The following is a 57,671-nucleotide window of genomic DNA, read 5'->3' as shown; positions in this document are numbered from 1 at the left end:
CTGCTTCAAAGCGTTCACGTAAGCCATCATAGCGCGAGACGTCCAAATCAATCACTTGATAGCGCCCTTGCGGATCGGCTTGGTCAGGTCTTGGGTAAGGAGAAGTCTGAATCAAATCTGCAGGAATAAATCCTGCTTCTACCAATAAAAACCAGCAAATCTGCGCAACGTGCGTACCTGTGGTCAGATGCAGCAAGTAATCGGTACTGTCCTGAAAATCAAACCCTGCAGCAAAGTCATACAGCTCAGCATAAACGTCTGCAAAATCCCACGGACTAATCAATGCCACATGATGACCAATAACGGTAGTGTTCGGACTAACTTGTGCCACGTCATCGACAATGATTTTAAATAGGCGCTTATCGCGCTTGCTATATAAGATATGCAGCTCATCGACCAACAGCCCATCATGCAAACCTAGACTGACGGTTGGTCGCCAACGTTGCCAACGCTTATCGTTAAAGCCATTGTCTAAGGTAGTACCGAGGAAGCCGATGACGGCGGTTTTATTCATTGTTAGCTTCCACAGCTTCACGCTTAATTGACATTATTTCCAATAAATATTTTTGCCCTTCAGGTGTTATTTGCCAATAGTTAGTGGAGCCTACACCAGAGAATTTAGTGTAACCTAAAGTTAGAAATTGAATTTTTATTTTTTCAAAGTCAGTAGAATCTATTTGTGAAGAGTTGAGTTTTTCATATTTCCTTGAAGCTATGTATTCACTTAAAACATCATCAACTACATCTTCATACTCTCTTTTGAAAATTCTTGGACCAATACATTTAAACAAGTTATTCCAGGTTACATTTTGCTCCCAAGACTTATTTTGTTCTTGATCGTCTTCTAGTATCTTACATTTCACGGAAATTAAAACCTCATCATCACCTTGAGCTACATTTGACAGTTCACTCTTATTCTTTTGTAACTCTTGAACCTGTTTTTCAAGCTTATCTTTGTCTTGTCTAAGCTCATTTAGTTGCTTTAATAAATCAGTATTGTCAGTTGCCTCATTACCTCTCACCCAACCAACGGCTGGATAAGTTTTAATCGTTTTGGGCAAACTAAGTGCAACTAAACCAGATAACTCTTTCGCATCATCCCAAAATTTCACCAAACGATTAGTCGTTACCTTCTCTCTAAAAATTTGTAGTTTTTGTCGTGCTTCAGAATCCATTTCGACTTTTTCAACCGCTAATTTTTCAGGACTACCGTGGACTAATGCGATAACCTTAATACCTTTACTGATAGCATAATCGTATTCCATTTCTGTGTAGCTAACACCCTCATCAGACAGACTACCGTATCTACCACCTATAATAAGTAAGTAATAATCACTGTCATCAATCACTTTTTTAATGAATTCAAATTGCTCTTCATCTAGAGCAGGAAATAGCTCCATCCCAGCGGGTATACAGTCCATTTCCATAAGCGTTTGAATGACATTGCTTCGCTCATCTTTTAAATCTGCAAACGTAGAACTCACAAATACTTGGTATCTCTTATCCATATACCTCGACCTTTTATAGTTAAATTTCTATATTTTTATAAAATATTATATTAATAAAAATTATTTTAATTATAGCCTACATTATATAGTTAATTTTATTTTTTAATTTATTCAAATATATCAAGTACTTATAAATAAATTCCAAATATTCTAAAAACTTGGCACGCCCTTAGCATTATATAAAGTAAGAGTTATCTTTCATAATAAACAAACTTTGCAACGCTAAGGAATACAATATGCAACCAACCACTCATAACATCATTCAAGACGGTGGAACGCCGATTAGACTTTGGACCAAGGGCGTGCCCGTTGACCCAAAAGCACACGACCAATTGATCAAAGCATCAAAAATGCCGTTTGTATATAAATGGCTTGCGGTGATGCCCGATGTCCATGTCGGTATTGGCGCGACTATCGGTACGGTATTGCCAACCAAAGAAGCGATTATTCCGGCTGCCGTTGGCGTCGATATCGGCTGCGGAATGATGGCAGTGCAAACCACCCTAACCGCAGACGATTTGCCAGATAGCTTGCTTGGTCTGCGTACCGAACTAGAAAAAGCCATTCCACATGGTCGTAGTAAAACGCGTGGTCGCGGGTCACGCCGTGATGTTGGCGCATGGGCAAACCCTGATGATACCGTAATGAACGGTTGGGGAACGCTGGTTGATGACTTTAACTATATAACCCAAAAGCACCCTAAGCTTAAAAACACCAATAACCTTAATCATTTGGGTACGCTGGGTACGGGTAACCATTTCGTCGAGGTGTGCCTTGATGAAACTGACCAAGTTTGGATCATGCTGCACTCAGGCTCACGCGGTGTGGGTAATGCCATTGGTCGCTACTTTATTGAGCTGGCACGTGAGGACATGCGCAAGTGGTTTATTAATTTGCCAGATAAAGATTTGGCCTACTTTGCCGAGGGTACAGAGCATTTTGATGATTATTGGTTTGCGGTTGGTTGGGCGCAGCGTTTTGCCTTTAAAAACCGTGAAATCATGATGGAAAAAGCCATCAAAGCGCTACGCCACATCATACCTAAACCATTTGATGCCGCCGTAAAAGCAGTGAACTGTCATCATAACTATGTAGAAAAAGAACAGCATTATGGCGAGGAAGTATTTGTGACCCGCAAAGGCGCTGTCCGTGCCCGCGTTGGTGAATACGGAATCATTCCGGGATCAATGGGTGCCAAGTCATTTATCGTGCGTGGTAAAGGGAACGAAGAATCGTTTTGCTCTTGCTCGCATGGTGCAGGTCGTATCATGTCACGTACCGAGGCCAAAAAGGTATTTACGGTCGCCGATCAAATTGCGCAGACCGAGGGCGTAGAATGCCGAAAGGACGCAGATGTGATTGATGAGATTCCAGCGGCTTATAAAAATATTGATGACGTGATGCAAGCGCAAAGCGACTTGGTAGAAGTGGTACATACCTTGTGTCAGGTGGTTTGTGTTAAAGGGTGAGAAGCCAAGCTATGGGTCTACCAGCTCAAGGCTGAATTCCCGCATTTAGATACTACTGTCAAATACTGTGGGCTAGATGTAAACGATTTAGAAGAAGCAAATATTACTTTTTGGGCAGAGCCAAAGGATACAGGCTAAATTATGAATCATTTTCAAATGGGTTTGATCAATTACTATTTTCCTGATGACTCTGAATTAAATGATATAAAAAATCGTTGAATTTTATATTGATGGCAAACCATTAATAGAACTGCTTGGAGACTGTCGCCATTTAGGAAACATAAGTAATGACCTCAATTTCTGTGATTTTTTACAACGCAATTATATATCGCAGCTATTAGGTCAAAAATTATTTACAAACGGCTTAGCGTCAACTCGGTTAGTTCTTTATAGCTGTCATTGCGCTTGTGATCATTGTGGGGTTTTTTCTACAGAAATAATCGTTGGCGATCAAACCGTAGAGTGGAAGCTTATTGCGTGGGAATATACTGAATATCAAACTGTGTTTGAGCCAGCGATTAACTTAACATTCTCTAAATCTCAATATTTTCAAGCCATCAAACAATATTGCGAACAAACAGGAATTGCTCTCTAGTGTTATTAGTATTAGACAGTCATAGAGATAAAATCAGTTATTTGGAAAGCTATGAAAAAACTAACTCACTATTTCTTCGCTACAACTGAAAATAAGGATGTCACCATGTGTTATGAACTGAGCTTTAGTACAGACTCACCAAATGACCTATCAACCTATAACTCCTCAGCAGCATTTTTTGAATCAATTACTGACAATGGAAATGAAGACAACGTAAAGTATAAATACAAATATCGTTTAGCCACAGGTGATCCAGAATGTTGCAGTTGTTTCTTCCGTACCTTTGAATACGAAATAGCAAAAGACTTAAGCTTTTCACAACTACAAAAATGGTATGAAGAAGAACCCGATGACATGAATGTCTCCAATACTAAATGGATTTTACAAATTATCAAAGATTTAGTGAATGAGGATTATCAGGTAGATACGCATATTGCTCAAGGATATATGTCTTACGATCCTCCAGAAGAGGAAAAAGTCATTCACATTAATAACTATAACAACGACAACTTTGCCTTTATAGAATGTATTTATTACGACTATAAAAAATAAGAGAGAATCAAAATGAAACTCGCAGAAGCCCTACTGATCCGTAGCGATATGCAAAAGAAGCTAGCTCAAATTAAGGGTCGTATCAACGCCAATATCAAAGTGCAAGAAGGCGATACGCCATCTGAGGACCCAAACGCATTGATGGTTGATGCCAGCCAAATCATCGCTGAGTTGTCCAACCTGATTGAACGTATTCACCGTACCAATGCAATTGCAAAGACGGATAACGGTCAATCGATGCTAACGCTGTTGGTGGAGCGCGATACCTTAGAGATGCGCCATAAACTATTGATCGATGCCATAGCAGCCACGCATACCGAAACAGACCGTTATAGCCATCGTGAGATTAAATATAATGTCATGGTGTCAGTGGCTGGTTTACAGAAGCAAGCGGATGATATTGCCATGAAACTGCGGCAAATCAATATTGTGATTCAAGCCAATAACTGGCAAATCGATTTAGCAGAGTAGTTTCTTTTAAATCACTACTTTTAAATGACTACTTTTATAGTGAAGTGACTATAGAACACCCTTTTGGAACCGACTGAGCGAGTGTTAAGACCCCGCACTACACAACAGGGGGTTGAACAAATACTGCAGTGGCTACTTGACGTTGCGGGCAAACGTCTTTTTTACTATTCATGCCCCTACTCGTCACTTGTTACACCGCACTATTTAGACCTTATCACCAGACACTGACAGTCGGTTTCAATCTTATTTTTAAAGCCATTGATCATAAGCCATGTAAAAATTTTGGCTAAAACCCATCTTCCCGACGCATAATCATTATCTAAAAAGGGCGACTTTAATACCCCTAAACGAATATAGATGCGGTAAACTAAAGTGTGTGTGGTATGTAACCACGGCGCATTTTTATAATGATTTTCACATTGAAAATTTGATAATGACTTTTATACGAGGAAATACCCATGATGAACATGAACGATATGTTAGGCGCTGTAACAGGCGGTGATAACGATGAAAATGGCCTATCAGGCTTGATCGACAGCGCAAAAAACATCAGTAGCGAAGACATACAAAGATACCAAAGCATGTCAAAAGCTGAGCTATTAGATGAAATCAAAAACTCTGAGCACAGCGCAGCCGTCGTGACGTTTATCAAAGAGTTATTAGCGAAAAAATTCAACAGCTAAACGTTGATAGATTGATTGATCAACAGGGCCTAAAAAATATGCGTCATACCGTATTTTTTAGGCTCTTTTATTTGATAGTAATTGATAGTAATTGATAGTGAATTAAGCACGCACGATAAAACAATCACATCCCGCTTTACGAAAAATTAAACTTTGAGAGTGTACCAATGAGCTTTATGTCCAACCAAAGCGCCAGTAATGCCAGTGCCCATACTGCGAGCACCAAGCGTGCGACCCTAAAAATAGATGGCAGCACTGGCGAAGGTGGCGGACAAATCATTCGTACCGCTCTCTCATTATCGATGCTGACAGGCATACCCATTGAAATGACCAATATCCGCGCTGGGCGAGCCAAATCAGGATTAATGCGGCAGCACTTGATGTGCGTGCAAGCGTCACAACAGATATCGAACGCTAGCGTATCAGGCGCAGCGTTAGGCAGCACATCGTTTCGCTTTGCGCCGAGTGCGATTCGATCAGGTGATTACCATTTTGATATTGGCTCGGCTGGCAGTACCAGTTTGGTGCTACAAACGCTACTCCCTGCTCTACTGTTTTCTAGTACAGATCAAAGTACCCACTCAACAGTGAGCATAAAAGGCGGTACGCATAATCCATTAGCACCAACCACGGACTTTTTGCAGCAGGCATTTGTTCCTGCATTGGCGAAACTAGGCATGCACGTTAATATTGAATGTGTGCAAGCAGGCTTTGCGCCCATCGGTGGCGGCGTGATTAAAGCAACCATTACCCCGTTTATGCGCCGTGCTGATGCCAAGCCACTACGCCTAACCGAACGTGGAGCGCTGACAAATATCGCATTAGTAGCCAGCGTCCTAAATTTGGAATATGACATTGGCAAACGCGAGCTTGCCAGCGCTAAATCCGTACTGCTTGAAAGCGGAGTGGATGACTCACTTATTACTACTAGAGCCAATAAGCTAGACGGTATCGGTGAAGGCAATACGTGCTATGCACAGGTTACTCATGAATGTGGCGATCATCTACATCACGAAATATTTACGCTACTGGGCGAAAAACGCACGTCAGCTGAGAAAATAGGCAATCGACTAGCAGGCTTGGTTAAACGTTATCTCTTTAAAACCAATGCGCTGGTTGATGAGTACTTAACAGACCAGTTGCTATTGCCACTGGCATTATCTGGTGGTGGCGAGTTTACCGCTCGAGTCATCAGCCAACATACCGAAACCCAAGCATGGTTAATTGAACAGTTTTTGCCCGTTGACATTAAGTTTGAGGCGATTGATGAGCAGAAAACTTTGGTACGAGTGATTTGTTGAGAAAGTCATGGCACAATCATACCTTACTCAATTATCGCTAAGCCGTGATATCATAACCGTACAATATGCGCGTTAATTATAAGTTAAGATAAATATTATTTGCTCTCAACATCATACGTATTGATGCTTGAGACATATTCTTTTTATCTGTTATATATAATTACCGCGTTTTTTAATTTCCATGTTTTATTACCGAGCCTCGCTATGCCCCAATCTCGTACCAATCTAAATCCCGAACCAAAAAGTAATTCGCCCTATTTAATCGGTGTACTGTTGCGCTACAGCACCTTTGCCGCAGCCGTTTTTCTGTTTTTAGCAGGGTTATTATTGCTGAACTGGTGGCTGATTCTCATTGGTGGATTTGGGGTAGCTTTGGGCATTTACGATGTCATTCAATCCAAGCATGCCATCTTAAATAACTACCCTATCGCAGGTCATGTCCGCTATGTGTTGGAAGACTTTCGCCCTGAGATTCGTCAATACTTGCTCGAGGATGATAAAGAACAAGTACCGTTTTCGCGCCAGCAGCGTGCTTTGGTCTATCAGCGTGCTAAGAACGTCAGTGATACCAATGCGTTTGGTACGCTAGATGACCTATATGCGCATGGCAAAGAGTGGTTTTTACAATCAGCGGTCAGCCAACCTCTAGAGAATAAAGACTTTAAAATCATGGTTGGTGGTGAACGTTGTCAGCAGCCGCATGAGATGTCGGTATTCAATATCTCAGCGATGAGCTTTGGTAGCTTGTCTGCCAACGCTATTATGGCACTCAATCAAGGTGCTAAAATAGGCGGCTTTACGCATGACACAGGTGAAGGTGCTATCAGCCCTCATCATCGTAAGTTCGGTGGCGATTTGATTTGGGAATTGGGTACGGGTTATTTCGGTTGCCGCGATGCCAATGGCGATTTTGATGCACAGTCTTTTGCAGAAAAAGCCGTTGATCCGCAAGTCAAAATGATCGAGATAAAGCTATCGCAAGGCGCTAAGCCGGGTAAAGGCGGCGTGCTACCAGCGGAGAAAATCACCCAAGAGATTGCTGACACGCGTCAAGTACCGCTTGGTCAAGATTGCATTTCACCCTCTTCACATACCGCTTTTAGTACCCCGCGTGAGCTCGTGGCGTTTTGGCAGCAGTTACGTGAACTATCTGGTGACAAACCTGTTGGCTTCAAACTTTGTATTGGTCAGCCATGGCAGTTTATGGCGATTGTCAAAGCCATGATTGAGATGGATAACTATCCTGATTTTATCGTCATTGATGGTGCTGAGGGTGGTACAGGTGCGGCACCTGTCGAGTTTATGGACAATGTCGGTATGCCAATGGTTGATGGGTTTTTGTTGGTTCATAACACCTTAGTTGGCGCAGGTATTCGTGACAAGGTTAGACTAGGCGTAAGTGGCAAAATCGTCTCTGGCTTTGATATTGCTCGTATGATTGCCTTGGGTGCAGACTGGTGTAACTCGGCACGTGGCTTTATGTTTGCCGTCGGTTGTATCCAGTCGCGCTCTTGTCATACCAACACTTGCCCGACCGGTGTAGCGACTCAAGATCCTTATCGCCAAAAAGCGCTTGATGTCCCAAGTAAAGCCGAGCGCGTTGCAAGCTTCCATAAGAATACGCTAAAATCACTTGCTAGTATCGTAGGCGCAGTCGGTTTACAGCATCCAAGCCAGCTACAGCCTTACCATATTGCGCGTCGTTTAGAAGATGGACAAATCAAACTGTTATCGAAGTTCTTTTATTTCACCGATAGAGGTGCATTACTTGATCAAAGTGCCCGTGCAGACGTGTTTAATCAGATGTGGGTGATGTCGACAGCGGATAGCTTCCTTGCCGATAATGACGCATTGATTGCCTACAATAAGGACTCGCGAGATACAGGCAAACAAACGCAAGCGCCAACTTTAAAAGCGGGCGATCAAGCAACAAACGATCAAGCAAACAATAATACTACTGGTATCATGATGGGCAATGTCAATAATACCTTTCGCGACTTTCCACCTAACAGTGAGTAAGCATTAGCGATTCATCATCGGTGAGCCATGACCACTGATATCTCTTTCCTTATGATAAAAGACCCATAATTAATGCCAAGTTTTTCTCATACTTTACCTTTATGCACAGTCGCCCTGCTCTCATTTAGTATCAGCGCTTGCCAGCCGATAGATACTACTGCCACTCATAGCGACACAGAAAACTGGTCGTGCCAGTCTCAGGATGCCCCTTTTTCTTATAGTGCCTGTCGTATTAAAGCGGAAGCATTGATTGATGGCCGTTACTCATTAAAGTTGTTTTGGCAACAGTCTGAGAGTGATCAGCCCTTGCTAACTTTTGATAATTTGATGTCGACATTACCAAGCAATCAAGCGCTTAGCTTTGCCATGAATGCGGGTATGTACAATAAAGACTATGCACCGATTGGCTACACCATCATTGAAGGTAAAGAAGTTCGTGCATTAAACCTCAACGAAGGCGGCGGTAATTTTCACCTGCTACCCAATGGGGTCATGTGGTGGGATAAGTCTGGGAAGGTACAGATTACAGGAAGTAATGCCTTAAATGAGTTACTTACAGAGGATAAAGCGCAGCCTTGGTATGCCACCCAATCAGGCCCTATGCTGGTCATCAATAATGAGATACATCCACAGTTCAAACCTGATAGCACCTCACTTAAGATTCGTAATGGTGCAGGCGTGTGTGATGATGGCAGCATACAGTTTGTGAATAGCGATGAACCCGTCACGTTTTATCAATTTGCATCCCTATTTAAAGACAACTTAAGCTGCCCGAATGCACTGTTTTTAGATGGCGGAATTGCATCGGCATTATATGCACCTAGCATTGATAAGCATGATAAAAAAGAGATGGGTGTGATGATTGGTGTGGTTGAAAATAAAGAGTAATACGCATCTACATTTCAATATTAATGCCCAACTCCTTACCTCTTCTCATATTACATTGCACAAAAAGCACTTAGCATGATTATTTCACGCTAAGTGCTTTTTTATAAACGTTTATTTTTAATATTATAGGCAAAGAACTCTAAAATGGGTACAAGACAGCCGACTGCAGATTGTACAAATAGTACATCTAAGGAAGGTAACGCCGTAACGGTTTAGTAGTTCACCGACTATATGTTAAAAACTTAACCACCCAAGCTCATTTTAGGGCCAAACGGTTCATAATGGACACTATCGACACCATGATCTAATCCCACTAACCCATCAATCATACTTTCCATAAATGGCATTGATCCACATACATAGATATCGGCAGGCTTAGGCAATGTTTCAAGCCATGCAGCATCTAATAACTGTCCTGACTCAAAGTAAAAGATATGCTTTTCTACGTTTTCAGCCTTTGCGAGTAATGCCTCTACCTGATCAGAAAAAGCATGATGTGTGGCATTTTGGCACGCATAAACCCAAACAATAGGTCGTTTCGGATTGGCCAATACTTGCGCCTCTAACATAGACAGCACAGGTGTTACCCCGACCCCAGCACTCATCAATACCAACGGAATCTCGTTCTGTTGTACCAAATCTTGATTAAGCGCAAAGTCACCAGCTGGTGCCGATAGTAAAACCGTGTCACCGACTTTTAATTGATCATGCATATAGTTAGAGACCAAGCCATGATGCTCATTACGGTTATCACGTCGAACAGCAAACTGAATACCTGCATCGGTACTGGCAGAGTATAAAGAGTAATGACGCAGCGCAATATGATCGCTGTCTGCTGGATCTGTTTTCACCGTAATATATTGACCAGCGGTTAACTTCAATTTACTCAGGTCAATATCTTGATTACTATCTCCATTATCGTTCACTGGCACTGCTGTAAAGGCTGCGATATCCGTAGCGGCCGCTACCTTTTCGGTCACTTTAAAAGGCGCAAACCCTTGCCACATCGCCTCTTTATACATGCCATGTTCAATCTGAATAAATACCGAGGCGATCTCATCATAAGCTTCCGTCCAAGCAGTAATGATGTCGTCAGTGGCTGCCTCTCCTAGCACTTCTTTTATCGCACCGATCAAATGCTTACCGACGATAGGATAATGCTCAGGCAAAATCTGTAACGCTCTATGTTTATGGCTAATCTGAGTCACTTGCGGCAATAGCGTAGCCAATTTGTCCAAATGCTTAGCAGCGGCTAATACTGTTGTAGCCAGAGCGGTCTGTTGACGCCCTAGTTTTTGATTGGTCTCATTAAAAATATCTAACAGCTCAGGATGCTCATTAAACATGTTTCTATAAAATACGGTGGTAATCGCAACGCCATGCTCTTCAAGTACAGGAACGGTTGCTGTGACGATTTCTAATGTTTTTGGTGAAGCCATGTTGTTTCTCAGTGTGTGGTCGAGTTGATATATTAAAAAACAGGAGATAAGAATCTTTAAGTAAATATCTTAAATAAGAATACTTATAAGATTCATTTAAAATGAATGTTATCATGTTTTACTCAGCATACCAATGCCGAATTGTCATATTGCTTATTTTTAAACAAAAAAAGCAGCCATTATGTTGTCATAACGGCTGCTCTCATAAGAATTCAATCAGAACTAATAGATTTTATAAGTGATAGTCGATTCAATATAATTTGGATACACGGAAGGCGAGTGAAAGTACTACAAGTAGTAGACTAAGCGAGACTGATACTGTATCCAGTTTATAGAGGATTGACTATAGCATAAACGTCAGAACTACCGTGCTAAGTAACCGGTCATCTCTTCCACGCCATGCAAGGTCATGGGATACATCTTGTTATCCACGAGTTTTTTGATTTCAACGATGGTTTGAGTATATTGCCAATATGTAGGATTTTCCGGATTGAGCCAAGCGACTTTATCAAAATGATCCAGTACCCGTTTCAGCCATACGATACCCGCTTCGTTATTCATATACTCGACACTGCCGCCCACCGTCATAAGCTCATACGGCGACATCGATGCATCGCCAACGAATATCACCCGATACTCTCGCCCATATTTATTGAGCAGCTCATAGGTTGGCATCGGCGCGCTATGACGACGATTGTTGTCTTTCCACACATAATCATACAGACAGTTGTGAAAATAAAAGAACTCTAAGGTTTTAAACTCATTTTTTGCCGCAGAGAATAGCTTTTCAAGCGCTTCGACATGGACATCCATACTACCGCCCACATCAAACAGCATCAATACTTTGACACGGTTTCGGCGTTCAGCCTGCATATGGATATCAAGCACGCCTTTTTTTGCGGTTCGCCTGATGGTTTCTTTAATATCAAGCTCATCAGCACTGCCTGTCCGCGCAAACTGGCGCAGATTACGTAGTGCCATCTGAATTTGACGCGTACCAAGCTGACTATCGTCGTCTAGATTGCGATATTTACGCTGTTCCCAAACTTTGGCAGCGCTGCGCTTACGTGACTCGCCACCAACCCGAACGCCTTCTGGATGATCGCCATAGGCACCAAATGGTGAAGTACCACCTGTGCCAACCCATTTGCTACCACCTTGATGACGTTCTTTTTGTTCTTCAAGACGTTCCTCCAGCGCTTTCATTAGCTCCTCTAGCGAGCCATACTTTTTGAGTAGTCGACGTTGCTCTTCGGTTAGATTCTTTGGATCAAGCTTTAAATCGAGCCATTCTTTGGGCACGTCCGTCAGCTTGGCCAATAGCTCATCCAGATCTAGACTATCGACACCTTCGAAATAATCCGCCATTGCCCGATCAAACTTATCGAAGTGGCGCTCGTCTTTAACCATGCATAGCCGAATCAAACGATACATGTCTTCACGACTGGCAAAGGTGGTCAATGTTGGGTCTTCTGGGTGCGGCTGCATCATCAGCCCTTGCTCTAACGCGGCATTTAGATCAAGTAGCTCACGTGTACTGACTGGTACGCCGTAAGTACGCAAGGTATAAAACAGTTTGATAAACATAAGCTACGCATCACTTATTGGCTGATTGGGTTATGACTGGGCCTAGTATTGATAAGCTCAAACCATGATAACAAGGCAGTTAAGTCGCCTTCTAATGCTGACAGGCTAGCGACGCATCATATTGGCAAAGCGCTGCAATAGACTCACATCGGCCTCGTTTTTAAGCAGCGCACCATATAGTGGTGGAATAGACTTTTCACCACGCAGGTTTTCTTCTAATTCTGCTTGTGCCATGTCGTCAGCGAGTAACAAGGTCAACCAATCGACCAATTCAGACGTTGATGGTGGCTTTTTGAGCCCTTGAATACCACGCAGCTTATAAAAGATATCGAGTGCGTCATTGACCAGTTTTTCTTGAATATCAGGAAAATGCACGTCAATAATTTGACGCATGGTCTGCTCTTCAGGGAAATCAATATAATGAAAGAAGCAACGACGCAAAAATGCATCCGGCAACTCTTTTTCATTGTTTGAGGTAATAATAACCACTGGGCGCTGCGCGGCGGTGATGGTTTCGCCCGTTTCATAAACATAAAATGACATCTTATCTAGCTCATGCAGCAAATCATTTGGGAACTCAATATCGGCTTTATCAATCTCATCAATCAATAGCACGCTGCGCTCTGTACTGGTGAATGCATCCCACAGCTTACCTGGCTTGATATAGTTGGCAATGTCATAGACCTTATCGTCACCCAATTGTGAATCACGTAAGCGTGATACTGCATCATACTCGTACAGACCTTGCTCAGCTTTAGTAGTCGATTTGACATGCCAAGTAATTAGGGGCATACCTAAACTCTCTGCCACCTCTTCTGCCAGTAGCGTCTTACCGGTGCCCGGCTCACCTTTGATCAGCAGTGGCTTTTGTAGCGTCATTGCTGCATTTACCGCTAGCTGTAAATCATCAGTAGCAATATAACTACTGGTACCGGTAAAGCTTTTCTTAGTCTTGTCAGTCGTGGTCATAATCGAGTCTCAGTTATTGTTATACATTAAGGCTGTTAGGAGTCATCAAATTATTAAAAGTAATCGATGGAAAATAAATTATCATTTAGATTAGCACAGCCTTGTTCATTGCCAAAATACTCATGCGTTCGCGATTGCTAAGCTTCGCGATTAATAAACATAGTATGAACTTCTCATCACGCTAAATGCTTTCACTCGCCTTCCTTGTATCCAAATTATATTGAACCGACTATCTCTCTCAGGAGGGGTAAAAAATCTCAAAAAAAAAAGACACGCAAGGTGTCTTTTTTATAAAGTCTTATTTTATTATTTCAGCGCTTTGAATTATTTATAAAGTACTTACTATTAACAACCGCTTTATAACTTATCAGATTTTTCTGCCTTGGAACTTTTAGTTAAGCTACTGTCTTTCTTTAAGCTAACCTCTGTGTCGGCCTTAGCTGCTAAAGGCGTTTTACCAGACTGCGGAGTGACATCAGGTTGTTCAGTTAATGTATCACTTCCTGGCAAATAACTGCCTGTCGTCAACTGCATCGTCGCCTGCGTATCTTCTGCACTGCTTCTACGTGCTTTGTCTAAGCTCGATTCAAAAGCACCACGGATGAGTTGCCAAATAAAACCAACAAACAATCCCGCCACTAACACCACCAATATCGGCACCATGCCAGCTATCGCACCAGCAAAATCTTTCATCATAATAGAATAGACAACGTGAATACTAGCAGGTGCTAATACACTAGGGTCATTCAGAGCAGTGCCAGGTGCTAATAAAACAGCAAACAGTAACATCCAACTCATACCGCCCAGTGGTTTCGGTAGCATACGAGCGACCAACAACCATAATACCAATACGATAACGACACCGCCAAGGTAAGCATACATTGGTAAATCCGCAGGTGGCACGTCTTTAACCATCTGCCCCCACCAAATAGCAACCTCACCGAGAATATCACTGATGGCTTCTAACGGTAAGAGATGTACGATATTTTTTAACCAGTCCATACGCGTTTCACTATTTGCGTTTATAAATTGTGCGTCTTTTCGTTTTTGCAGGCAGACACTAGATACTGCCCTACTATAATCAGTAACAACGAATACATCATCGACATGCACACTTGATAGGCCGCTAGTTTATCACGACTCTCTACCAAAATGCATGTGACCAAATGTTTACTAAACGTTTTGTTGATTGCTTTCTGAGGAGCTCGTCTCAAGGATTTGTCTAAAACAGCCTTGCAGCAAACGCCTTATAATAAAGACACTAGTCGTAAATATTATCTTGCGATTCACGGGCCCGTAATTCTGCTTGGCGACGCATGACATCTTGCGGCGGCATCTGCACAAAATATCCTTGTGACTCTAGCTTTGCCAATACTTCTGCTTTATCAACACGGGCCAGCGTTGGTGTGGCTGCCAAATCTAGATGCATAACAAACTTACTACGGCCTAAGCCTGCACGGAAATCTTTGGGCAAAACACCCAACCAATCCCTAATCTCATCGGTATCATCTGGATAATCAGGGCGAGCAATATAGACATACATATCGTCATGTTTTGGAAATTTATAAATATCGCAATGCATAAAAACAACCTATCAGAAACTATCGCCATAGGTTAGCATATTTTGGGAGATTATCAGTAGTCGCTTTATGTTTTGGTGTCAGTAGTCGCCCTATATTCACTGCAATTTGACAGACATAAAAACCGTCTATTTATTGATACTTGTATTGACAATCCTCTCAAAAAGTCATTTTTGCCAAAATTATCCACTTTAATGCGGTTGATGGCTTGTAAAAATACGATTAACCTTTCATAATAAAAGCGTTTTTCAGGAGAGAGTCTGTAAGCATCTGCCTCGTATCAAACCGCATTGGTCATACGATGTCTATAATTGCTATACGACCACCGAAGGCGCATCTACCCTGCCAATCGCTCAGGTAAAAGGACTGAAAAAACACATGTCATTATTGTTTAGTTAAACGCCATCAAGCGTGCATAACTCAAACATTAGGCATAACAAATCTGGAGAGCGGTAAAGCGGACGACGTTTTACCCACCGAAGGGGAGAAAATACGCTATCATCAATAGCAGGTTTAGATTAAAAACCACATAGTGATGATTCGTGTTGAAAATCTCAGGTCACAGGACAGATAGGGCTATTGCTTAAACCGACGTTCAGCGTCTGTTTGGTCTACGGTTTTCTATTTATTTTTTGTGCCACCCTTTGATGTAATACTTGCACCTTGCAATGTTGCTTCTCACTACTATGATAATGCGCATCCGTTTCTATACTTTTTGAGTATGACTGATGTACACATAAGGATTTGTTATGACCGATACTCAAGATAACCAAGCTCAAAATCAAGCGCCTCAACGCACTCCTCTATATCAGTCTCACGTCGACAGTGACGGCAAACTGGTGGATTTCTCTGGTTGGGAATTACCGATTCATTATGGCTCACAAATAGAAGAGCATGAAGCCGTTCGTACTGACGCAGGGATGTTTGACGTCTCACATATGGTCGTGGCTGATATCAAAGGCAGCGATGCAAAAGCATGGCTACAGAAACTGCTGGCCAACGATGTCGAGAAACTAAAAACTGTCGGTAAAGCCCTCTACTCTGGCATGCTAAATGAGCAAGGTGGCGTCATCGACGATTTGATCGTCTATCTAATGAATGAAGAAGCCACTGAATACCGTATCGTCTCTAATGCTGCCACTCGCGATAAAGACATGGCACAGTTCCACAAAGTCGCCGAAAGCTTTGACATTACCATCACTGAGCGCCCTGAGCTTGCGATGATTGCTGTTCAAGGTCCAAACGCCGTAGAAAAACTGGCACAGGCCAAACCTAGCTGGGCAGATACCTTAGCAGGACTCAAGCCTTTCGTTGGTGCTGACTTAACAGACATCGAAGGCACAGATTGGTTCGTTGCGCGTACCGGTTACACAGGTGAAGATGGCGTCGAAGTCATCATGCATGGCGATGATGCACCCGCATTCTTTGAGCAATTAAAAACCAATGGCATCAAACCTGCGGGCCTCGGTGCACGTGATACTTTGCGTATGGAAGCCGGCATGAACCTATATGGTCATGACATGAACGACTCCATCAGCCCTTATGAATGTAATATGGGTTGGACACTGGCGCTAAAAGATGAGCGTGACTTCGTCGGCCGCACTGCCATGGTTAGCAAACGCAAGCAGTCAAAAGAGGACAACACTGCAATGAAGCAAGTGGGTCTACTACTAACGACTCGCGGCGTATTGCGTGAAGGCATGACAGTGACCATCAATCAAGGCACAGACAATGAGCAAACTGGTATCATTACCAGTGGTACATTCTCCCCTAGCCTCAAAAACTCAATCGCGATTGCCCGTATTCCTGCCAGCGTATCAGACGATGATAACGTCCAAGTTGATCTGCGCGGCAAAGGTAAATTCGTTGATGTACGCGTTCTTAAACTACCGTTTGTTCGTAATGGCAAGCAGCAGTTTGACTCATAGGCTTTATAAATTCTATTATTAGCCTCTATTAGCTTTAGCTTTACTATTCTTGTTAATTAACCTCTATCACGTAGGAGAGAGACCATGAGCAACATCCCAGCAGAACTAAAATACATTGCCAGCCACGAATGGTTACGCTTAGAAGACGACGGCACTATCACTGTTGGTATCACTGACCACGCTCAAGACCTACTGGGTGACGTGGTATTTGTTGAATTACCAGACGTCGGCGACATCATTGCTGTTGATGACGAAATCTCAGTGGTTGAATCAGTAAAAGCCGCTTCTGACGTTTATGCACCTATCTCAGGTGAAGTTGTGGAAATCAACGAAGCACTAGAAGATGATCCTGAAATCATCAACTCTGACCCATATGGTGAAGGTTGGTTCTTTAGAATGAAGCCTGACAACATCGCTGACTACGAAGCATTACTGACTGCTGATGAGTACGAAAACGAGCTGTAATATCAGCCCGATACTCTAAGCTACTAGCAGCGCTAGGGTTAGAGGTCACTATTCATCATACCTTATTACATCGAAAACTCGAATAATGACAGATACTAGCAGCAGCTGGTATCTGTACGCTTTACTCTCAAAACCTGCATACCGTTTATTACTTCCAACCGCTATTTGATTTATTCGTATCAATCACTTGTCAGATGATATTGCAGAAGTGCACTCAATAATGACTTAAGTTGATCATTCAATCCCCAGCATGGATCCTAATATGAGCACCAACACTGACCTTAAAGACAACATTGCAACGCCTACTCATACACCGCAGCTACAAGCGTTTCGCGACGTGGTTGAATCACGCCGTTCTGTTCGTCGTTTTACGGACACGCCCATACCTGATGATGTATTAGCAGACTGTTTGCGTTTGGCCATGTTGGCGCCGAATTCTAGCAATCTACAGCCGTGGGAATTCTATGTCATCGATGATATTGGTAATCGCAAACGTGCAGTAAAGAACTGCATGAATCAAAACGCGGCAAAAACATCAGCACGCCTGATCGCGGTCGTTGCTCGTACTGATATCTGGCAAAGTCATGCTCAGCAAATCCTACGTGAATACCCTGACAAGCCTGTACCAAAAAAGGTCAAAGACTACTACACCAAAGTCGTCGCACTGGACTTTTTACGGGGTCCAGTTAATGTGGTATCAGCGGCTAAATGGGGCGCGACTCAAGTGGTCAGACGCTTAAAAGGTCCAATTAAATCGCCTTACTATACCTTTGAAGACACCAAAAATTGGGCAACCAACAACACCTCGCTCGCTGCGGAAAACCTAATGCTAGCACTACGCGCACATGGCTTTGACAGCTGTGCAATGGGCGGCTTTGATGAGCCTGCTATGAAACAACTATTAGGTTTAAACAATGATCAACATATCATTATGATGATTGGTGCTGGCGAGCGCGCTGACAATGGTGTCTACGACACCCAGTACCGCTTTGATCAAAATCAGTTTGTGCACTACGTCTAATGCACCACGCCGTTATTTTTAGTTAATCTCTTTACTACTTTATTACTCCCTTAATCAAGGACTATCATGACTATCTCTCAAAACCCGACGTTTGATACTTTTCAAGGACTATTCAACGAAGCTGAATTTGTCTACCGTCATTTAGGTTCAAATGACACCAAACAAGCTGACTTGCTAAGCGCTGTTGGTTATCAAGATATGGCCAGCTTTATCAATGATACCGTGCCTGAGCCAGTACGTTTGCACAAAGAATTAGACTTGCCAGTTGCGATGAGCGAGCATGCCGCATTAGCGAAACTACGTACGATGGCAGATGACATCACCGTTAAGAAAAGCTATATCGGTCAAGGTTACTCGCCTGTGCGTATGCCTGCTGTCATTCAGCGTAACGTTCTCGAAAATCCAGGTTGGTACACTGCTTACACCCCTTATCAAGCTGAAATTGCTCAAGGTCGTCTAGAAGCCTTGCTTAACTTTCAACAAGTTTGTATCGATCTAACAGGTCTTGAACTGGCTGGTGCCTCATTACTTGACGAAGCAACTGCAGCAGCTGAAGCCATGGCGATGTCAAAGCGCGTGAGCAAAAGCAAATCGATGCAGTTTTTTGTTGATGATCGCGTCTATCCACAAACTTTAGATGTCATCAATACTCGCGCCAAATACTTTGGCTGGGAAGTGATCGTTGGGGATTTTGAAACTGCTAAAGCTGGCGATTATTTTGGTGCATTATTCCAATACGTCGGTGTTGAAGGTGACGTAAAAGACCTAACAGACGTCATCGCAGCTGTTAAAGAAAACAAAACGTACGTCAGTGTCGTTAGTGACATCATGAGCTTGGTACTACTAAAATCACCAGCTGATATGGGTGCAGACGTGGCTTTGGGTAGCACACAGCGCTTTGGTATCCCAATGGGCTTCGGTGGCCCACACGCGGCTTACTTTGCTTTCTCTGACAAAGCCAAGCGCTCAGCACCTGGCCGTATCATTGGTGTATCAAAAGATTCGCAAGGCAATACTGCGCTACGTATGGCTTTACAGACTCGTGAGCAGCATATCCGCCGCGAAAAAGCCAACTCAAACATCTGTACGTCACAAGTATTGCTTGCCAACTTGGCAGGTATGTATGCTGTGTATCATGGTCCAACTGGTGTTAAACGCATTGCCACTCGTATCCATGCATTTGCTACTGCCTTTGCAGATGTAATTAAAGGTGCTAACGACAGCAACTTAAACGTGGTACATGATCAGTTCTTCGATACCGTTGTGGTTGATTGTGGTTCAGAAAGTCTGGCGACTCAGATTTTTGAAAACGCGGACAATGTCGGTTATAACTTATGGCGTCTGGCCGACAGCAAACTAGCCGTTTCATTCAGTGAAATCAGTGATCAAACAGACTTTAATGTTTTAACTCAGCTGTTTGTCAGCAAAACACACGACTTACCTGAAGCAGCCAGTGTATCTCTTGATAGTGCACACTTACGTACCGATGATATCTTGACACATCCAGTATTCAACTCGCATCACACCGAACATGAAATGCTGCGTTATTTGAAGTCGCTTGAAGACAAAGATTTGGCGATGAACCGTAGCATGATTTCACTTGGTAGCTGTACCATGAAATTGAATGCGACCAGTGAAATGCTACCAATCACTTGGCCTGAATTCGCCAATGTGCATCCTTTTGCACCACGTGATCAAGTCACTGGCTATATCGGCATGATTGATAGCTTACAAGACCAACTCAAAGCCATTACTGGTTTCGATGATGTGTCTATGCAGCCAAACTCTGGCGCATCTGGTGAGTATGCGGGTCTGCTTGCAATCCGTCGCTATCACGAGTCATTGGGTGAGACTGACCGTGATGTCTGCTTGATTCCAATGTCAGCGCATGGTACCAACCCAGCGACTGCTATGATGATGGGCATGAAAGTAGTTGTGGTCAAAACCGATGACAATGGTAACGTGGATATCGACGACTTGACTGCTAAATGTGAAGAGCATAGCGCGCGTCTAGGTGCTTTGATGATCACTTACCCATCAACGCATGGTGTGTTCGAGGAAGGCATTCGTCATATCTGTGATTTGATTCATAAGCATGGTGGTCAGGTCTATATGGATGGCGCCAACATGAATGCTCAGGTAGGCATGATGCAGCCTGCAGATGTCGGCGCAGATGTGCTACACATGAACTTGCATAAAACCTTCTGTATCCCACATGGCGGCGGTGGTCCAGGTATGGGTCCTATCGGTATGAAGGCGCATTTAGCACCATTTATGGCCAACCATACGCTAAGCCCTGTACATAACGCGCAAAAAGACTGCTCAGCAGTATCAGCAGCGCCTTATGGTTCAGCGAGTATCTTACCAATCTCATGGATGTACATCGCCATGATGGGCCGTGATGGCTTGCTAAAAGCGACTGAGATGGCCCTATTAAATGCTAACTATGTGGCCGCTGAACTAAAAGATCACTACCCTGTGCTATACACAGGTAAAAACGGCCGTGTCGCTCACGAATGTATCATCGATATTCGTCCGTTAAAAGAAGATACTGGCATCAGTGAAAGCGATATCGCTAAGCGCTTGATGGATTATGGTTTCCACTCACCAACGATGAGCTTCCCAGTTGCTGGCACTTTGATGATTGAGCCGACAGAGTCTGAGTCAAAAGAAGAGCTAGACCGCTTTATCAGCGCGCTCAAATCTATCAAAGCTGAAGCGTTACGAGCCAAAGCTGGCGAAAATGGTTGGACGCTAGAAGACAACCCATTGGTCAACGCACCGCATACTGCTGCTATGGTGACTAGCGGCGAATGGACGCACCCATACAGCCGTGACACAGCTGCATTCCCGCTTCCTTATATCCGCGCCCATAAGTTCTGGCCAAGCGTAGCACGTGTTGATGACGCTTATGGCGATAAGAACCTCATGTGTTCTTGCCCAAGTATCGAAAACTATTTGTAATCGTAGTCTTTGATAAACCGTAAGTAGATTTTTATAAAAAACAAACCTCCAAGTCAGTAGCTGGCTTGGAGGTTTTATTTTGTGTGTCGTAGTAAGATCTGTTAAACATTCAATAAATTCTAAGTAGCATAAATAATGGTAGTATTTATCGATATAATAAAATGACTTTTACGATGTTGGAGCAGACATGCAACAGAAAAATCGCGTCATTCTTATTCATGGCCTACATCAAACTGCATGGATTATGCGACCATTAGCCAAACGTTTACAAACGGCAGGTTTTGATACTCATCAATACGGCTATCGCAGTATGCGTGATGGAATCAAGACTAATAGTCAACGTTTAAACGCTTGGCTTGAGAGCAATCACAATCCTGCCAAGCCAATTGACCTCATTGGTCATAGCTTAGGCGGGCTAATTATTCGTGATTTTATAGCGCACTACCCTCAGTGGAAAGTTGGACGCTGTGTGACTCTAGGCACGCCACATAATGGCAGCATTAGTGGCGATTATATTTGGCGACTCGCTCCTTCGATTATCGGTAAATCATACGAGCAAGCTTTGGATGGCACGGTTGCGCCTTTGCCAAAAGGTATTGAACTTGGCGTCATAGCTGGCAATAAAGCGCAAGGCTTGGGGCAACCTATCCTAGCCTATCATAATCGAAAATTACGTAAGACAGATAATTTACCGTCAGCAGAACATCTGATGCATGATGGCACGGTCTATATCTCAGAGACTAAGATTGAAGCAGCAGCCGATCATATCGTGATGCCTGTCTCACATACAGGTATGCTAGTCGACAAATCCGTTGCGAAACAAGCAATATATTTTTTACAAAATGGGCAGTTTAAACGCTAATCGTTATAAAATTTTGATGATTAACAATTAACAACGCTCAAACTCCAACAAACATTCACGCTTATTAAGCATGAACACCCATGCCTTGCTGTAATTCAGTTTTGTGCTTCTCAATGACTGGAATCAAAGTATGCACTATCCAATTATTGCGCCAACCCTTTAACCCTTGCGGCAACTCGCTGACGCCTTTGTTGAAAGCCACAACTTCATACAGTTGAGCAAGCCATTTTTTACGCATCAGCACATTAGCAGGCACACCAATTTTCTGCGCTTCATTATCTATCGCTTGTTGCACCGCCTTTGATAGGACTTTATTTTTTGAACGATACGGCGGTAATAGACAATCGGGATGCTCAGCAGGTGGCAAACTCTTTGCGTCTTTGATGACCTTCAGCAACTCTTCACCATACAGTCTCAACATACTGCGATGCATCGTTGTTTTATGCGCAAGCTCTCGCATACTGTTAGGCTTTTCGGTGATAATTTCGCGAACTGCTTGCTTTTTTATCACAAACGTACGTGGCTGATTGGTCGCACGTGCCAGCTCTTCTCGCCACGTAGCAATTCCTTTGAGTATCGCCATCTGCTGCGAGTTATAGCGGTAATCTGCCATCGTTAAATACATCGCATCATCTTCAACGTGCTGCGTATTATACAAATCACTGGCATAAAGCTGGCAATCTGCCCATACATAATCGTACAGACCTTGTTTTTTTAGCTCGTATTCAAGGTTCAAATACAACGCTGGCAAAAACCGCACGTCATCAATTGCATATTGCTCTTGCTCATCCGATAGCGGACGTTGCAGCCAATCTGACTGGCTTTGTTCTTTATCAATATTCATATCCAACTGATCATCAAGCGCTTGCTGATAACCCATCTGCAGTTGACCTGTTAGATAAGACAACGCGATTTGCGTGTCAAATATATTGGTCAATGGCGGACAACCAGACAACAGATAAAAAATCCCCAAATCTTCACCGCATGCATGCCAAATCGCTACATCCACCTCACTCAGCGCCTGCCACAGTTCAGCCAATTGCAATTGCGGCGCATCTAACAAATAAATATGGTCACCTGTATTCAGTTGAACCAAAGCCAATCGTGGATAGTACGTATCACGCTTGATAAACTCAGTATCTAATGCGACGCGACCACAAGTAGCTAATGCATCGATGACTTGAGCCAAACCGCCTTGCTCTCGTACCCACGTGACAGCAGCGTCATCAGCGATATCAAGTAACGCATCGATATCTGGTTGTGGCGGTAACACTGCTGAATCGACATCGGTGTTAAGTGATTGACGGGATACATCATCATTAGCAACACAAGCGTCATCTTGAGTGTTTGAATGGGTAGAAGCGTTCGAAACATGGTTGGACACGGGCAGATACCTGCATAAATAAGAGAAAATAAAACGCTAAACCACGTTTTAATAAAATGAAATAATAAAACAATTATAACAGTACCATCAATTATAACAGTACCATAAAATCAAATGGGCAAGACTTGACGGTGGTAAAAGCACTATAACAAGTCTATAAAAAAGAGCGGTTTTGCATGGCTTGACCAAGCGTCATACTGTCTAGATACTCAAGCTCACCGCCCATCGGTACGCCTTGCGCCAATCGCGTGACTTTATTGACATGACGGCTGACGGCTTCACTGATAAAGTGCGCAGTAGTCTGACCTTCGACAGTCGTACCCGTTGCCAGTATCAGCTCTTCAACAGGCTCTTGTTTGACACGCCAGACCAGCTGATCGATATTTAAATCATCAGCGCTGATGCCGTCGATAGGTGATAAGTGCCCTCCTAAGACAAAGTAACGTCCACGATAGCCTGCTGTCTGCTCTATCGCCATCACATCTGCTGCTGTTTCGACCACACATAACAATCCATCATCACGTCTAGGATCTTGACACAACGGACAGATAGCCTCATCGCTGAAGCTATGACAACGCTGGCATTCAACAATATCACGCATCGCATCATCAAGTGCTTGAGCAAGCGCCATGCCTTGTGGGCGTTTTTTGGTGAGCAGATGTAACGCCATACGTTGGGCACTTTTTTGCCCGACGCCTGGCAAAATACGTAGCTGTTTTACCAGCTGATCAAATTTGGCTGTCAGCAAAACCACTTCCTTTATCTATAAACCGTAGCTATAAAAATGGGGTCGTATCATGTCGATAACAACCCCATTTACTAGACATTATAGTCAGCTGACATATCGCCAATTAACTATAAAACAAGCCGCCTATCCATGCCAAAAATTCTAAATAACGAGAAAGACTAGTACCACCCTAGTGGGCTCAGTAAGCCTAACAAGTTATGTTATGTTTGGAATGGATATTAGAACATGCCTTGCATACCTGGTGGTAGACCCATACCTGATGTTGCGCCAGCCATAGTTTCTTCATACAAGTCATCTGCTTGACGAACGGCATCATTGATAGCAGCAGCAATTAAGTCTTCGATCATGTCTGGCTCGTCTTCGAGCAAGCTTGGGTCGATGGTTAAACGCTTAACGACATGGCGACCAGTCATGGTTACTTTTACTAGACCACTGCCCGCTTCTGCATGCACTTCTTTGTTGGCAAGATCTTTCTTAGCGTTTTCAACGTTTGCTTCGACTTTCTTTTGCATCGTTTGTGCTTGTTGCATCAATGCTTGAATATTCATAGTTGCCTCTTTTGTTTTTTAATAATAAATGATTGATATTTTACTAGGGCGTGTCCTCATTTTAAAAATGGTGATAAAAATGAGATAAATCGCAGTCAAACAAGGAAAATAGCGCAGATAATATCGAGATATTAGTCAGATATTTGACGCTGTTTGGCAATATTTAGCCATTTTTAACCCATTTAGATGACTATAGATTGAATTGAGGACACGCCCTAATATAAAGTGCTAATAGCGATTATACCGTTATCTTTACAAACTGTCTAAACCACGCGCCAAATCTTTGATGATATCTTCTACGTCTTCTAAACCTACAGACAGACGGATAAGGCCATCTTTGACGCCTGCTTCTGCACGAGCCTCAGCAGTCAGACGGAAATGTGTGGTGGTCGCCGGATGGGTAATGGTTGTTTTCGCATCGCCCAAGTTATTGGTGATAGACACCATCCGTGTTGAGTCAATGACATGCCAAGCGGCAGCTTTTGAGTCAAGGTCAGCAGTTGGTTTTACTTCAAAACCCATGATAGCACCATAGCCACCTTTCATATGATGTTGGCGCGTGGCAAGCTCATGAGCCGGATGATCGCTCAACCCTGAGAAATGCACGGTACTGACATTAGGATGATTGACTAAGAAATCAGCCACTTGATTGGCATTTTGACAATGTGCTTGCATACGCAATTTAAGCGTTTCGAGGCCTTTGGTAAATACCCAAGCGTTAAATGGGCTCATACTAATACCGCCTGAGCGTACCACGGTAAATGCTTCTTGCATCAGCTTGTCGCTACCGACTAGCGCGCCGCCAAGTACTCGACCTTGACCATCCAAATATTTAGTTGCAGAGTGAATTACCACATCGGCACCCAAATCTAACGGGCGCTGTAATGCTGGCGTGGCAAAGCAATTATCAACCACTAATAAAATATCATTGGCTTTACATAATTGACTGAGATAACCGATATCGCAAATCTGCGCCAACGGATTGCTTGGGCTTTCGCAATAAATAACCTTGGTATTTGGCTGAACGGCATTTGCCCATGCTTCATTGTCAAAGCAATCAACATAGCTGACTTCAACACCAAACTTGGCCATATAGTTGTTGAATAGACCAATAGAGGAACCGAATAATTGATTGGCCGCCAGTAGGTGGTCGCCTGCTTTCAAATAGGCCAAGCACATGGTCAAAATCGCACCCATCCCTGAAGCCGTCGCAACGGCACGCTCACCATTTTCAAGCGCTGCTAGACGACGCTCAAAGGTACGCACGCTTGGGTTGGTATGACGTGAGTAAACATTGCCTGTTTTGGTGCCATCAAAATGCGCAGCGGCATCAGCGGCAGACGTGTAAACATAAGAGCTGGTGGTGAAAATAGGCTCTGAATGTTCACCTTCGTCCGTACGATGTTGCCCTGCTCGTACCGCGATGGTTTGCATGCCATAATCCAGCCCTAAATCTAAGGCATCGTTGCGCCAGTTTGGATCCAACTTGTTTACACTGCTTTCATCATGTGTTTGCGACTGACTCATAAATCTTCCGTTACTTTGATAGTTATAGACTTGATAATTATAGGTTTGACTGTAGTAAAAGGGACCGCTTATTTTTTAATTATTGACCTAGGGCGTGCTTTCAATTCACTCGATAGTCATCTCAATGGGCTAAAAATGGCTAAATCTTGCCAAACATAGTCAAATAGCCGGTTAATATCCCGATATCATCTGCGCTATTTTTCTTGTTTGACGGCAATTCATCTCATTTTTATCACCATTTTTGAAATGAATACACGCCCTAATACACCAGCGTTATCATATCATGCCAACTTATTCCAAACAGCTGGTTTCAGATGATTATCAAATGTTATTTTTGAATACCGATATACCTCTATATCAAGATAGGTTTGAAGATTAAAGAGTAGTTAAACAACCAATAAATGGGCTGCTAAATCTAACAAAAATAACGTATTTATAATAGGCATAGATGCCGACAGCTGATAAGCTTAGCGGCGATCTAAGTTCCACCTTGGGCAACTTTATTATTTGTCCCATAATTGGCACTATTTTCTGTCAGCAAACACAGGGATATCATGCTTACTTTTAACGGAATTTTTATTATATTAAGGCTTACTAAGGTAACTCATTTATGTCGATGTTCAGTATAGATCCAAGTAATCTATCGTTGAGTCTAACGCTTGGACTTACCTTAGGACTTGTTGGGTGCCAAAGCTTACCGAAGCAACCACATCTGCCTGAAAGCCAAGCACTATCAGCGCGGGTCGATGCTCTATATCAACCTAAAAGCAGCCAAGACAATGAAACATCTATAACCAGCAACATCGATCTAGTGGCAGCCGTTAGTGAGCAAAATGATATTCATCCAGAATTGTCAGGCTACCACCCTATCGTGACTGGTGCCAATGCATTTGCGTCTCGCAGCATATTGACGGATATGGCCACACGAAACATCGATGCACAGTATTATATTTGGCACAATGATCAAGCAGGCCAATTACTGTTAAGAGATTTATGGAAAGCTGCTGAGCGTGGCGTGCTTGTGCGTTTATTATTAGATGATTTTAATAATAACGCGACATTCGATCAGCACTTACTGCGTTTTGCCAGCCACCCTAATATTGCGGTACGTATCATCAACCCCCTTATGCACCGTAAATTTCAAACATTGAATTACGTCACGGGTTTGCCACGTATCAACCGCCGTATGCATAACAAGAGCATGACCTTTGATAAGCAGATTACTATTATTGGTGGACGTAATATTGGCGATGAATACCTAAGTAATGATAAAAACAGCCAATTTGCAGATTTGGATGTTTTACTGATTGGTAGAGTAGTCGCAGACATTGATAACAGCTTTACCAGTTATTGGTCATCGCCACTATCATTTGATATCGAAACTCTAGTCACCGCTGATGATAGCGCACCGTCTGATTTTTTATCAGCGTTAGACAAACTTGGTTTAGATGACAAAAAGTCAGAAAGCGATTTAACGATTTATAAAACAGCAATCGAAGACTCAACGATAGACAGCGATTTGATCAATAAGCGTGTGCCCTTTCGTTGGACAGATATGCAGTTTTTGAGTGATGATGTTGGCAAACTGACAAAAGCTGTCCCTGCTGACACCAATTTGGTGCATCAACTACGGACATTATTAGGTACACCAACCAAGCAGCTAACGATTATCTCCTCTTACTTTGTGCCTACTAAAGACGGCGTCAATACTCTAGTAAGACTGTCCGAAGCTGGTGTTGATATCAAAATCTTAACCAATTCGTTTGATGCAACCGACGTAACAGCTGTGCATTCTGGCTATAGCCAATGGCGTCCTAGCCTGCTCAGTGCCGGTGTCAAAATCTATGAGCTAAAATCGACTGCTTCTGAAGAACAACGTGAAAATAAGCTGTGGAAAGCGCGCAGTCAGTCTTCAACCAGCCTACATGCAAAGACTTTTGCGGTTGATGACCACCAAGTATTCATTGGCTCATATAATGTTGACCCTCGATCTGCCAATATCAATACCGAAATGGGTGTGATTATCAATGATGATGAGCTAGCGAGACAGTTGCATGGTGCACTTGGTGACGATTTATTAAGCAAAGCTTATGAAGTAAAGTTATTAGACAATGGCAACCTGCAATGGCAAACCATGGAAAATGGTAAAAAAGTGGTTTACGATTCAGAGCCGCGTGTCGATGTCAGTGACCATGTTTGGCTTACTATCATGTCATGGTTACCTATTGACTGGCTATTGTAGCGCTCATACTTGATGATCCTCGAAATAACTATTTAGAGGTAAATTAAAATGACTGAGTGATTGATTTTCGCTTACTCTCAGAACCCTTGTAACTTAGACATCTGTTTCATATATTAGCTCCCAAACCTTTATTTTTTCGACAAATCATTATCTATTTATACTGATTTGTCGTTTTTTATTATGGCCGGTTATCTAGATAATAACCGGCTTAACGAATGCCTTTATATATGCGTGATCTATTATGCCTTCCCGTTCCCAATATGCACTGATGTCTTCTAGAGACAGAAATACAGTAATGTTTATCTGCTTTAGTAGTGCAGTGGCGTTTTTTGATTTTTTGATTTATTTATATATCTCAGATATTGTGGCGGCCGCTTTTTTTCCTGCTAACATCGACCCGACTATTACAAAGATACAAGGGCTTGGACTGTTTACGATTGGCTATTTCGCACGCCCGATTGGTGGCATTGTTTTTGGTCGTTATGGTGATATAAAAGGTCGCAAACCCATACTACTAATCAGTATATTAGTCACTGCACTCAGCCTATTGGCAATGGCGAGCTTACCTACTTACGCACAGTGGGGATTGATTGCACCCATACTCTTTATCACTTTACGATTTATACAAGGTATGGCATTTGGTATTTATGTACCACTCGCTTGGATTTTTGTAGCAGAGCATGTGCCACGGCTGTACTCGTCCGTCGTCTGTAGTTATGTCAGCGCCAGTTTCTATGTAGGGGTATTATTCTCTAATGCCTTTTTTCTTTGGCTGACCAGTTCCATGACGACGGCGCAATTGGCTGATTACGGTTGGCGTTTACCATTTTTCATCGCGGCTGCCTTGAGCCTTATGCCATTATTGGCATGGCGATGGATCGATGAGTCGCCGTTTTTCCTTGAAATGAAAAACTCGCAACCAAACGACTATGTTGCCAAACCATTCCGCCTACTCTTCAAGCACTGCAAACATTCACTATTTATTGGTATGATTCTCACGCTTATTGTTTCTAGCGTAACGACTGTGGTCGTACTCTTATTGCCTGATTTGATTGAGATGCACTTTACGTTAGATAGCGACCTGTTCGGATTTTCACACAGTCTAGGTATTATATTCATGATTTTTGGCTGTATTTTTTATGGAATAATTTCTAACCATCAAAATTTTGGTAAAATTTTGACCATTGGTTCTATTCTATTAATCGTCCAGATGCTGGCATTCTTTTATCATCTACAGTCGAGCGGTGACTACATCCTCATTATGTATGCGCTGTTAGGATTTTGTGCTGGCATCATTGGTATGATACCGGCCATTATTTTGCAGTTATTTCCAACCAATGTCAGACTCACAGGAATGGCTTTTTGTTATAATATAGCCTACGGCATTGTCGGGGTGTTAGTGCCTTTCGGGCTTGGCTATGCCACTCTTTACGTGGCTTTCTCACCAGCACTCTACATTGCGTTCATCGGTTTTATTGGAATAATAATGGGCATTTACTTCTATAATTTGCCCGAAGCCAAAAAAATCGACCAGATTATCTAGATCGGGATATTCATTAAAATGTTTATACCATTATTTGGTATAAACATTTTTGTACTAAACCCCACACCCTCAAAGATTAGAATATTAAGGCTTAACAATCATGGTTGATATGACCAATAAAAGACTCTCTGTCGCACCAATGATCGACTGGACAACCACAGATTATCGGTACTTTGCACGGCTCTTTAACCCGCATGTGTATTTATATACAGAGATGATCAGTACGGGTGCCCTAATACATGGCAATCGCGCACGGCATCTACGCTTTGATACGCAAGAGCATCCGTTAGTGTTGCAGCTGGGTGGCGCTGACAATAGCGAGATGACTCAATGCGCTGAATTTGCACAGCAGCATGGCTATGATGAAGTCAATATCAACGTTGGTTGCCCATCAGATCGCGTACAGCATAATAAGATAGGCGCTTGCCTAATGGCAGAGCCTCATACGGTTGCAGACTTGGTCAAACATATGCAAGCAGCAGTCGATATTCCAGTAACGGTTAAGCATCGCATCGGTATTGACGACTTTGACAGTTATGAGTTCATGGTAGATTTTGTGCAGGCCATCGCCGAAGCTGGCTGTACGCGATTCATCGTTCATGCACGTACTGCGTGGCTACAAGGGCTTAGTCCTAAGCAGAATCGCGAGATACCACCACTCCGCTATGAAGATGTGTATCGCCTCAAACAAGACTTTCCAGCACTCGATATTGAGATTAATGGTGGGATTGACACCATCGCTGATATTGAAACGCACTTGCAACATATCGATGGGGTCATGATTGGACGAGCGTTTTATCACAATCCTTACTTATTAGCAGAAGCCAATAGTTTATGGAGCGACGAGCCAGCACCTAAACGCTCAGAAATTCTATCGCAGCTTTATCCCTATCTCGAAGATCAACTCGCCAAAGGTGAACCGCTACCTACGATGACACGTCATTATCTAGGGTTATTTCAAGGACTTATGGGTGCACGTAAATGGCGTCAGGCATTGAGTGGCAAACCTCAGCTAACGATTGATGACATCAAACGCGCGGCAGATGAAGTCTTCTTATTGAATCCTGATATGTAATCGCTTTTATCATCGTAAGAACGAGCATAAAGATGCTTTAAAAAGTCAGAAAAAATCGCGGTTTATTTAAGCTCCTTGCGCCATATACTGCCACATCGCTGCACCGTTGTTAGCGATGTGCAATAGCATTGGCAATAATAACGACCCTGATTTGACACGTGCGTAGCAAAATACCAATGCTAATACGACAATGGTGCTGATTTCATAAATACCATACTGCACATGGATCACTGCAAATATCAAACTGGTCACAATACTGGCAACGATTGCGCCTCGATACTTTGTTGAATAAGAGGAATCAGCGAACTGTTCTGCGATAGCCGTCCATAAAATACCGCGAAAGACCAGCTCCTCATACAATGGTGCAACGATGACCATCGCAAAGACCAGCAGCCATACCGAACTGACAGATTGGTATAGCGGATCTACAAATACCAATGGCGTCTCATCGAGAAAATACGTCAGCGCCTGACTGGCAATCATAAATATCAATAGCAGCCCAGCCATTTTCAACCCTGCCGCAGATGAAAATGACTTTAGCGCCAGATACTGACGCACACTGCCTCCCCTCAAACGAATGACAGAGACAGTAATCGCTGTTATTAACACACAACCTATAATGATAGAGAGGCTCACAACCGTGCCATCATTACCGCCAAATAAGAATATATCGCCTACTGTTGCGTTTTGAGTGGCAGGTAACACTAGCTTGCCAGCGACATATATCCCTAATAACTGACTGATAAAAAACACTATCACCATGACTACCGTCAGTAGGAATGCACCCAAGTGTGAAAACAATGGTATATGGTTAAGCGATGCAGCTTGCTTGTGTGCGTCAGTAGCATTTTCTATCATAAAGTCGTTACTCAAAATTCTGTTTTCAGCCTATGTCTGTAAAAAAAATCAATAATAATTGGCGACTATTTTAACAGTTGCTGCTCAATCAATGACAATACTTGCAGCGATACAGAGTCAGGATGTTCAAGCGGGAACATATGACCACCTGCATGAGTAGTGTAAGGCACCCCTAACCGTGCCTGCACTTGCTGGGGGAAGTGACGTTTTAAGAATATGCTATCTTCACCAATAATCAAGGTAACAGGTGCCTTAGGACCACGATTTGGTGCCAACCAATACCAAGATGGATTGGTACGAAATACGGCAACTTCGCTCGATTTAGGAATGGCCAAAGTTACTTTACCGTCAGCACGTTGGTGTAAGCCATGGTCAATATAGCCTTGAAAACTGCGCTCATCAAAATTCTTAAAAAACCCTTTATGGCGCATCTGTTCATAAGCATCCGCTCGACTATCCCACACATCACGGCGGTGCTTAGAGATTCCAGCCGGTGATAATTTATCCATTAAACGGTTATTCATCAACGGCAATCTATCTGCTGTCTTTGCCAAATGCCATAGCAGACTGACCTTGCCATAAATCCAAGGCGGATCCATGAGAACCGCTTGCGCAAAATACTTGGGTTCGCGATACAATGCTTGCATGGTACACATTGCCCCAAGTGAGTGACCGACTGCCACTACTTGTGTGACGCCATGTTTCTCACAAGCACTTTTTACACTATCAATAATTTGATTTGTGAGACTACGCCAGTGATCATCTACGGGATAACCTGGAGTATCGCCCAGCATTGCAATATATTCAATCGTAAAAAACGCTGCTAAGTTCTCAAAAAATGGCTGATAAACAGCACTTGGCATACCATTAGCATGCGCAAAATGAATAACAGGTTTGTTTGTTATTTTAGAGATAGGTAAAGTGGCAAAGGTCTGAAAATTGCGTTCATCAGTCATAATAGGCTCTCATCGAATCATTATGGATAGCTTATGTGTCATTTATCATCATCAAATCTGACATATCTAATATATAAATAAGAAGGCTGAGCATAATCATACGCTCAGCCTTATCAATCATACACAGTAAATCTAAAATACAAAATGCTTAACGCATCTCCACATTGCCATCTTCTTTTGTTAGGACATCAAGATTGACACTAGAACCAATGCCTGCACCTAACTTAATAGCAAAACGATCCATAAATGACTCAAAAGGATCTGTTGGGCTGTAGTTAATCGCCGTATCAAGATCTAACTCTTTTTCTAAGCTCGCGATGCTGCCTTTCTTGTCTGCTAGACCAAGTTCGATAGACTGCTCACCTGTCCAAAATAGCCCTGAGAACAACTTATTCTGTTCAGGATTTTTTAGACGATCGCCGCGGCCTTCTTTCACTGCATCGATGAAATGCTTGTGCGTATTTGCTAATACTTTTTCGACATGACCTTCTTCATAGTCAGTCAATGGACGCGATAAGCTTAAGATATCTTTATACTCACCAGCGGTCAAAGTACGATCTTTTACGCCGACTTTATCCATCAAGCCTTCGATATTATAGCTCGACATAATCACGCCGATAGAGCCAACCAAACTTGATGGATTGACATAAATCTCGTCTGCTGCAGAAGCAATGTAATAAGCGCCAGAAGCACCAATATCACCAATCACTGCATAAAGCTTTTTGTCTGGGTACTCTTGACGCAACTCCATCATAGTCTGCCAAATTTCATCAGACTGTACAGGTGAGCCACCAGGTGAGTTGATATCTAGCACAACAGCTTTTGAGTTACTGTTTTCAAAGGCACGGGTCAGAGCTTCATTGACATCATAGGCATTGGCCACATCGCCGCTACTGATGACACCTTGCAGCTCAACCACGGCCAAATGTGGCTCGCTATTGTCGACTGCATCCATGCCTGTTGAGGCACTGCTGCAACCACGGCCAAGGGTCAAAAATATCAATAAGATATAACCAAAGGTCAATAATTTAAAAAAGATACTCCAGCGACGAGCGCGGCGCTGTTCAACCACACTAGCCAGCAATGTGTTTTCCAGCAGTCGCCACTCTTGTCCAGTCGGTTGGCTTGATTGCTGCATGGGTGCTGGCTGATTTGCCGAAGTGTCAGGACGTTTGTTAGGGTCTGGTGGCCAGTTGGGCATATAACTTCCTAAGTCAGAAACAATCTAAAACGATAAAAGAGATGATATAGAATATAAATGTAGTAAGAAGCTAGTTCTTACTCTCGACGCATTTGTAATGCAAGCGTCATTTATATTAATAGGTTGGTAAGTATGGTCGCATTTCCATTATGGTTCAATAGTATAACTGTGAAATATCACCATATTGTAACGCTAAGAGTATGAGCAATTTTTTGAAGGGTATTATTATAATTTAGTATGAGAATTTGCTCTGAAAGTTATCATCTATAGATAGTGCCACCGCTAGCGCTTTATCATCATAAGTCATAATTTCATTAATGCTTTGAAGGCCTAGTACATTGGCAGTTATATGCGATGTACTGTGTCCCAGCCATGTGATATTAGATGGCATTATTCTTTGATTAATGGTTATTGGCTCAGTAGTTATTGGATTAATGGGTGTTTGACCAGTGGCTGCTTGATCAAATAGTGGCTCCGTTGAACACAACAACTCCCACATCTGCCAAACACGCTGATGAGTATCTACATTCAAAACTAGACGTGATGTAGTCGCTGCTACGTTAGGCATCAAGGATGAAAGGTTCGATGGCAGTGTTTGTACAGCTGCAGGTAATGACCTGAGTGGATCAGCGGCATTATATTTTAGTACTTGTATTGGTAAGCCAGTGTCTATAGCGAGCGTGCAATCCCAAACACTTTCATCATCTATTGTGTGCCAACCTGTCAATGCTTGTATGGACAAGTCGCCATTCGGTAGCTGCCATGTTTTACCCTGCTCGCAACCTTGCACTTTAATATCTGACTTACTCTTAGATTGACTGGCAACCTTATATGAGCGCTGAAGTACAGACCAACGATCAAAGCGCCCTGCTTGCCAGTACTGATTGATGGGTAAATGCTGATTTAACTGGGCAACCGTCAGTGGTAATAGCTCAGAACTTATAGTATTAATATCAGCATGCTTATCATCCGTTGTCAGCGTATCCGTTAATCCAACTCTACCACTCTGTACGGTAATACCTTCTAGCTTATTAATCGATAAACTGCCCAATTGCTGCTCCAACATCGTCGAGAGCTTCTCTACCGTCAAGTTACTTGGCATCGTTCGTGTGGCTTTCGGTCTATGATCAGCTAAAAACAGCCAACTGACACTCTTATTATTAGTATTTTCAGGATTGGTAATAGGATATTGCAACAGAGCGGCGCTTATATATTGATCACCCGTCGGTAATATATATAACGTTGGCGTCATCGTGAGTGACTGCTGATTGGCATAGACCGTCATCATCAGCATAGTCAATGGCGGCAATACTAGCCAACGACTGATAAACCCTCGTGGTAACAGCCAAGGCAATATGCTCAGCAATACCATCAATAAGATAGCCATATTCACAGGTGTGTAGAGCCATGCTTCTGACAACGATGGTAATGACGTCAGCCATATCATTAGCTCATGCAAGCTCGCAACAATGGCACTGACGAGTGCCCAAATCCTATCAGCGATAGTAGGTGACAACAGATAAAAAAGCCCTGCCAGTAGATTGAGCGGTACAATCACCCAACCAAATAAGCTGATAGCAAATAGATTGATGAAAAGTCCCCATAGTACTCGTAACATAGAATACTGGTGACATTGCTCCAACCCTTTATTTATATACCCATAAGTAGATTTAACTTATGTCCATATAAAATCAATATTTATATGGACATAAATTCATAAATGTCACCAGTCTTCGATCTATATCAAGCATATATTTTTATCAATATTATAAAGTATTTGTTTTTCTAGAAGCACTAACTAACTACATCTATAGATCAGAATTTGTTGACATGGGACTATACATTACACCCATGTATAATTTTGATTGTTTTTTATGTTATTAGTAATTAATGCATATTTTTACGCAATTTATCTCTAAGTCATTATATTAATGGTCAAAGCGTAATTAATTTTTTGAATCTATCCTAATACTGAATAACTGACTTGCTCCAAAATATTCTAAGACGTTAAGGTTAAGTTAATAGCTGTTTGGTTGAATGTCTTAAATGTGTTTTGATCAATATAGCCACTCTTATAGTCTATTTTAAGTGGCACCATTACACTGGTCTATTTTGAATAGTTTGTTAATAGGTTTAAAGGATGTAATAACAAGTTCCCTCGGGATATATTCTAGCGATATACAATAAAGTCTAGTCTACGGCTCAAATGAGAACTTGGATCTCAATATCTAATGCATCACATATCTCATATGCCTTCTTGAGCGTAATATTTTTTTCGCCACGCTCGATGTTCCCCATATAGCTTCGGTCAATACCTGCCATTTCTGCCAATCTTTCTTGGGATATTCCTTTGCTTTTACGCATCTCACGGACACGCTTCCCAAAGGCAATCATGCGATCATCTGTTGTCATCTCATTAACCACTGCTAAAGATAGCAATACTCACAGCGGTAAGCTACAATATCCACGGGATATAATCGGTATTTAGAGGTGAGCGTGAAAACTAAACTAGAGTATCAGTCAGATATAACAGAAACTAATAAGCTGATCTGTGAGAGGTACTGGTTAAGAGAAGGCGATAAACGAAGTGGCTTTATATATACCTGTAGAGAGATAGGTCAAAAGTTTGATGTTAAGCATCAAGATATACCTAGTATCGTTAAAGTAAATGCTCATCTTGCCGTACTAGACTGCCAATGCATAGACTGCGGTACAACTAAGATTTGCTACACTCGTTCACAACTAATTCAATTAGATCTTATTAGATGGCGGTGTAATGATTGTCGGGAAGCGCTTCAAAAAAGAAGGGATCAAGAGTATTTAGAATATTGTATTAAACAAGACCGTTTAGCAGAAGAGCGAAGGCAGGCCACTCTAGAATACATTAATCAGTGCAGGAACATTCAGTTAAGCAGCATTCCTTCAATGACTGAGCTTAACGATGTGGATAAGCTGTTACTTGCAGCAACTGTAGAGAGTATAGGAGCAGAGAGTCTAAAGACTATAGTCTCTCTACGTGACAATTTATCATTACCTTTATCACCGTTCTCTAAATTAGATGAAGAGATACTACATCATCTCTTTAACCGAAATCTGCTCATACTAGCTCCTGAAAATAGCTACGAATACGTAACCGTCAACGAAGAACAGGAGTTAGAAATAGACTTCTATCAAGCGATTTTTGAGTTTGCTTATAGTATTGAGAATCTTACTGAAATATTGATAAACTCTAAATCTAAAAAAAATACCAGTGCTCTAGTAGCGGATAGTCAATTTAAGAGCTGGTGTGAAAAGTTACAGCTAGGAGAGTGTTTAAGCTACCTGATTACTAGGTCAAGACTGAACTATCTAGCACCGCCTATTGGCGACAAGCTAATTAGTATTCTCAGATCATGTTTAGCTGAATGCGCTGTATCAACCATGCATTATGTAATTTGGAAATCTGTTGAAAATGCTGCTGCATACGTGCAAAAACCAGGTATTACTCGAAGACATGCTTCAAACTCTATTTCTGGTAATATAGAAAGAGTATTCGGTAAAATATATAGTGGTAGTTGGAATCGCAATAAATCTTTTCGCGATGCTAGCCACCCTCAGTCTGCAATGGCTAAAATATTTTTTGATTATGTATTTGGAGTAGATGACGGTGGTTTTCACTACACTATTGATGAGCTATTTAGTCCATATAGCTCTCAGAGAGCTTTAGAGCAAGTCAGTTATGCAGCTCTAGGAAATGCTAGAAGCACTAATTATTCAGTCACAATAGCTCTTGATATCAAACAATCATGATTTACCGATGTCTAAATCATTAATACAATTAAATGAGCCAAATAAGGTATATCAGTAAGAGAAAGATTGTCTAGATAGAAGACTATATAATTTGCTGAGCAAATTTGTTATTACTAATAGGAGCTAGTATGGAAGACTCTAAATTTGAAGAATCAATTACTGATGATCGTCCTATTCTCGTTAGCCAACAAGAAATAGAAGAACGACGCCGTATTATGGCTATTACTTCGGGCAGTTTCGCAGTAGACAACCTTCCTATTAACCCAGATACTCAGCACATCTTCAAAGACTATGAGGAAGGTAGAATCGCAACTATCAAAGACGTAGAGGCGCTACTACACGCCCACTATACTAAGGTAGCGCTAGGAGATGATTAATCAACATCTCTTCTTTTACTAAAGCCTCAGTATAATACTTATTACTCGCTAACGATTTTCTCATGCAGGTGGGTATGATTTCTAATCCTCCATGCGCTTGTGTCTGAGATAAGTCATATAGCCTTCATCCAACCTTTCTGCCACCTTACTAGCAAAAATGCTTTCATCCTCACCAATTTGTCTTTCAACATAGAAATTTTTACTATTAGAGAAAACCCGTGAATTATCATCTAGTCGATTAAAGCTAAAACCGTTATCCGGTTTAAAGTCGATTGCTATTAAGCGGCTTTGATCTTCAATTGATCCATTGCCACTTATAACGTTACCGCTTAGGTCTAAAGCAGCACTCTCACTCATTATTAACTCAAGATAATGACAGCCTTCTACCTTGATTTTAGCCATAGTATCTTCAGTCAAACAAATTAAGTCACTTTCATTGATACTCTTTGAAGCAGATTTCATGTGCAGTTCAACGAAACACGAGCCTCTTGTCACAATGCTTGATAGTTTCTTAAGATTTATGAATATCGGGACATTTTCTGCTAATGACTCTTTCTTTATAATATGAAGGCCAGCAATACTGAACTTTGTTGAAAAGACTGTAAAAACTAGCATGGGATATTTTAAGCAGAAAGCTTAATGATAGTGATTCACATTGACGGTTTTGTAGTCATTGAATCCATATCTAAAACTAGTAGTTCTATACCTGTATAGCGCATCGATCACGAATAGAATATGTATGCTAGGTATACCATGAAGTACACTGAAGCTATTTCATCGAGTTAAAACGTTGATACCAACTGCCTACAGTCAAGTGTTCAGGTCCTCACTAAGAAACCATTCTTCTTCCCATAAGAAACGTTATATGATTAAAGCTAAACCTATATGATAAGCAATATTTAGAGAAGCAGATAGAATAGTTAATTTCCTCTTACGCAGGGGTGACAAACGGACAGATATTAGAGAAACTTATCTTAGCAGTGGAATTGACAGTTTGAATGGTAATATAGCAAAAGAAAAATACGAATATATTTATATAAAATTGTGAGGAAAAAATATGAAGTTAAGTAAAGCTCGAATTCAAAACTATCGCAGTATTATTGATACTGGTGAATTTGAAATTGAAGACCTAAAAACTATAATGGTTGGCCCAAATGAAGCAGGGAAAACAGTTGTACTAAGAGCCTTACAACAGTTAAATAAACCTGATGAAGTGGACGGATTTGATATATTAAGAGATTACCCACGCTCAAAATATAATGATATTAGTTCTGGAAGAGTTTTAGCTGAAGATACTATTGTAGTAACAGGTTGGTTTAAACTAGACGAAGCTGACAAAGCTGACATTCCAACAGAATTCCACAACTGTGTATATAAAATAGAGAGAAGTATTGATAATCAAAGTTATCATTCTATAGAAAATGGACCGTCACCCACCTGTTTTTCAGATATTAGAAATGACTTATCAAGATTAGTATCACATTTAGATAAGCAGTATTTTGTCGAAGACCCAATTGAAGAGATGAAGAAACCAAGTAATATTTTAAATGTAATCACTAAGGAATGGGAAGACTCTACTGAGATATCAGGAGCTAAATCCAGTGCTTTAGTTCAGTTTTTAGATAACTATTATGCTCTAATTCAAGAAGACAACACTAAAGAAGAAAAGAGACATGAAAACTTAAGAGCTAAAGCAAAGATTGGTGAAATGTCCGATATAGTCCTTAATCTCCTTGACCAAAAAATGCCAGTTTTTATTCTTTTTAATAATTACTCAAAGGTAAAGCCATTAATTAACCTAGAGCATTTATATAAAAGGTCAGAGGGTGGTTTATTAGATGATAAATATTATGATTATGGGAACTTATGTCTTTTAAAACTATTAGGATTCAATGTAAAAGAACTGTCTGACTTCGGTAATATTCCAGTCCCACGTGCTAATGATCCGAAAGCATTGAAGGAATACCAAGATAAATTAGATAATAGAAGTTATTTACTAAATGCTGCAAGCATTCACCTAACGAAAGAAATTCGAAAAGTATGGATGCCAAACCCTAATAGACCAGAAGCAGATAAATTAAGAGTAACAGCTGATGGTCAGTACTTGAAAGTTGTTGTTGAAGATGATATGGGTGTCGACATTGAGTTGGATCAACGATCAGAGGGCTTTCAATGGCTTGTATCGTTTTTTATAATTTTCTTTGCAGAAGCTGCGGATAAACACAAAAATGCCATTCTTCTTCTAGATGAACCAGGCATGAGTCTACATGCCTTGAAGCAGCGGGATTTTAGAGCAACAATATCAAGACTAGCGGAACAAAACCAAACTATCTATACCACCCACTCTCCATTTCTAGTAGGACCTGACGAACTAAATATCGTCAAAGTTGTAGAAATGAAAGATCGTAGTGACGGTACTAAAATACATAATACAATTAATTCAAGCGATCCAGCTGCCCTGCTCCCTCTCCAAGAAGCATTGGGATACGATTTAGCTCAAAGTTTGTTTACGCAAAAGAAAAATTTAATTCTAGAAGGGCTAACAGATTACTGGTATATAGAGGCAACGTCAGCACTTTTACGCGTAAACAAGATAGTTGACTTGAACGATAAGATCTCTCTAGTTTTCGCAAATACAGCTGGAAAAGTAGTCTATTACGCTACCATATTACATGCTCAAAATTTGAAAATTGCAGCTCTACTTGATTCTGATAGTGCTGGAGATCAAGCAGCTACTCAAGATAGCTTGGTATATACACTAGGTAATAAAAACATCCTTCGAACTAAAGACTACTGTCAAAACGTTACTTCTCCAGAGATAGAAGACTTGTTGAGAGATACACTTATCAAGATTGTAGAAACTGAATATTCAATTGATTGTAAGCCGATAGCAGACTCGCAGCCAAAAAGAAATATTGTAAGCATATTTCAATCACAAGTTTCCGGTTTTTCAAAATACGACTTAGCCAAACATTTTATTAAATGGACTAGGAGTAATGATGCTTCAAATCTTACAGAAGTCGAGATAAGTAATTGGACTATGCTCATTGAAAATATTAATAAAGTACTAAAGTGAGCTAATCATTTAGGTATGTACGGATAGGGTGCATTAAAAAATTAGGATCTTTTTTAATGCGCCCACCCATTTCATCAACTTATACCTCAACGGAACCACTTCAACCCATTATCATTAGTCTATACTCAAACAGTGAAGTCATTAAACGATAACCTAACTATCGTTAGAGTTGTTTTTATCATTAAATGATAGCGTTATCATTGAACATTTATAATTAACTTTAAATGATAGGTTGATGATATAACAGTCAGAATATATGTGAGAGCTAGCACCAAAGTTCAAGACGTTAAGAGAACCTTAAGCAATTTGATTAGCTTTAGCAAAAGTTATGATGATAATCACATTGACTACGTTGAGCACTTCAGTGGTACAAAGTTAGATAGACCAACACTTACTCAGTTACTTGATGATGCTAATCAAGACGATATATTGCTTGTTGAGAACGTAGATAGGTTAAGCAGATTATCCCAAGATGACTTTGGTGTATTAAAACAAAGAATCAAAGATAAAGGCTTACGTCTTGTAGTAGTTGACTTACCTACAACTCATACAATCAATGCTGGCATAACTGGTGAGGTTCTAAACGTAGTAAACAACATGCTGATTGATTTACTGGCTACGATGGCTAAACTAGATAACGACAAGCGCAGAGAGCGTATTAAGCAGGGATTAGTTAACAGCGGTTACAAACTATCAGGTAAGAAAGCTAAGGCGTGCAGTGTTGGGGGTTGCTACCGTTTATCGAGTGCTGAAAAAAGGGCTGAACATATAAAGCATTTATGAGTATTCATCCATAGATCATGATATGGATCATAAACTTATTTTTATAGCTCTTTCATAATAAACTCAATAATATTATTTTTCCTCTTTTGAATTAAGTACTTTGTCCAAACCTTTTTTTCTATCGTCATCCTTTGAATTTCTCGTTGCTGCTCCAAATGAGTATAGCTGTCACGTTTTTCCCAAAAAGGTCTGTTTCCAACCGAGCAATTATGTGATTTTGAGAGCAATAAATAATTACCTAAACAATCGATAAATTGATTGTTAAAATCATCATCATAATTGTCATATCCAGCTTCTGGGTTTTCTGTTTGCGGAGCAATGTGTTCTAATTCAGGTTTCAATATCTTGTCAAAACGTGTAACTGTATAACCATTTTTTCCAATACTTTCTAGATGGTTTTCATACTTCCAAAGCAAGTATTTTGCTGTTGAATAATTAATTTTACCCTGAATTGAGCGTTCTAGTGCCTCATTATTCCAATATGATGACCACCAAGAGTCTGAAGAAACAGATTTCATCCATTCTATTCGATCAATAATAGGTTTGATATTGGAACTATCAATCTTAAATTCTTGATAAACTTTGTTTAGGCGTGAAGTCAAATCTGCTCTTGTTCCAATAAGTCTATGACGTAAAATCATTGATTCTAATTGCTTACATAGTTGGTTGATTTGGTTGATTGGTAATCCAAATTTATAGGCTTTAATTATAAAAGGCATGGCGATACCAGTACCGCCAAGTGTCATCAGCGAATGAATTTCAATATTCTCTCTTTCATCTTGTTTCAAGAAAGTAGTTAAGCTTTCAAAGCTTGTATCGAGAGATTGTGTAAAAGATTTGATAAAAGAAGTTGAGTTTTCTTCCGCTAACACCTTGTTAATTTTATCATCAGCATTAGATTCCCAAAGAGAGTTAAAGTGAACTCGAAGAGTATAAGCTAATACATCATCTTCCTTAATACGGTACTCTATAGATGAAATGCATTTGTAAATTTTTTCAAATCGCTCTTTAATTTCGTCGAGTAAGCTTTCCTTTTCTTCGTTACCATATAGATGTATATTAAACATAAATTGAGCTTTAATAACTTCTAAGTTAGAGGGCTTTTTGCCTCTATTATTTTGAAAGATGAACATTTGGATTGCTTCAGACTCATCTTTTACGGGATGAGTTGTACAAGATGCATTTTGAACTGTATTTAACATTTTTAATAAATATGTCTCGTTTTTACCTACTAAATATGAATTAAAGAAATTAAAAGCTGCCACTATACGTTTAGCAGATTCTGTTGAAAGCCCATTGTGATCTTTCTTAGTTTGATCAATTACATAATCTTTAAAAAGCTGCTTATCATAATCTACCGTTTCAAAACGATAAGTTGACTTTCTAATAATCGTATCTTCTTTCAAAATTTCTTCATCCTCAGTTAGCGATCGAAGAGATTCAAGCTTTTTAAATAAAGTTGAAAGAAAAATAACAATTGTTGTTAGTCTCTGTTGACCATCAATTACACCAAATTTACTTTCTGGCTTTTCTTCGAAAAGAAAATGTCCAAAATAATATTTTGATTTTGTGTTACTTCGGTTATAGTCTTCTAGGTCAGATAAAAAAACGTTTATTTGCTTCGGTGGGTTAGAATTTTCAAACTCTGTCTCCCAAGAATAAGCTCTTTGATATGTTGGTACAAAAATTCGATTGCCTGATAACATCTGTTTGATTGTAGTCGATGCTTCCATATTTCTATAAGCCCCTAATTAATATGCGTTTTAGTAGTATAGTCAACCTAAAATAAGGTTTATATATCTAAATGAAATTGATAATTTCATTATGTACTTAGAGTAAATTAAGTCTATGGAAAACTGATATATAAAGTGATAAGCAATTAGATAAAGCGATAAAAGTCATTAGCTCTTCACATTTTGAAAAAACTCACTTTGTTGAAGTGCTGCACTTCTTCGATCACCATGATCAACTAGCCAATCAATAATTTTTAAGAACTTTTGTCGTAACTCTATCGGCATAGATTGATCTTTTTCTATAAAAGCTTTTATAAGACTAGATATTTTTTCGTATACTTGGTCATTCCAGTTCAATAGCTCATCTAATAATATTAGTTCTAAGATTTGATCAGCATAAACATTTGATGGATAGTTTTGTACAGACCTCTCACACAATTTCAAGAATAATTGAATGATATATTCGACCCAACCCACAGCTCTTATATATTTATCAATTATAGGTAAAATTATAGAAATTTCAGACCAATCACCATTCACAAACCTACTTGCTAAAGGCATATTCTGATCAGTTGATACAAACATTAATGATTTTGCAATCTTAGGTAAAAAAAGCCCTGAAATATGTCCAGCTCTATGGCTTTTTTTATCAAAACACGGTGCACTTAAAAAACGATCCAAACATAAGTCTAAAATATCTAATGCATTACTTGGTACGCTTTTTACATTATAAATATAACGATAAATATAATCTTCAATAAAAGGATAAAGTAACTCCCAACAAGCATCAGTTTTTAGACTAAGCATTGGTACAAGGAATCGATATTGTATTTTTTCATCAGAAGATATTCCAATAACTCTAGCTAAAGTGCTAGATAGACTATGATTCCATTCATAAATAATATCTTTACTTTCAAATCTCTGACCTTTTTCAAACCAAGAAGGTTCTTGTTTTTCTATCGTCCATTTTAGACAGCTTTCTAAAAAATCGAGAATATAGATTTGAGAGTAGTTATAAAGTAAGTCTTCAGGTAGAAGTTCTATAACTTTTTCTGCGAATTTATCATCCCAACGATTAACTGATTTTACCCATTTTTGCTCATTTTCATCCTCGTGCCACCGTTGATTATAGGCTTCTGTAATTTTTCTTTTACTATTCTTATTACGTTGAATTGTTTGTTCGTCTAACTCTACCCAAGGAGCACCAGGTATTGGTAGTACACACCACTCATCTTGTGATTTAAAGTAATTATTGATATTTTCATGTATATAATTCAGTTCTTGTTCTGCTTCTGGATATTCATCTAATCGATGTATCCGATTTTTCAAATTATTTTTACATAGAGCAAATGAAAGGTATATAGCAGCCCAAGTGAGCTTAGGATGTATTTCAAATAATTTAAAACATTCTTCTAACGCCACTAATGAAATTTCATGTGATGGACTTGCTACAATATCTAAAAGATCCTTGATAGTTGAATCATCAAAGGACTCCTGAATAATTTCATTCACTAAAGCCTTTACAAGAAACTTCTTTGGGTGAAAAGATAAGGATGCAGGTGGGCAATCTATTTCATAAAAGCTGTATGGTAGTTGGACTACTTGACTAATGATTTTACGTGCCCATTCCAAGTCTTCCTCGTTACTATCTACTCTAAAGACTAAGACCATGGTAGCTAATGCACTAAAAGCACTTTGCTTCGCACTTTCAAATATATATGAATCATTATGGACATCACAAGATTCAAAGAACAAGCCTTCTTCTTCTATACTTTTTAAGAATTCAAAGACAGATCGTATAGTGTAGTTATTCTGAATTTCATTAGCTTCTAATGATTTTTCAGACCATAATCCAATTTGAGAGCATATTGAAAAAATATTTAGTTGTTTATACTTTTTAGATTCGGCTTGCTTTCGATCATGAGGATGGTTAAAGCTAATTTGATTCTCAGCGCCTTCTTGGTAAGAGTAATTATCAAAATTAATATATTCAGCATAAAAATCAGCACGTTCTTTCAGAAAATCAATACTAGAATCCTCTGCCTTATCCTTTTCAAAACTAAAAGGAAGATTTACTTTGAAATCAGATAATTTATCTTTCGTAAGTTCATGAAATTTAGGATCTATAAAGTAGTTTCTCAATAAGAATTTTAAACTTGATTTATGACCTTCTCTATTATAGTTATTTCTAACTGCTTCAATGTCTTTTTGATATCCTGTTTGAGCTGTGAAAGATGTTAAAGTTAAACTCGGTTCCTGTGAGTCTTGCTGAAATCGATACATATCTAATTCTAAGACTTTAAAATTAGTAACAACTGGAAGTATAGAACTAGAAATAATTTGCTTATTTAAAGCCAAAACACACACTACACTTAGAATTGCTACTGATTCATGTTCTGATGTAATTTTTTCAATAAGTTCATCAAAATCTCGACCCTTCTCTAGTTGATCGAAACACCAATTTTCTAACACCATGTAGGCTGATGAAATAGCATTATTTATCCAAACAGGTTTTTTCCAGATATATTCCTTTTCATTTCCCCAAAATTCTTGAACTCCCCAAGGGAATTCAATGATAGTGGGTAGAGGTACTTGTTCAGAAATTTCACATAGTTGTTTCCACGCTCGAATAGCATGGTTAGATAAGTTACGTATTAGCTGTAATCCATCATCTTCTGAATGGTTTAATAATGGGGAAAATGGTTCTTTTAGAGGGGAACTTGGATAGAAAATTCTTGACTCATATTTGATCGATAAATTTTCCCAATCGCTACTCTGTATCTGTTGATATGGTGACTGATGTAAGTACAATGCACGACGATCAATATTTGATTGTTCATTTCTGGATCTTTCTTCTTCAGGCTTAGCCAATAACTCTTGAAAATATTGATTAGCTCTCTGATATTCCGTCTCTTCACGCTCTATACATGTTTTAGGCAGTTCATCTAGTAAAAATTTTAGAGTAAGATCAACAAGTAATTTTGGATGATGCTGAGTAATAATAGAAGAAGCGCCTACTATGTGAGCGTAGATTTCCTTGGACACTTCACTTTGTGAAAGTAAGAAATTTAGATAACTTTCAATATAGGATGGCTCTGATTGAATTGAAACTATAATTAAATTAATTAATTCCAACTGAAAATCTTGTAAGTTAACTATCTGCCCCCAATTACTAGGCCTTTCTTTTTCAGACATCTCTAAAAGCCATTGAATTGATATATCTAATACCATTTCCGACACTTTATTTGATGGGATATGGATACCTACATATTGCCAAACCTCAAAGTTTTTTAATATTTTAGGATAAACCTTAGGCGTAGTGCTTGGAATTACTTTAACGATATACTCTAAGAGTGTTTTCCACAGTAAAACATCAGATGGCCAAGGATATTGGATAGCCATCTCTAATTTATCAGCCTGTTGTAAGAATATTGGATTGGCTTTTGTCTTTTCTGCTTGAAACCATATTAATAATTTATTAAAAAGATCAAAATTATTTTCGAGTAAGGCTTCTGTATACTTGTTACTCAACTCGATGAACTTAGGATGTCCTATTGGTCCAATTACCCATGCTCTTAACCATTGAGATCTTAGCTCTTTAAATTTTGGATGTAATAAATGGTCATTCCACTTTCCATCAATAAATTCGCGTTGAGCAAGTAACTCTACAACTCTAGCTATAAAAGGAGGTTGTCCAAAGTCCTCTATTTTACTTAGCCATTCTTTTCCTTCTTCCAAAAGAATATAAAGTAAAGACCATTCAAAAAATATATCATGTGTAAAATCAACGGTAGAGCTTTTAGTATCTACACGAATTATTCCATCTACTACTAAGCTGTCTAATGCGTCTATTGACCGAATATCTCTGCGTTTGACACCATTACTGAGATTTTTAGACTTTATTTCAGAAATAGTTTTTAATAAATCTTGTCTATTATAAATAGCTTGACCTGTTGCATCAAACCCTCCTCGTTCCCACCATTCAACTATTAATTCAGATTCAGATTCAGATTCAGATTCAAAACCATTCGCATTCAGACTTGTTAAAACTTTAGCAAAAAATGGACGTCTGATAATATCTTTTACTTTACTATCTCTGAGTATCATTCCACTAATGCTAGGGATTTTTTGAGCTAATTCATTACATTCATCATCATTTAAAATATCTACGTCTAGGGTTTGAATGGGTGTATCCTTCAAGAGAGTACCAACCCATACTTTTAATGGTTCAAGTCCCGTATCTCTTAAAGTGGTAACAATTTTCCAATTAGTCAAAGCGCTATTATTGAAAACTGTATGAATTAGTTCTTCAATAATAGGTTTGCTATTTTCACTAATTCTATCGATGCCATCGATAAATACAATTGGAACTCCTCCAACAGCTTCCAAACTTATTAACCACTCTGAAATTGAGAAACTAGGTAGTCCATTCCTATGGACATATTCTAGCCAGTTATTACTTCCAATAAGTTGATTTGATTTTATGAATAAAAATGGAGAGTCTTCGACTTTAGACTCTATGATTTGTCTTAGCAGTACTGACTTTCCTGTACCTGATAAGCCCGTAATTTGTATAAATCTACCTGAATTTAATTTTTCTTCAAATTCCATGTGTAAAGTGGGTCTAGATAACTGAATCCCATCAATCGTATTAGCAACTAACTCTAATTTTTGTTGGCTAATGTCTCTAATTCTTCGTACTTCCGGGATGTAAAATCTATGATCAAAAACTTCACATTCAAAAAAGGTATTAATTCCATTAAAATTTAAGTCGTCAAGACTTTCTGCTCCAAAATCATTGTGATTTTCATTATGAATGATAAGTGCTTTGGCTGTTGGGTGATTTTCATGATTTGTAAAAACTACTGAACCTGAAATTCCTTGAAAATTATCCTCTTTTTCTATTAAGTTTGGGGCTGGGTTTGAATATAAATTATAATGTATGATTGTATCAATGACTCTAGGTGTATCAAATACTAAGCTTGTCACTCCTGATTCTAAACTATTAAATCCAAAAGCTACGTAGTGTTCACTATAACTTTTTTCATTAATTATTAATTTCTCAGAAGCATTTTTAGTTACATTTATAATTACTAAGTCTTTTGCTTTCTCATAGTAAATTTTTTCTATTTGAAGAGTAGACCCATCGCTATTATTTAATAATTTAATTTTTTTGGTATCAAATTCTTGTGGACAGAATCTACAACAGTCTTTAACCTCATTCTTTATAAGATCACAAGCGTTTCTTAACTCACAAATACTATGCTTAGAGGTAATAACAAAGGATTTTTGGTCATCAAAAGACTTGAAAAAGTATCCACTGGATTCACTATGCAATGTTTCAACTTGTATAAGGTTATTTGTATTCATAGTAAATCGTATTTACACCATCAGTAGGAGAGGTTTCATTAATATCGAAGTTCAGGTTTTTACATTCTTCAATTTTTGCTAGTAATTTAGAACTATTAGAGCTTAAATGAATAGCTGGATTACTATCCAAACTTAATATTCTAGCTAAAGTTATATTATTAGGATGATTATGATTTGTCTCATTATTTGCACATATAATATATTCAGACTTTCCAATAAGCTCTAGTAATTCCGTACTTGTATTTCGTTCACTGCCATGGTGTGAAACCTTTACCAAATCAAATTTATGATTTTCAAACCCTGCAATTTTCAGACCCTCAATGACATCTTCAGCGTGGGCATCACCTAGGAAAATTCCAGTAAATCCTTTATATTCTATAATTAAACTAATACTTGATTTATTAGTAACTGAAGGATCATTTTTTAAAATATCTTCATCCAATTTTATTATTTTTAATGCTTCTCCTAATGTTACTTCTTCAATTCCCGTACTTGAAATTTGTTTTTGCCTTTTTTTCTCTTCTTTAATAATAGAATTATTTAGCATTTTTTCTAGAGTGGCAACTGTTGGTGTTATTGCAGTTAATTTGATATCCCTATGCATAAAAGACACAGAATCTCTTGTTAAGCATTGAACTTGAATTCCTTTTTCTTCTAAAAGTTTCTTTCTGAGAAGATGATCTTGACTATATGAAATCTGTTTCTGTGCACTTTTGACAATATTTGGAATATCTTGAAGACTATTGAAAATAATAGTACCAATTTTAACATCTGTATCAAGTAAGAACTTATATCCCCCAATGTGATCATCATCATTATGAGTGACGACGGCTATATCAATAGTACCATGTTCACCTAAAAGCTTCTCTATATTGGCAAGCACACCCCTACGAACCTTGAATGATTTTGGACCACAATCAATCAATATTTTCGAATGATCGAAATCAATAAGGATACAATCTCCATGAGCTGCATCTATTACATGAATTTTTAACATTTAAGACTCGCATGGGAAGTAACGATTTTTAGGTATTCTATCTGCTTTCATTAAGAATGAAACCAAATTTTAAATTAAAATCACGAAGTTATTTTTTTATTATTTATTAATAATTACCTAACAGTTTGTTTTATATGTATTTTTATAAAAAACTATTAGGTAAACATAAAACCAGTAAGGTACTATAAAGCACTCTGTCTATATTTCTATAATGGCAATTATCTCTAGGTCTTACAGGTTAAAGATCAACATACTAGTCGCAATCTGACTCTCAACATAATAATGAAAAAGAATGCTTAGGGTATGGATTAACGGAAAGATTGTCTACCGTAAAACTAGCGGAAGTTCATGAGTTGATACATAACCAATCGTGCTATGTAGACGAGCCTTATTGAACTAGTCTACCCATTCAAGGGTTGCCAGTTCCACAGCATTAACGCCAGTCCAGTTCTGCTTTAAGTAATGAATTACTTCAGCCTTATAAAGCCCATTGACCGTTTCAGTTAATGCGTTGTCGTATGAATCACCAGTCGTGCTCACAGAGGCAATAACGCCAGAGTCAGTCACCCTAGAAGTGTAGCGAATGGAATACTGAACCCCTCTATCGCTATGATGAATCACATCTTTGGGGTTATTTCTGTCTGTTATCGCTTGATTTAACGCTGCCATCACCATACCGTTATTCATACGATTAGATACTTTCCAGCCGACGATAGCGCGAGCAAACACGTCAACAATAAAAGCGATATACACCCAGCCGCTCGTTGTCTTGATATAAGTGAAATCCGCAACCCACAGCTGGTTAGGACGATGAGCATTAAAGTTACGATTAGCTAGGTCATCTGCGCGCTTTTGGTCATCAAGACTGTGAGTTGTTATTTTCCCCTTACCACGCCAAACAGCCTCGCAGCTCATACTGACTCATTAACCGCTCTACCGTACAACGAACCACATGAATGCCATCCGCTTTCATCTGCTGCCAAACCTTACGAGCACCATAACGGCATTTGCTATCCTGCCAAATATGTTTAATTTCGCTGATGTAATAATCGTCATGCTGTCTGCGCAGTGAGCGCTTGTGTGGGGTGTCGCTTAAGTCTTTAGCGCGATAATAAGTTGATGGGGCAATCGTTAGCACTCTACAGATTGGCTCGATTTTATAAAACTACTTGTTATCGTCGATGAAGCTGATCATCACTTGAGTGGACGGCCCGTCTCCGCCTGGGCGAAAAAATCGGTAGCCTTCCTGATGATTTCATTGGCTTGTCTGCACTCGCTTTCGAGCTCCTTTATCCGTTGAGCTTGGCTTTGAGTTTGTACCGAGGCAGGAATGGTTTGCTCGATATGCTTTTTATTCCATGATCGCAGGGGCTCAGTCGTACAGCCAATCTTTGACGCTATGGTTTGAATGGCTGACCATGTGGATGGTTAGGCGCCTGCCACTGCTATCAGCATACGAACGGTGCGTTCTTTAATCTCAGGAGCGTAAGTTTGTCTTTTCATTGTCGTATTCTTTCAGAATGTTTAGTCTCCGACAATCCCGAAGAAGTTCATTAAAGAAATTAACAATAATTAGAAGTTTGAATCGTTAAAACGCGATATATCTATAGGAGGTAATCTACTTTTGAGACTTTTATTCTCCAAGTTCAATTGTATAATCAAATACTCAGCCTCAAGTACTCTTGATAAAGCATTATCTCGTTGAGCAGTTAGTGTTTCAATTCGTTTCCGCAAATCTCTATTATTTGAACGTTGTCCAAGCATTACTTGCCTCTGTGAACGCTCAGTTTTAACTTCCTTATGAGCTTCTAGCCACTTTTGAATTTCATGTACTAATTCTGGATAACGAGAGCGGCGTAGTGCTGAAGGATCTACACCTGCTTCTTTTGCCACGTTATTCTGACTAAGAGAAGTACCTTTTGGCAAGAGCTCTGGTTTATTCTTCTTTAAGCGCTCAAATGCACTCCGAAACTTAATTTCAGCTTTGCTTAATTTACGGCTTTCGAATATTTTCGATGACATTGATTGCTCTCTCAGACGATTCCAGTTGGGCATTTAAAGATTCATGCAATAGTGAACCCTGCTCTACATTTCCAATTTGAATACTAACTATTTCATTGAAACTCTTAATCCTAGATAATTTTCTTGTGTCTAAAAGTATAGATTCACAGGGAAGTTTATTATCATGTCCCATACATGAACTAATATTATTAATACCTCCATAAGGGCATGAAGGACCAGACTTAACACAACCTCCAAGAAGGGTTTGCCGGTACTTTATATCCCCATTCTTGGCAGCGTTGAGCAACTGCTTGTGGTCTTTTTCCGTTATTTTGTGCAATATTTGGTTTTTACGTTTTTCACCATGAGGTGAAATATGATCATCCGACTGTAATTCTTCGAATTCTCTTACTATTAATTTATACATCTCACTAAGGTATGTATTACGAGCATGTTCGTTAAGCGGTTCTTTTAATCGATAATAGTTTTTTCCATAGTACTGACTCATTGCTCTACTAGCATGCTTTAATTGATATTGTAGCGAAGTATCCGTTACAAGACCACTTGCAAGCATATTAACAGCTCCAGTTCTTCTCAGCTGATGCCAAGCTAAAGGCCACACCTTCCCAATGGCAAACTTTTCGGTATTGAGACCAGATGTTAAACGATTCGCTATTTCTAAATCGTTCTTAGTGATTTGTAACTCAGAAGTATCAAAAAGCTTAGGCCACATTGCTATGGCTTCATTGTATGAGAACATTTTTTTATACCTACCATTGGGTTGAGATCTAGGCGAGTTATCACTCCAAGGTTCATGTACAAAAGACTGTAAAACGGGGTTATCAATATCTTCTTTACTCAAGATTAGATGAGGATTTTCCTTGGCTGACTTCAACCTCAGCTGTGCGATTAACTCCATCACTTCAATAGCAACTTTAACAGTTGGTGGCACTATCCATCTAGCATTGTCATCCTTTATAGTTTTTGTCGTTACACCTCTAAGAATATGTACCTCATCACCAAAATCATCTTTTTCCGTTTCATAACAATTAGCCCGTAGTCTGCTACCTTCCTGAATTCGCATTAATGAGAAATTTAAAACATATGCTAAACCAACGACACTCATTAAGCTAAAATACCTTGAAAAACTTCTCATGTTAACTTTTTCATTTACCCATTTTTCTATTAAGTCATGAATACCGTAACGTTTAGCTATCACGGAAAAACTTTCATAATAAATTTTACCTGATCTATTTTTAACTGAAGCCATGGCTTTATGAAAAGGACGGTGATCTCTAGGTATAGGAAACGCATCTGATAAGCTTCCACCAGCATTATGTGCATATAGTTCTAGGCAGAAATTATAGCAACTTATGATTTCTTGTTTATGATTTAAGAAATCTTGCAAGCATTCTTGTAACCTTAGAACTTGATAATTCCATATTCTTGGAGGAATATAAGCTGTCTGCGTTTTTTCTGAACTGTTTATGTTTGCATTCAATAAATTGATCCCTTTTTCATTGATTAAAACAAATCCTAAATGCTCTCTCGCTAAAAGCAATTTAACTAAGCATGGTATTAACGCCTCTTTTCTCGTTGCATATTTAGTTATTACCTCATCCATAACTATTGGAAAATTACAGAGCTCTGTAGCTAAAATTCCATGTTCTGTACAAATGTAAAAAATAGCTCTTATCAACTGGAACTTTCTCATCAAAGACTTTGCTGTACTCACAGCATCGGGTCCCCATAGCCACCATGCAGTAATTTGACGCAAAATAGCCGCATTTTCTGGACTGACAGCTTTACCTCTTCCAGGTCCATCACCAAAATATATACTTGCAGTATGTCCATTCCAAACTGTGAGATTCCATCTAACATCGCCGTATAGTGATAATGGGTTACCCTCTAAGTCTAGAGTTACAGGAAAATCTTTCTTTGGTGGCCAACAATTCGGCTTAAAGTTTGGAGCATTTTGTTGTCCAAGAGTAGATTTGACTTGCAAACCTGGTAGTTGCTCTAAATTCATATCAGTACTTCTAATAATTGTATGTGACCATCCCAAAGAGTGTGATATCTTCCAGCACGTATAGAACTTTCAGCATCCTTAACCCATTTTTGTTGAATATCATTTTCTTCAGATATAAATTTTAGTTTTTCCATAATTCGATCAAGTACTCGATAACTGGGGTGAACCTCTTCTTTTTCAGAAGTATGATAATAGCTAATTTCTAATTTTTTAAAAAAAGCATGAGAAGTAAGTTTTAAGCAATAGTCAAAGCTCATAACATCTCTATGTTTATCGCAAAATAAGCAACCATCAGAGCTAATACAGTCTGGCTCAGGAGAGTTCACTAAAAAATCATTAATAGGTTTTGGTTGATGACCTTTCGTACATAATCCAGGGCCAGGTGATGAGAGAAGCACTTCAGTTTGAGTATGATATTTGATAATTTCTTGAGTTATTGACTCATAATGCGGCTTTTCATAGTGTTTTGATAATATATATTTACTATGCGACATCTCTGCCGCAACAAGCTCTACATCCTGAGAGCGTCTTAACAGCCAATTGATACGATTAGTACGTAACAATCGAGGACCAAAAAAAGGTTTGTTTATTTTTTTTAACAACACTTTTGTTGTAGTAAAAGTTGTACCTGATCCTCTAGGTGGAACAATAGATCTACTAAAAAAAGGGAACAAGTGGTCACTAAAGTCGCTTAATCCAGCTTCATCAAGCCATTTTAAATAACGATTAAAATGCTTGCGATAACTTTTAAAGCATCGAAAAACAACATCTCCTTGACGACGATTTTTATATACTCGAAAAACATCAAGATTTTCACCATTCGTTTGCCATCTATAACTATTTTTTTCCATCTGTATAGCTTGAGATAGGTTTACTCCAGTCTGTGCAATAAATATTAGTAACTCACATTCAACCCGTAACTTTATAATAGAATATCGTTTATACTTATCTAGTAAATGTTCTTCATCGGGCATAGCTTGGCGATTTTTTAACGCTGATCTCAAAAGACCTTTTTTAGTTATGGTTGACAAATCTAAATCAGGTTGATGTAGATGACCTACTATTTTGATTTTTATTTCATCATCAACAGCTATTCTTATAGGTAATTCTCCTCTAATAGTTTTGACATCCAAAGTATTACATATTGATGTTAAAATATTTCCAAATTCAAATAATTGACTTGTATTTAACTTATCGGTAGGTTTGCCTAAAGACTCTATTCTAGAACCTGGTCTTTTCATACGTGTCAAACACATAATACTTTTTCCTGGCTTTGGACCACATACTTTAGTTGCCTTAGCAATTAAATTAGCAATCTTGGTAGCAAGCTTATATGCAGTGAATGCCTTAATTTCTTTTTTTACATATGCTCTTTCCAGCAAGTACTCAGTCCATAGATAGAAAGTACTAAGAATATTTTCATGTGTCATTGGCTGTGAATTTTTGTCTGCCCACACATATATTTTTCTTAAATCCTCAAGACAGGATATGATAGTTTTTTGAGACTTACCTTGTACAATAAACGTTGTCAAAGCCTCATGAAAATCATAAATCAATGGTAACCTCTCCATATCTATCAATCCAAAATCGCCTTTATCAATACCCTCACTGATATACTTTCGTGGACTTTTAGCTGCACCCACGTATAAAAAAATTCCTAAATCCCATGGAGTTCCATGCGTGCCTATTAGTAATTTTGGAAATGTGAGATCATGCTTAGTCATCTTTATCAATCCCCCCTAAACCCATGAACAAATTAGTAAAAGCGTCTGCTGTGTCTGACATTGCTTCTTTCGACTCTATAAATTTAATATATTGCATAGTGGTACTTTCATTTTTATGAAGGCAAGCTTCTCTTACAAATTGAATAGATTCGTCAACTGTCATAAAATTTAATGCTACTTTCATTAACTCAGTAGCAAATGTGGCGCGCGTTCTATGAAAATGAAATCCTCTGAATACTGTTAGGCCTTCTTTTTTACCTTTAGAACGTAGACGCGACATTTCTACATTAACAGCTCGACTGTCATCGCCATTGTAAGAGTTACCATATCTAGTTAAGAAAAGTAGGTTTTGATTTTCTAAGCTTGCTAGAGCTTGCCTTTTGAGGCGTCTGGTACTTGTAGAGTAATTTTTCAAACTGCTGAGCAAATCTTGAGGTATTAAGACTTTTCCTGTAACACTAAATTTCGTGGCTACAGGTGGCCTAGCTCCTGGACCAACAGATAACTGTTTCCACCCAGTGTTAACCATATGAGTAGCATTCTCCAATGTACCTACTTTTAAATCTGTGATTGAGCCCAAACGTAGACCTGTAAAGAAACCTATCTTCAACATTAACTCCAATTCTTGTGAAGCGGAGGTATTAGCAAGATTAATTATTTTCTTGATAGCGGCTAATGAAACAGGTAAAAGGCCATCTTCAAGCTGTAGAGAGCTTATAATTTTTCGGTTAGGTATAGCTAAATCTGTACTTACTATTCTCAAAGTATGCTCTAAACCAAAAGACGTTTTAATTTTCACTTTAAAAAATCGTTCTTTCCACATAGGTCTTTCAGAGTCTATAAGGTTCATTTTATCCATCCACTTATAGAATCTGATAACTGTTGCCATTCTCTGAGATGTAGTGCTAGGAGCTATGTCACCATTATTTCTTGCATTTATCAGTGCTCCTCTAAAAAGGGTAAGGCATCTCTCACTTTCTCTTTCTGGAAAGTGTCGCCACGAAATTGATTCACTCTCTAGCCATTTTGCATATGCATAAATATGTGACATGCTTGAGCGAACAGTTTTTATATTTTTGGCTGATGTCGTAGATTGTTCTAGTGCCCATATGTTTGCTTCAGACCATGGCAAATTATTTTCCCATATGATCTGAGGTAGCTTTGGAATAGGATTTTTTCTAGATTTATTCCAACCTATCGAATCTACACCTAACTCTACCTTTTGATGTTGATAACGAATAAACTCAAGAGTTGCCATATTTGATATCCATACTATTATAGCTAGCCTTTACATAAACTGAGATGATTTAAAAAGTCAAAAAAAAGTCAAAAAAAATAGCGAAAAAACATCCTATTATGTTTACACATAAATAAGATGCTATTTCGCTAAAATTATTACCAATATATCG

The 57,671-nt window shown here is 39.6% G+C and carries 42 protein-coding genes, 2 pseudogenes, 2 riboswitches and 1 other annotated feature (1 of these 47 running past the window's edge); of the genes and pseudogenes, 19 read left to right on the top strand and 25 right to left on the bottom strand.

Translation table 11 applies throughout. From position 1 onward, the window contains the following. On the bottom strand, positions 1-514 hold the beginning of the coding sequence (gene rtcR / locus JMW61_RS08900) for an RNA repair transcriptional activator RtcR (RefSeq protein WP_201550556.1). Its footprint begins 1,202 nt before the window's first position; the window shows 514 of its 1,716 coding nt (coding positions 1-514); the start codon lies at positions 512-514; its stop codon lies off the left edge, out of view. Next, positions 507-1,508 (bottom strand): DUF4062 domain-containing protein, encoded by a 1,002-nt coding sequence (locus JMW61_RS08895; RefSeq protein ID WP_201550554.1) that lies wholly within the window; start codon positions 1,506-1,508, stop codon positions 507-509. The genes rtcR and JMW61_RS08895 overlap by 8 nt, the downstream gene beginning before the upstream one ends. Before the next feature lie 236 nt (positions 1,509-1,744). On the opposite strand from JMW61_RS08895, the gene JMW61_RS08890 reads away from it, so the two are divergent. The 7 genes from JMW61_RS08890 to JMW61_RS08860 all read left to right on the top strand — a co-directional run bounded on the left by JMW61_RS08890 (position 1,745) and on the right by JMW61_RS08860 (position 9,486). Beyond that, a complete protein-coding gene (locus tag JMW61_RS08890) occupies positions 1,745-2,977 on the top strand; it encodes an RtcB family protein (RefSeq protein ID WP_201550552.1) in 1,233 nt (410 codons plus the stop codon). A gap of 646 nt (positions 2,978-3,623) precedes the next feature. Continuing rightward, positions 3,624-4,124: a hypothetical protein gene (locus JMW61_RS08885; RefSeq protein ID WP_201550549.1), complete on the top strand. Its 501-nt coding sequence runs from the start codon at positions 3,624-3,626 to the stop codon at positions 4,122-4,124. A gap of 12 nt (positions 4,125-4,136) precedes the next feature. After that, positions 4,137-4,595 carry a DIP1984 family protein gene (locus tag JMW61_RS08880; protein ID WP_201550547.1) on the top strand — a complete coding sequence of 153 codons (459 nt, stop codon included), beginning with the start codon at positions 4,137-4,139 and terminating at the stop codon, positions 4,593-4,595. Positions 4,596-5,053: 458 nt separating this feature from the next. Beyond that, entirely contained in the window at positions 5,054-5,278 is a 225-nt protein-coding gene (locus JMW61_RS08875) for a hypothetical protein (protein WP_197100067.1), read from the top strand. A gap of 176 nt (positions 5,279-5,454) precedes the next feature. After that, positions 5,455-6,579 (top strand): RNA 3'-terminal phosphate cyclase, encoded by a 1,125-nt coding sequence (gene rtcA, locus JMW61_RS08870; protein WP_197217670.1) that lies wholly within the window; start codon positions 5,455-5,457, stop codon positions 6,577-6,579. 204 nt (positions 6,580-6,783) lie between these two features. Continuing rightward, a complete protein-coding gene (locus tag JMW61_RS08865) occupies positions 6,784-8,598 on the top strand; it encodes an FMN-binding glutamate synthase family protein (RefSeq protein ID WP_201550545.1) in 1,815 nt (604 codons plus the stop codon). A gap of 72 nt (positions 8,599-8,670) precedes the next feature. Continuing rightward, complete coding sequence (locus JMW61_RS08860; protein ID WP_197217666.1) at positions 8,671-9,486, top strand: phosphodiester glycosidase family protein; 816 nt, start codon at positions 8,671-8,673, stop codon at positions 9,484-9,486. 242 nt (positions 9,487-9,728) lie between these two features. Here JMW61_RS08860 and JMW61_RS08855 read toward each other — a convergent pair whose 3' ends face one another. From JMW61_RS08855 to JMW61_RS08835, 5 genes are all read right to left on the bottom strand, one after another. Beyond that, positions 9,729-10,925: a globin domain-containing protein gene (locus tag JMW61_RS08855; protein WP_201550543.1), complete on the bottom strand. Its 1,197-nt coding sequence runs from the start codon at positions 10,923-10,925 to the stop codon at positions 9,729-9,731. Positions 10,926-11,288: 363 nt separating this feature from the next. After that, positions 11,289-12,512, bottom strand: coding sequence for a vWA domain-containing protein (locus JMW61_RS08850; protein WP_201550541.1), 1,224 nt, complete (start codon positions 12,510-12,512; stop codon positions 11,289-11,291). A 105-nt stretch (positions 12,513-12,617) separates the two neighbouring features. Continuing rightward, positions 12,618-13,481, bottom strand: coding sequence for an AAA family ATPase (locus JMW61_RS08845; protein ID WP_201550539.1), 864 nt, complete (start codon positions 13,479-13,481; stop codon positions 12,618-12,620). A 357-nt stretch (positions 13,482-13,838) separates the two neighbouring features. Then, a complete protein-coding gene (locus tag JMW61_RS08840; protein ID WP_201550537.1) occupies positions 13,839-14,483 on the bottom strand; it encodes a hypothetical protein in 645 nt (214 codons plus the stop codon). A gap of 259 nt (positions 14,484-14,742) precedes the next feature. Further along, positions 14,743-15,063 (bottom strand): YcgL domain-containing protein, encoded by a 321-nt coding sequence (locus tag JMW61_RS08835; protein ID WP_201550535.1) that lies wholly within the window; start codon positions 15,061-15,063, stop codon positions 14,743-14,745. Between the two features lie 237 nt (positions 15,064-15,300). After that, a riboswitch (glycine riboswitch) is annotated at positions 15,301-15,440 on the top strand. A 53-nt stretch (positions 15,441-15,493) separates the two neighbouring features. Then, a riboswitch (glycine riboswitch) is annotated at positions 15,494-15,641 on the top strand. A 169-nt stretch (positions 15,642-15,810) separates the two neighbouring features. Between JMW61_RS08835 and gcvT the strand changes: the two genes are divergently transcribed. The 5 genes from gcvT to JMW61_RS08810 all read left to right on the top strand — a co-directional run bounded on the left by gcvT (position 15,811) and on the right by JMW61_RS08810 (position 22,301). Further along, positions 15,811-16,989 (top strand): glycine cleavage system aminomethyltransferase GcvT, encoded by a 1,179-nt coding sequence (gene gcvT / locus JMW61_RS08830; RefSeq protein ID WP_201550533.1) that lies wholly within the window; start codon positions 15,811-15,813, stop codon positions 16,987-16,989. Between the two features lie 84 nt (positions 16,990-17,073). Continuing rightward, a complete protein-coding gene (gene gcvH, locus JMW61_RS08825; RefSeq protein ID WP_110922708.1) occupies positions 17,074-17,454 on the top strand; it encodes a glycine cleavage system protein GcvH in 381 nt (126 codons plus the stop codon). 262 nt (positions 17,455-17,716) lie between these two features. Further along, positions 17,717-18,475: a nitroreductase family protein gene (locus tag JMW61_RS08820; RefSeq protein WP_201550531.1), complete on the top strand. Its 759-nt coding sequence runs from the start codon at positions 17,717-17,719 to the stop codon at positions 18,473-18,475. Positions 18,476-18,541: 66 nt separating this feature from the next. Next, positions 18,542-21,439, top strand: coding sequence for an aminomethyl-transferring glycine dehydrogenase (gene gcvP, locus JMW61_RS08815; protein WP_201550528.1), 2,898 nt, complete (start codon positions 18,542-18,544; stop codon positions 21,437-21,439). Between the two features lie 187 nt (positions 21,440-21,626). Beyond that, positions 21,627-22,301 carry a lipase family alpha/beta hydrolase gene (locus JMW61_RS08810; RefSeq protein ID WP_201550525.1) on the top strand — a complete coding sequence of 225 codons (675 nt, stop codon included), beginning with the start codon at positions 21,627-21,629 and terminating at the stop codon, positions 22,299-22,301. A 64-nt stretch (positions 22,302-22,365) separates the two neighbouring features. On the opposite strand, the gene JMW61_RS08805 is transcribed toward JMW61_RS08810, so the two are convergent. From JMW61_RS08805 to JMW61_RS08790, 4 genes are all read right to left on the bottom strand, one after another. Next, entirely contained in the window at positions 22,366-23,685 is a 1,320-nt protein-coding gene (locus tag JMW61_RS08805) for a ribonuclease D (protein WP_201550523.1), read from the bottom strand. Positions 23,686-23,839: 154 nt separating this feature from the next. Continuing rightward, a complete protein-coding gene (recR, locus tag JMW61_RS08800; RefSeq protein ID WP_110922704.1) occupies positions 23,840-24,433 on the bottom strand; it encodes a recombination mediator RecR in 594 nt (197 codons plus the stop codon). A gap of 218 nt (positions 24,434-24,651) precedes the next feature. After that, positions 24,652-24,981, bottom strand: coding sequence for a YbaB/EbfC family nucleoid-associated protein (locus tag JMW61_RS08795; RefSeq protein ID WP_110922703.1), 330 nt, complete (start codon positions 24,979-24,981; stop codon positions 24,652-24,654). Positions 24,982-25,233: 252 nt separating this feature from the next. Further along, positions 25,234-26,508 (bottom strand): O-succinylhomoserine sulfhydrylase, encoded by a 1,275-nt coding sequence (locus JMW61_RS08790; protein ID WP_201550512.1) that lies wholly within the window; start codon positions 26,506-26,508, stop codon positions 25,234-25,236. Between the two features lie 610 nt (positions 26,509-27,118). On the opposite strand from JMW61_RS08790, the gene JMW61_RS08785 reads away from it, so the two are divergent. The 3 genes from JMW61_RS08785 (at position 27,119) to dusA (ending at position 31,368) form a co-directional block, all read left to right on the top strand. Further along, the gene (locus JMW61_RS08785) at positions 27,119-28,750 is read left to right on the top strand and encodes a phospholipase D family protein (RefSeq protein WP_201550509.1); all 1,632 of its coding nucleotides are present in this window, start codon (positions 27,119-27,121) and stop codon (positions 28,748-28,750) included. Between the two features lie 241 nt (positions 28,751-28,991). After that, positions 28,992-30,293 carry an MFS transporter gene (locus JMW61_RS08780; protein ID WP_201550506.1) on the top strand — a complete coding sequence of 434 codons (1,302 nt, stop codon included), beginning with the start codon at positions 28,992-28,994 and terminating at the stop codon, positions 30,291-30,293. 100 nt (positions 30,294-30,393) lie between these two features. Beyond that, positions 30,394-31,368, top strand: coding sequence for a tRNA dihydrouridine(20/20a) synthase DusA (gene dusA / locus JMW61_RS08775; RefSeq protein WP_201550501.1), 975 nt, complete (start codon positions 30,394-30,396; stop codon positions 31,366-31,368). Positions 31,369-31,434: 66 nt separating this feature from the next. Here the strand turns inward: dusA and JMW61_RS08770 are convergent, their stop codons facing one another. The 5 genes from JMW61_RS08770 to JMW61_RS08750 form a co-directional block, all read right to left on the bottom strand. Next, positions 31,435-32,226: a CPBP family intramembrane glutamic endopeptidase gene (locus JMW61_RS08770; protein WP_227687424.1), complete on the bottom strand. Its 792-nt coding sequence runs from the start codon at positions 32,224-32,226 to the stop codon at positions 31,435-31,437. A gap of 65 nt (positions 32,227-32,291) precedes the next feature. Continuing rightward, positions 32,292-33,182: an alpha/beta fold hydrolase gene (locus JMW61_RS08765; protein ID WP_201550498.1), complete on the bottom strand. Its 891-nt coding sequence runs from the start codon at positions 33,180-33,182 to the stop codon at positions 32,292-32,294. Positions 33,183-33,330: 148 nt separating this feature from the next. Further along, the gene (gene sppA, locus JMW61_RS08760; protein WP_110922697.1) at positions 33,331-34,383 is read right to left on the bottom strand and encodes a signal peptide peptidase SppA; all 1,053 of its coding nucleotides are present in this window, start codon (positions 34,381-34,383) and stop codon (positions 33,331-33,333) included. 232 nt (positions 34,384-34,615) lie between these two features. After that, entirely contained in the window at positions 34,616-36,001 is a 1,386-nt protein-coding gene (locus tag JMW61_RS08755) for a hypothetical protein (protein WP_201550495.1), read from the bottom strand. A 584-nt stretch (positions 36,002-36,585) separates the two neighbouring features. After that, complete coding sequence (locus tag JMW61_RS08750; RefSeq protein WP_201550493.1) at positions 36,586-36,795, bottom strand: helix-turn-helix domain-containing protein; 210 nt, start codon at positions 36,793-36,795, stop codon at positions 36,586-36,588. A gap of 84 nt (positions 36,796-36,879) precedes the next feature. Between JMW61_RS08750 and JMW61_RS08745 the strand changes: the two genes are divergently transcribed. Together JMW61_RS08745 and JMW61_RS08740 are read left to right on the top strand one after the other, a co-directional pair. Beyond that, complete coding sequence (locus tag JMW61_RS08745) at positions 36,880-38,172, top strand: hypothetical protein (RefSeq protein WP_201550490.1); 1,293 nt, start codon at positions 36,880-36,882, stop codon at positions 38,170-38,172. 128 nt (positions 38,173-38,300) lie between these two features. Beyond that, on the top strand, positions 38,301-38,549 hold the full coding sequence (locus JMW61_RS08740; protein ID WP_201550487.1) for an antitoxin VbhA family protein: 249 nt from the start codon (positions 38,301-38,303) through the stop codon (positions 38,547-38,549). A gap of 81 nt (positions 38,550-38,630) precedes the next feature. Here JMW61_RS08740 and JMW61_RS08735 read toward each other — a convergent pair whose 3' ends face one another. After that, on the bottom strand, positions 38,631-39,011 hold the full coding sequence (locus JMW61_RS08735; protein WP_201550484.1) for a hypothetical protein: 381 nt from the start codon (positions 39,009-39,011) through the stop codon (positions 38,631-38,633). 595 nt (positions 39,012-39,606) lie between these two features. Between JMW61_RS08735 and JMW61_RS08730 the strand changes: the two genes are divergently transcribed. Together JMW61_RS08730 and JMW61_RS08725 are read left to right on the top strand one after the other, a co-directional pair. Further along, on the top strand, positions 39,607-41,625 hold the full coding sequence (locus JMW61_RS08730) for an AAA family ATPase (RefSeq protein ID WP_201550481.1): 2,019 nt from the start codon (positions 39,607-39,609) through the stop codon (positions 41,623-41,625). A 240-nt stretch (positions 41,626-41,865) separates the two neighbouring features. Beyond that, positions 41,866-42,397, top strand: a pseudogene (locus tag JMW61_RS08725) (recombinase family protein). Between the two features lie 52 nt (positions 42,398-42,449). Here the strand turns inward: JMW61_RS08725 and JMW61_RS08720 are convergent. From JMW61_RS08720 to JMW61_RS08680, 8 genes and pseudogenes are all read right to left on the bottom strand, one after another. Beyond that, positions 42,450-44,141: a DUF262 domain-containing protein gene (locus JMW61_RS08720; RefSeq protein WP_201550479.1), complete on the bottom strand. Its 1,692-nt coding sequence runs from the start codon at positions 44,139-44,141 to the stop codon at positions 42,450-42,452. A 168-nt stretch (positions 44,142-44,309) separates the two neighbouring features. Next, positions 44,310-49,511, bottom strand: coding sequence for a P-loop NTPase family protein (locus JMW61_RS08715; protein ID WP_227687423.1), 5,202 nt, complete (start codon positions 49,509-49,511; stop codon positions 44,310-44,312). Continuing rightward, positions 49,498-50,508 carry a ComEC/Rec2 family competence protein gene (locus JMW61_RS08710; protein WP_201550477.1) on the bottom strand — a complete coding sequence of 337 codons (1,011 nt, stop codon included), beginning with the start codon at positions 50,506-50,508 and terminating at the stop codon, positions 49,498-49,500. Before JMW61_RS08710 ends, JMW61_RS08715 begins: the two co-directional genes overlap by 14 nt. 399 nt (positions 50,509-50,907) lie before the next feature. Further along, positions 50,908-52,011 (bottom strand): annotated as a pseudogene (locus JMW61_RS14225) (IS3 family transposase); the annotation flags it as partial. Then, positions 51,634-51,745: a sequence feature (AL1L pseudoknot), on the bottom strand. It overlaps the preceding pseudogene by 112 nt. Positions 52,012-52,080: 69 nt before the next feature. After that, a complete protein-coding gene (locus JMW61_RS08695; RefSeq protein ID WP_201550471.1) occupies positions 52,081-52,530 on the bottom strand; it encodes a hypothetical protein in 450 nt (149 codons plus the stop codon). Beyond that, complete coding sequence (locus JMW61_RS08690; protein WP_201550469.1) at positions 52,502-54,538, bottom strand: hypothetical protein; 2,037 nt, start codon at positions 54,536-54,538, stop codon at positions 52,502-52,504. The genes JMW61_RS08695 and JMW61_RS08690 overlap by 29 nt, the downstream gene beginning before the upstream one ends. Further along, on the bottom strand, positions 54,535-56,262 hold the full coding sequence (locus JMW61_RS08685) for a hypothetical protein (RefSeq protein WP_201550467.1): 1,728 nt from the start codon (positions 56,260-56,262) through the stop codon (positions 54,535-54,537). The genes JMW61_RS08690 and JMW61_RS08685 overlap by 4 nt, the downstream gene beginning before the upstream one ends. After that, positions 56,255-57,520, bottom strand: a complete 1,266-nt coding sequence (locus JMW61_RS08680) for a site-specific integrase (RefSeq protein ID WP_201550465.1) — start codon at positions 57,518-57,520, stop codon at positions 56,255-56,257. Before JMW61_RS08680 ends, JMW61_RS08685 begins: the two co-directional genes overlap by 8 nt. Between the last annotated feature and the right edge of the window lie 151 nt (positions 57,521-57,671).

Origin of the sequence: Psychrobacter fjordensis (genome assembly GCF_904845995.1) — a bacterium.
Lineage (GTDB): Bacteria > Pseudomonadota > Gammaproteobacteria > Pseudomonadales > Moraxellaceae > Psychrobacter > Psychrobacter fjordensis.
The sequence above is the reverse complement of the archived record's forward strand: the minus strand, read 5'-3'. Positions and strand labels throughout refer to the sequence as shown.

Excerpts from the sequence above, each read along its gene's own strand:
- JMW61_RS08840 (WP_201550537.1), bottom strand. The coding sequence starts at position 14,483 with ATGGACTGGTTAAAAAATATCGTACATCTCTTACCGTTAGAAGCCATC.
- gcvP (WP_201550528.1), top strand. The coding sequence starts at position 18,542 with ATGACTATCTCTCAAAACCCGACGTTTGATACTTTTCAAGGACTATTC.
- JMW61_RS08875 (WP_197100067.1), top strand. The coding sequence starts at position 5,054 with ATGATGAACATGAACGATATGTTAGGCGCTGTAACAGGCGGTGATAAC.
- JMW61_RS08740 (WP_201550487.1), top strand. The coding sequence starts at position 38,301 with ATGGAAGACTCTAAATTTGAAGAATCAATTACTGATGATCGTCCTATT.
- JMW61_RS08820 (WP_201550531.1), top strand. The coding sequence starts at position 17,717 with ATGAGCACCAACACTGACCTTAAAGACAACATTGCAACGCCTACTCAT.
- JMW61_RS08680 (WP_201550465.1), bottom strand. The coding sequence starts at position 57,520 with ATGGCAACTCTTGAGTTTATTCGTTATCAACATCAAAAGGTAGAGTTA.
- JMW61_RS08770 (WP_227687424.1), bottom strand. The coding sequence starts at position 32,226 with ATGATAGAAAATGCTACTGACGCACACAAGCAAGCTGCATCGCTTAAC.
- JMW61_RS08850 (WP_201550541.1), bottom strand. The coding sequence starts at position 12,512 with ATGTTTATCAAACTGTTTTATACCTTGCGTACTTACGGCGTACCAGTC.
- JMW61_RS08790 (WP_201550512.1), bottom strand. The coding sequence starts at position 26,508 with ATGAGTCAGTCGCAAACACATGATGAAAGCAGTGTAAACAAGTTGGAT.
- gcvH (WP_110922708.1), top strand. The coding sequence starts at position 17,074 with ATGAGCAACATCCCAGCAGAACTAAAATACATTGCCAGCCACGAATGG.
- JMW61_RS08720 (WP_201550479.1), bottom strand. The coding sequence starts at position 44,141 with ATGGAAGCATCGACTACAATCAAACAGATGTTATCAGGCAATCGAATT.
- JMW61_RS08690 (WP_201550469.1), bottom strand. The coding sequence starts at position 54,538 with ATGAATTTAGAGCAACTACCAGGTTTGCAAGTCAAATCTACTCTTGGA.
- JMW61_RS08835 (WP_201550535.1), bottom strand. The coding sequence starts at position 15,063 with ATGCATTGCGATATTTATAAATTTCCAAAACATGACGATATGTATGTC.
- JMW61_RS08710 (WP_201550477.1), bottom strand. The coding sequence starts at position 50,508 with ATGTTAAAAATTCATGTAATAGATGCAGCTCATGGAGATTGTATCCTT.
- JMW61_RS08855 (WP_201550543.1), bottom strand. The coding sequence starts at position 10,925 with ATGGCTTCACCAAAAACATTAGAAATCGTCACAGCAACCGTTCCTGTA.
- JMW61_RS08695 (WP_201550471.1), bottom strand. The coding sequence starts at position 52,530 with ATGTCATCGAAAATATTCGAAAGCCGTAAATTAAGCAAAGCTGAAATT.
- JMW61_RS08890 (WP_201550552.1), top strand. The coding sequence starts at position 1,745 with ATGCAACCAACCACTCATAACATCATTCAAGACGGTGGAACGCCGATT.
- JMW61_RS08755 (WP_201550495.1), bottom strand. The coding sequence starts at position 36,001 with ATGTTACGAGTACTATGGGGACTTTTCATCAATCTATTTGCTATCAGC.
- JMW61_RS08795 (WP_110922703.1), bottom strand. The coding sequence starts at position 24,981 with ATGAATATTCAAGCATTGATGCAACAAGCACAAACGATGCAAAAGAAA.
- JMW61_RS08780 (WP_201550506.1), top strand. The coding sequence starts at position 28,992 with ATGCCTTCCCGTTCCCAATATGCACTGATGTCTTCTAGAGACAGAAAT.
- JMW61_RS08845 (WP_201550539.1), bottom strand. The coding sequence starts at position 13,481 with ATGACCACGACTGACAAGACTAAGAAAAGCTTTACCGGTACCAGTAGT.
- JMW61_RS08730 (WP_201550481.1), top strand. The coding sequence starts at position 39,607 with ATGAAGTTAAGTAAAGCTCGAATTCAAAACTATCGCAGTATTATTGAT.
- JMW61_RS08765 (WP_201550498.1), bottom strand. The coding sequence starts at position 33,182 with ATGACTGATGAACGCAATTTTCAGACCTTTGCCACTTTACCTATCTCT.
- JMW61_RS08895 (WP_201550554.1), bottom strand. The coding sequence starts at position 1,508 with ATGGATAAGAGATACCAAGTATTTGTGAGTTCTACGTTTGCAGATTTA.
- dusA (WP_201550501.1), top strand. The coding sequence starts at position 30,394 with ATGGTTGATATGACCAATAAAAGACTCTCTGTCGCACCAATGATCGAC.
- JMW61_RS08810 (WP_201550525.1), top strand. The coding sequence starts at position 21,627 with ATGCAACAGAAAAATCGCGTCATTCTTATTCATGGCCTACATCAAACT.
- JMW61_RS08860 (WP_197217666.1), top strand. The coding sequence starts at position 8,671 with ATGCCAAGTTTTTCTCATACTTTACCTTTATGCACAGTCGCCCTGCTC.
- JMW61_RS08885 (WP_201550549.1), top strand. The coding sequence starts at position 3,624 with ATGAAAAAACTAACTCACTATTTCTTCGCTACAACTGAAAATAAGGAT.
- JMW61_RS08865 (WP_201550545.1), top strand. The coding sequence starts at position 6,784 with ATGCCCCAATCTCGTACCAATCTAAATCCCGAACCAAAAAGTAATTCG.
- JMW61_RS08685 (WP_201550467.1), bottom strand. The coding sequence starts at position 56,262 with ATGACTAAGCATGATCTCACATTTCCAAAATTACTAATAGGCACGCAT.
- JMW61_RS08715 (WP_227687423.1), bottom strand. The coding sequence starts at position 49,511 with ATGAATACAAATAACCTTATACAAGTTGAAACATTGCATAGTGAATCC.
- gcvT (WP_201550533.1), top strand. The coding sequence starts at position 15,811 with ATGACCGATACTCAAGATAACCAAGCTCAAAATCAAGCGCCTCAACGC.
- JMW61_RS08735 (WP_201550484.1), bottom strand. The coding sequence starts at position 39,011 with ATGAAATCTGCTTCAAAGAGTATCAATGAAAGTGACTTAATTTGTTTG.
- JMW61_RS08785 (WP_201550509.1), top strand. The coding sequence starts at position 27,119 with ATGTCGATGTTCAGTATAGATCCAAGTAATCTATCGTTGAGTCTAACG.
- JMW61_RS08880 (WP_201550547.1), top strand. The coding sequence starts at position 4,137 with ATGAAACTCGCAGAAGCCCTACTGATCCGTAGCGATATGCAAAAGAAG.
- sppA (WP_110922697.1), bottom strand. The coding sequence starts at position 34,383 with ATGCCCAACTGGCCACCAGACCCTAACAAACGTCCTGACACTTCGGCA.
- rtcA (WP_197217670.1), top strand. The coding sequence starts at position 5,455 with ATGTCCAACCAAAGCGCCAGTAATGCCAGTGCCCATACTGCGAGCACC.
- JMW61_RS08750 (WP_201550493.1), bottom strand. The coding sequence starts at position 36,795 with ATGACAACAGATGATCGCATGATTGCCTTTGGGAAGCGTGTCCGTGAG.